The sequence below is a fragment of the Pseudomonas sp. NPDC088444 genome, from assembly GCF_044900175.1.
Lineage (GTDB): Bacteria > Pseudomonadota > Gammaproteobacteria > Pseudomonadales > Pseudomonadaceae > Aquipseudomonas.
The window spans coordinates 223,409-278,832 of the sequence record NZ_JBJDNK010000002.1; the positions used below are offsets into that span (position 1 = coordinate 223,409).

General features: G+C 61.3%; 56 protein-coding genes and 1 pseudogene (1 of these 57 cut by a window edge). 29 read left to right on the forward strand and 28 right to left on the reverse strand.

Translation table 11 applies throughout. From position 1 onward, the window contains the following. The 3 genes from ACI2KB_RS05460 to ACI2KB_RS05470 form a co-directional block, all read left to right on the forward strand. On the forward strand, positions 1-730 hold the 3' portion of the coding sequence (locus ACI2KB_RS05460; protein ID WP_404632188.1) for a sigma-54 interaction domain-containing protein. 689 nt of this gene lie to the left of the window's left edge; 730 of the gene's 1,419 nt are visible here — the last part of the coding sequence; its start codon lies beyond the left edge, outside the window; it ends in the stop codon at positions 728-730. Positions 731-1,006: 276 nt separating this feature from the next. Beyond that, entirely contained in the window at positions 1,007-2,398 is a 1,392-nt protein-coding gene (locus ACI2KB_RS05465) for a GntP family permease (RefSeq protein ID WP_404632190.1), read from the forward strand. A 10-nt stretch (positions 2,399-2,408) separates the two neighbouring features. Further along, complete coding sequence (locus ACI2KB_RS05470) at positions 2,409-3,179, forward strand: 3-hydroxybutyrate dehydrogenase (RefSeq protein ID WP_404632192.1); 771 nt, start codon at positions 2,409-2,411, stop codon at positions 3,177-3,179. Between the two features lie 239 nt (positions 3,180-3,418). Here the strand turns inward: ACI2KB_RS05470 and ACI2KB_RS05475 are convergent, their stop codons facing one another. Next, positions 3,419-4,591 (reverse strand): PilT/PilU family type 4a pilus ATPase, encoded by a 1,173-nt coding sequence (locus tag ACI2KB_RS05475; protein ID WP_404632194.1) that lies wholly within the window; start codon positions 4,589-4,591, stop codon positions 3,419-3,421. Between the two features lie 169 nt (positions 4,592-4,760). Here ACI2KB_RS05475 and ACI2KB_RS05480 point away from each other — a divergent pair, with 169 nt between their 5' ends. Continuing rightward, positions 4,761-5,036 carry a peptidylprolyl isomerase gene (locus ACI2KB_RS05480; protein ID WP_404632196.1) on the forward strand — a complete coding sequence of 92 codons (276 nt, stop codon included), beginning with the start codon at positions 4,761-4,763 and terminating at the stop codon, positions 5,034-5,036. A gap of 26 nt (positions 5,037-5,062) precedes the next feature. On the opposite strand, the gene ACI2KB_RS05485 is transcribed toward ACI2KB_RS05480, so the two are convergent. The 8 genes from ACI2KB_RS05485 to ACI2KB_RS05520 form a co-directional block, all read right to left on the reverse strand. Continuing rightward, on the reverse strand, positions 5,063-5,998 hold the full coding sequence (locus ACI2KB_RS05485) for a sugar kinase (protein WP_404632198.1): 936 nt from the start codon (positions 5,996-5,998) through the stop codon (positions 5,063-5,065). Between the two features lie 10 nt (positions 5,999-6,008). Continuing rightward, positions 6,009-7,214, reverse strand: coding sequence for an amino acid deaminase (locus ACI2KB_RS05490; RefSeq protein WP_404632200.1), 1,206 nt, complete (start codon positions 7,212-7,214; stop codon positions 6,009-6,011). Between the two features lie 45 nt (positions 7,215-7,259). Next, on the reverse strand, positions 7,260-8,024 hold the full coding sequence (locus ACI2KB_RS05495) for an IclR family transcriptional regulator (protein WP_404632202.1): 765 nt from the start codon (positions 8,022-8,024) through the stop codon (positions 7,260-7,262). A 183-nt stretch (positions 8,025-8,207) separates the two neighbouring features. After that, positions 8,208-8,597: a RidA family protein gene (locus ACI2KB_RS05500; RefSeq protein ID WP_404632204.1), complete on the reverse strand. Its 390-nt coding sequence runs from the start codon at positions 8,595-8,597 to the stop codon at positions 8,208-8,210. A gap of 24 nt (positions 8,598-8,621) precedes the next feature. Next, complete coding sequence (locus tag ACI2KB_RS05505; RefSeq protein ID WP_404632206.1) at positions 8,622-9,410, reverse strand: amino acid ABC transporter ATP-binding protein; 789 nt, start codon at positions 9,408-9,410, stop codon at positions 8,622-8,624. Continuing rightward, on the reverse strand, positions 9,407-10,069 hold the full coding sequence (locus ACI2KB_RS05510) for an amino acid ABC transporter permease (RefSeq protein ID WP_404632208.1): 663 nt from the start codon (positions 10,067-10,069) through the stop codon (positions 9,407-9,409). Before ACI2KB_RS05510 ends, ACI2KB_RS05505 begins: the two co-directional genes overlap by 4 nt. Positions 10,070-10,081: 12 nt before the next feature. Continuing rightward, positions 10,082-10,744 (reverse strand): amino acid ABC transporter permease, encoded by a 663-nt coding sequence (locus tag ACI2KB_RS05515; protein WP_404632210.1) that lies wholly within the window; start codon positions 10,742-10,744, stop codon positions 10,082-10,084. A 62-nt stretch (positions 10,745-10,806) separates the two neighbouring features. Next, the gene (locus tag ACI2KB_RS05520; RefSeq protein WP_404632212.1) at positions 10,807-11,655 is read right to left on the reverse strand and encodes a transporter substrate-binding domain-containing protein; all 849 of its coding nucleotides are present in this window, start codon (positions 11,653-11,655) and stop codon (positions 10,807-10,809) included. Positions 11,656-12,229: 574 nt separating this feature from the next. Between ACI2KB_RS05520 and ACI2KB_RS05525 the strand changes: the two genes are divergently transcribed. Further along, a complete protein-coding gene (locus ACI2KB_RS05525; RefSeq protein ID WP_404632214.1) occupies positions 12,230-12,598 on the forward strand; it encodes an NUDIX hydrolase in 369 nt (122 codons plus the stop codon). Positions 12,599-12,705: 107 nt separating this feature from the next. On the opposite strand, the gene ACI2KB_RS05530 is transcribed toward ACI2KB_RS05525, so the two are convergent. From ACI2KB_RS05530 to ACI2KB_RS05545, 4 genes are read right to left on the reverse strand one after another with little or no spacing between them, the layout of a single operon-like run. Further along, on the reverse strand, positions 12,706-13,554 hold the full coding sequence (locus ACI2KB_RS05530; protein ID WP_404632216.1) for a sugar phosphate isomerase/epimerase family protein: 849 nt from the start codon (positions 13,552-13,554) through the stop codon (positions 12,706-12,708). Then, positions 13,547-14,791 carry an NAD(P)/FAD-dependent oxidoreductase gene (locus tag ACI2KB_RS05535; protein WP_404632218.1) on the reverse strand — a complete coding sequence of 415 codons (1,245 nt, stop codon included), beginning with the start codon at positions 14,789-14,791 and terminating at the stop codon, positions 13,547-13,549. The genes ACI2KB_RS05530 and ACI2KB_RS05535 overlap by 8 nt, the downstream gene beginning before the upstream one ends. Then, entirely contained in the window at positions 14,788-15,120 is a 333-nt protein-coding gene (locus ACI2KB_RS05540; RefSeq protein ID WP_404632220.1) for a MocE family 2Fe-2S type ferredoxin, read from the reverse strand. The genes ACI2KB_RS05535 and ACI2KB_RS05540 overlap by 4 nt, the downstream gene beginning before the upstream one ends. Positions 15,121-15,155: 35 nt before the next feature. Beyond that, a complete protein-coding gene (locus ACI2KB_RS05545; RefSeq protein ID WP_404632222.1) occupies positions 15,156-16,253 on the reverse strand; it encodes a fatty acid desaturase family protein in 1,098 nt (365 codons plus the stop codon). A 182-nt stretch (positions 16,254-16,435) separates the two neighbouring features. Between ACI2KB_RS05545 and ACI2KB_RS05550 the strand changes: the two genes are divergently transcribed. After that, positions 16,436-17,479, forward strand: coding sequence for a LacI family DNA-binding transcriptional regulator (locus ACI2KB_RS05550; RefSeq protein ID WP_404632224.1), 1,044 nt, complete (start codon positions 16,436-16,438; stop codon positions 17,477-17,479). Positions 17,480-17,657: 178 nt separating this feature from the next. On the opposite strand, the gene ACI2KB_RS05555 is transcribed toward ACI2KB_RS05550, so the two are convergent. Beyond that, on the reverse strand, positions 17,658-18,809 hold the full coding sequence (locus ACI2KB_RS05555; RefSeq protein ID WP_404632226.1) for a phytanoyl-CoA dioxygenase family protein: 1,152 nt from the start codon (positions 18,807-18,809) through the stop codon (positions 17,658-17,660). Continuing rightward, positions 18,806-19,654, reverse strand: a complete 849-nt coding sequence (locus tag ACI2KB_RS05560) for an SDR family oxidoreductase (protein ID WP_404632228.1) — start codon at positions 19,652-19,654, stop codon at positions 18,806-18,808. The genes ACI2KB_RS05555 and ACI2KB_RS05560 overlap by 4 nt, the downstream gene beginning before the upstream one ends. A gap of 196 nt (positions 19,655-19,850) precedes the next feature. On the opposite strand from ACI2KB_RS05560, the gene ACI2KB_RS05565 reads away from it, so the two are divergent. The 10 genes from ACI2KB_RS05565 (at position 19,851) to ACI2KB_RS05610 (ending at position 27,780) form a co-directional block, all read left to right on the forward strand. Next, a complete protein-coding gene (locus ACI2KB_RS05565) occupies positions 19,851-20,876 on the forward strand; it encodes a LacI family DNA-binding transcriptional regulator (protein ID WP_404632230.1) in 1,026 nt (341 codons plus the stop codon). 59 nt (positions 20,877-20,935) lie between these two features. Then, the gene (iolG, locus tag ACI2KB_RS05570) at positions 20,936-21,934 is read left to right on the forward strand and encodes an inositol 2-dehydrogenase (protein ID WP_404632232.1); all 999 of its coding nucleotides are present in this window, start codon (positions 20,936-20,938) and stop codon (positions 21,932-21,934) included. Positions 21,935-22,343: 409 nt separating this feature from the next. Next, the gene (locus tag ACI2KB_RS05575) at positions 22,344-23,318 is read left to right on the forward strand and encodes a CobW family GTP-binding protein (protein ID WP_404632234.1); all 975 of its coding nucleotides are present in this window, start codon (positions 22,344-22,346) and stop codon (positions 23,316-23,318) included. Positions 23,319-23,369: 51 nt separating this feature from the next. Next, positions 23,370-23,873 (forward strand): DUF1097 domain-containing protein, encoded by a 504-nt coding sequence (locus tag ACI2KB_RS05580; RefSeq protein ID WP_404632236.1) that lies wholly within the window; start codon positions 23,370-23,372, stop codon positions 23,871-23,873. Positions 23,874-23,899: 26 nt separating this feature from the next. Next, a complete protein-coding gene (gene nthB, locus ACI2KB_RS05585; protein WP_404632238.1) occupies positions 23,900-24,643 on the forward strand; it encodes a nitrile hydratase subunit beta in 744 nt (247 codons plus the stop codon). Positions 24,644-24,673: 30 nt separating this feature from the next. Next, positions 24,674-25,297, forward strand: coding sequence for a nitrile hydratase subunit alpha (gene nthA / locus ACI2KB_RS05590; RefSeq protein WP_404632240.1), 624 nt, complete (start codon positions 24,674-24,676; stop codon positions 25,295-25,297). Between the two features lie 10 nt (positions 25,298-25,307). After that, on the forward strand, positions 25,308-25,670 hold the full coding sequence (locus ACI2KB_RS05595; protein ID WP_404632242.1) for a nitrile hydratase accessory protein: 363 nt from the start codon (positions 25,308-25,310) through the stop codon (positions 25,668-25,670). Then, complete coding sequence (locus ACI2KB_RS05600; RefSeq protein WP_404632244.1) at positions 25,667-25,846, forward strand: CbtB-domain containing protein; 180 nt, start codon at positions 25,667-25,669, stop codon at positions 25,844-25,846. Before ACI2KB_RS05595 ends, ACI2KB_RS05600 begins: the two co-directional genes overlap by 4 nt. A 116-nt stretch (positions 25,847-25,962) precedes the next feature. Next, positions 25,963-26,694, forward strand: a complete 732-nt coding sequence (locus tag ACI2KB_RS05605) for a CbtA family protein (RefSeq protein ID WP_404632246.1) — start codon at positions 25,963-25,965, stop codon at positions 26,692-26,694. A gap of 90 nt (positions 26,695-26,784) precedes the next feature. Next, entirely contained in the window at positions 26,785-27,780 is a 996-nt protein-coding gene (locus ACI2KB_RS05610; RefSeq protein ID WP_404632248.1) for a GlxA family transcriptional regulator, read from the forward strand. Between the two features lie 120 nt (positions 27,781-27,900). Here ACI2KB_RS05610 and ACI2KB_RS05615 read toward each other — a convergent pair whose 3' ends face one another. Genes ACI2KB_RS05615 through lexA form a run of 4 tightly spaced genes read right to left on the reverse strand, consistent with a single transcriptional unit; the run spans position 27,901 to position 33,671 of the window. Next, positions 27,901-31,023 (reverse strand): error-prone DNA polymerase, encoded by a 3,123-nt coding sequence (locus tag ACI2KB_RS05615; protein WP_404632250.1) that lies wholly within the window; start codon positions 31,021-31,023, stop codon positions 27,901-27,903. Further along, positions 30,999-32,429, reverse strand: a complete 1,431-nt coding sequence (locus ACI2KB_RS05620; RefSeq protein WP_404632252.1) for a Y-family DNA polymerase — start codon at positions 32,427-32,429, stop codon at positions 30,999-31,001. The genes ACI2KB_RS05615 and ACI2KB_RS05620 overlap by 25 nt, the downstream gene beginning before the upstream one ends. A gap of 7 nt (positions 32,430-32,436) precedes the next feature. Further along, positions 32,437-33,054, reverse strand: a complete 618-nt coding sequence (gene imuA / locus ACI2KB_RS05625; RefSeq protein ID WP_404632772.1) for a translesion DNA synthesis-associated protein ImuA — start codon at positions 33,052-33,054, stop codon at positions 32,437-32,439. Next, positions 33,054-33,671 carry a transcriptional repressor LexA gene (lexA, locus tag ACI2KB_RS05630; RefSeq protein WP_404632254.1) on the reverse strand — a complete coding sequence of 206 codons (618 nt, stop codon included), beginning with the start codon at positions 33,669-33,671 and terminating at the stop codon, positions 33,054-33,056. Before lexA ends, imuA begins: the two co-directional genes overlap by 1 nt. A 306-nt stretch (positions 33,672-33,977) precedes the next feature. On the opposite strand from lexA, the gene ACI2KB_RS05635 reads away from it, so the two are divergent. From ACI2KB_RS05635 to ACI2KB_RS05660, 6 genes are all read left to right on the forward strand, one after another. Continuing rightward, positions 33,978-34,568: an amino acid synthesis family protein gene (locus ACI2KB_RS05635; RefSeq protein WP_400607078.1), complete on the forward strand. Its 591-nt coding sequence runs from the start codon at positions 33,978-33,980 to the stop codon at positions 34,566-34,568. 42 nt (positions 34,569-34,610) lie between these two features. Then, entirely contained in the window at positions 34,611-35,444 is an 834-nt protein-coding gene (locus tag ACI2KB_RS05640) for an alpha/beta fold hydrolase (RefSeq protein WP_404632256.1), read from the forward strand. Beyond that, a complete protein-coding gene (locus ACI2KB_RS05645; protein WP_404632258.1) occupies positions 35,441-36,922 on the forward strand; it encodes an aldehyde dehydrogenase in 1,482 nt (493 codons plus the stop codon). Before ACI2KB_RS05640 ends, ACI2KB_RS05645 begins: the two co-directional genes overlap by 4 nt. Before the next feature lie 14 nt (positions 36,923-36,936). Then, positions 36,937-37,437, forward strand: coding sequence for a flavin reductase family protein (locus ACI2KB_RS05650; RefSeq protein ID WP_404632260.1), 501 nt, complete (start codon positions 36,937-36,939; stop codon positions 37,435-37,437). A gap of 194 nt (positions 37,438-37,631) precedes the next feature. Further along, positions 37,632-38,384, forward strand: a complete 753-nt coding sequence (locus ACI2KB_RS05655) for a GntR family transcriptional regulator (RefSeq protein ID WP_404632262.1) — start codon at positions 37,632-37,634, stop codon at positions 38,382-38,384. Position 38,385: 1 nt separating this feature from the next. Further along, the gene (locus tag ACI2KB_RS05660; protein ID WP_404632264.1) at positions 38,386-38,949 is read left to right on the forward strand and encodes an NUDIX hydrolase; all 564 of its coding nucleotides are present in this window, start codon (positions 38,386-38,388) and stop codon (positions 38,947-38,949) included. Between the two features lie 226 nt (positions 38,950-39,175). Here ACI2KB_RS05660 and ACI2KB_RS05665 read toward each other — a convergent pair whose 3' ends face one another. Both ACI2KB_RS05665 and ACI2KB_RS05670 read right to left on the reverse strand, forming a co-directional pair. Continuing rightward, positions 39,176-39,568, reverse strand: coding sequence for a hypothetical protein (locus tag ACI2KB_RS05665; protein ID WP_404632774.1), 393 nt, complete (start codon positions 39,566-39,568; stop codon positions 39,176-39,178). A 165-nt stretch (positions 39,569-39,733) separates the two neighbouring features. Further along, a pseudogene (locus tag ACI2KB_RS05670) lies at positions 39,734-40,561 on the reverse strand (methyl-accepting chemotaxis protein); the annotation flags it as partial. Between the two features lie 230 nt (positions 40,562-40,791). Between ACI2KB_RS05670 and ACI2KB_RS05675 the strand changes: the two are divergent. The 4 genes from ACI2KB_RS05675 (at position 40,792) to ACI2KB_RS05690 (ending at position 45,389) form a co-directional block, all read left to right on the forward strand. Beyond that, positions 40,792-41,721, forward strand: a complete 930-nt coding sequence (locus tag ACI2KB_RS05675) for a LysR substrate-binding domain-containing protein (RefSeq protein WP_404632266.1) — start codon at positions 40,792-40,794, stop codon at positions 41,719-41,721. Positions 41,722-41,944: 223 nt separating this feature from the next. Beyond that, a complete protein-coding gene (locus ACI2KB_RS05680; RefSeq protein ID WP_404632268.1) occupies positions 41,945-42,595 on the forward strand; it encodes a ferritin-like domain-containing protein in 651 nt (216 codons plus the stop codon). A 306-nt stretch (positions 42,596-42,901) separates the two neighbouring features. After that, positions 42,902-44,338 carry a catalase gene (locus tag ACI2KB_RS05685; RefSeq protein WP_404632270.1) on the forward strand — a complete coding sequence of 479 codons (1,437 nt, stop codon included), beginning with the start codon at positions 42,902-42,904 and terminating at the stop codon, positions 44,336-44,338. A gap of 100 nt (positions 44,339-44,438) precedes the next feature. Beyond that, entirely contained in the window at positions 44,439-45,389 is a 951-nt protein-coding gene (locus ACI2KB_RS05690; RefSeq protein WP_404632272.1) for a VTT domain-containing protein, read from the forward strand. Between the two features lie 152 nt (positions 45,390-45,541). Here ACI2KB_RS05690 and ACI2KB_RS05695 read toward each other — a convergent pair whose 3' ends face one another. Genes ACI2KB_RS05695 through ACI2KB_RS05715 form a run of 5 tightly spaced genes read right to left on the reverse strand, consistent with a single transcriptional unit; the run spans position 45,542 to position 49,998 of the window. Then, a complete protein-coding gene (locus ACI2KB_RS05695) occupies positions 45,542-46,282 on the reverse strand; it encodes an amino acid ABC transporter ATP-binding protein (RefSeq protein ID WP_404632274.1) in 741 nt (246 codons plus the stop codon). Further along, positions 46,279-47,781, reverse strand: coding sequence for an argininosuccinate lyase (gene argH, locus ACI2KB_RS05700; protein ID WP_404632276.1), 1,503 nt, complete (start codon positions 47,779-47,781; stop codon positions 46,279-46,281). The genes ACI2KB_RS05695 and argH overlap by 4 nt, the downstream gene beginning before the upstream one ends. 11 nt (positions 47,782-47,792) lie before the next feature. Then, complete coding sequence (locus tag ACI2KB_RS05705) at positions 47,793-48,470, reverse strand: amino acid ABC transporter permease (RefSeq protein WP_404632278.1); 678 nt, start codon at positions 48,468-48,470, stop codon at positions 47,793-47,795. 7 nt (positions 48,471-48,477) lie between these two features. Continuing rightward, positions 48,478-49,140 (reverse strand): amino acid ABC transporter permease, encoded by a 663-nt coding sequence (locus ACI2KB_RS05710; protein ID WP_404632280.1) that lies wholly within the window; start codon positions 49,138-49,140, stop codon positions 48,478-48,480. 12 nt (positions 49,141-49,152) lie between these two features. After that, a complete protein-coding gene (locus tag ACI2KB_RS05715; protein WP_404632282.1) occupies positions 49,153-49,998 on the reverse strand; it encodes a transporter substrate-binding domain-containing protein in 846 nt (281 codons plus the stop codon). Positions 49,999-50,228: 230 nt separating this feature from the next. Here ACI2KB_RS05715 and ACI2KB_RS05720 point away from each other — a divergent pair, with 230 nt between their 5' ends. Continuing rightward, positions 50,229-51,134, forward strand: a complete 906-nt coding sequence (locus ACI2KB_RS05720) for a LysR substrate-binding domain-containing protein (RefSeq protein WP_404632284.1) — start codon at positions 50,229-50,231, stop codon at positions 51,132-51,134. A gap of 224 nt (positions 51,135-51,358) precedes the next feature. On the opposite strand, the gene hemB is transcribed toward ACI2KB_RS05720, so the two are convergent. Further along, positions 51,359-52,333, reverse strand: coding sequence for a porphobilinogen synthase (gene hemB, locus ACI2KB_RS05725; RefSeq protein ID WP_404632286.1), 975 nt, complete (start codon positions 52,331-52,333; stop codon positions 51,359-51,361). Positions 52,334-52,567: 234 nt separating this feature from the next. Between hemB and ACI2KB_RS05730 the strand changes: the two genes are divergently transcribed. Continuing rightward, positions 52,568-53,824 carry an MFS transporter gene (locus tag ACI2KB_RS05730; RefSeq protein WP_404632288.1) on the forward strand — a complete coding sequence of 419 codons (1,257 nt, stop codon included), beginning with the start codon at positions 52,568-52,570 and terminating at the stop codon, positions 53,822-53,824. Between the two features lie 7 nt (positions 53,825-53,831). On the opposite strand, the gene ACI2KB_RS05735 is transcribed toward ACI2KB_RS05730, so the two are convergent. Next, entirely contained in the window at positions 53,832-54,365 is a 534-nt protein-coding gene (locus ACI2KB_RS05735; RefSeq protein ID WP_404632290.1) for a GNAT family N-acetyltransferase, read from the reverse strand. Positions 54,366-54,476: 111 nt separating this feature from the next. Between ACI2KB_RS05735 and ACI2KB_RS05740 the strand changes: the two genes are divergently transcribed. After that, the gene (locus ACI2KB_RS05740) at positions 54,477-55,415 is read left to right on the forward strand and encodes a class I SAM-dependent methyltransferase (RefSeq protein ID WP_404632292.1); all 939 of its coding nucleotides are present in this window, start codon (positions 54,477-54,479) and stop codon (positions 55,413-55,415) included. Positions 55,416-55,424 lie beyond the last annotated feature (9 nt).

Here is a 55,424-nt window from a genome sequence, read left to right on the forward strand (position 1 = left end):
GGCGCCCGGTGCGTTTACCGGCGCTGATCGCCGAGGCCGACAGGGCAAACTGTACCTGGCCGAAGGCGGCACGCTGTTTCTCGACGAAATTGGTGACATGCCCCTGCCCCTGCAAAGCAAGTTGCTGCGGGTGTTGCAGGAAAAAGAGTACGAGCCGGTCGGCTCCAACGAGATGATCAAAAGCGATATACGCCTGATCGCGGCCACGTCCACGGACCTTGAGGCGGCGATCAAACGCGGCGAATTCCGCGCCGATTTGTATTACCGCCTGAATGTCCTGCCGATCGAGGTGCCGCCTTTGCGCGAGCGTCTGGATGACCTGCCAGCCTTGAGTGAGGCCATTCTGGAAGAGCTGCGCAGCCAGCATGAACTGACCCCGGATGCCCTCGCGACCCTCGCCCGACACGCCTGGCCTGGCAACATCCGCGAATTGCGCAACGTACTTGAGCGCGCCGCGTTGCTCAGCGATGACCTGCATTTGAGTGCGCGTGACATGCACACCGCCATTGGCACGCTGATTCCCGCTGAAGCCCCTTCCTCGGCCGTGCAATCCGCCACCGAATCGACTGAGACCTACAGCAAGGCGCGAGAGCGCTTCGATCGAGAACTGATCCAGGCAAAACTGGCGCAATGTCGCGGCAACGTGGTGCTGGCGGCGCGTCAGTTGGGGCTGGGGCGGTCGACGCTGTACAAGAAGATGGCGGCGTTGGGGATCGCTGAGTCTCGTTAGAGAGACATTCTGTCTCATTTTTTAGACTTCCTATGAAAATCCTGTAGCAGTCCTGCTTGCCGCCGGCAGCGAAGGTGAGGACGCTACCGCCGGCAAGCCAGACCGCTACGAGGATGAAGCGCACAGTCTCAAAAACTGGACAAATTTCCAGAAAGCTTTGATTGGCTAACTTTAATTACCTGAAAATCAATTACTTAGCCAACTGGCATAAAACTGGCTATACCTCCTGTCAAGCGGCTCGACCGCGTTAATAACAAAAACAACAGGAGACACTCGATGAGTGTGATCATCGCCCTGGCAGCGCTCGCGCTGCTGATGCTGGCTGCTTACCGTGGTTACAGCGTTATTCTCTTCGCGCCTATCGCGGCCCTTGGCGCCGTGTTGCTGACCGATCCGTCCGCCGTGGCACCGGCCTTTACCGGCGTGTTCATGGACAAGATGGTTGGCTTCGTCAAACTCTATTTCCCGGTGTTCCTGCTGGGCGCCGTCTTCGGCAAATTGATCGAGCTATCAGGCTTTTCCCGCTCCATCGTGGCAGCCGCCATCAAGGTACTGGGCACCCGACAAGCCATGTTGGTGATCGTGCTGGTCTGCGCCCTGCTCACGTATGGCGGCGTGTCCCTATTCGTGGTGGTGTTCGCGGTCTACCCATTTGCCGCCGAAATGTTCCGCCAGAGCAATATCCCCAAACGGCTGATTCCGGCCACCATCGCCCTCGGTGCGTTTTCCTTCACCATGGACGCCCTGCCCGGCACGCCGCAGATCCAGAACATTATCCCCTCGACCTTTTTCAACACCACCGCCTGGGCCGCGCCGTGGCTAGGTTTGATTGGCACAGCGTTCGTGTTCTGCGTCGGGATGCTGTTTCTCCAGCGCCAGCGCAACAAGGCCCAGCGTGCGGGCGAGGGTTATGGCACCGACTTGCGCAACGAACCGGAAACCGCCGAAGACATCAAGCTGCCCAACCCATGGATCGCTCTCGCGCCGCTACTGTTGGTGGGTGTGATGAACCTGTTGTTCACCCAGTGGATTCCGCAGTGGTACGGCAAGACCCATTCGCTGGCGTTGCCTGGCATGGCGACACCGGTCACCACCGACATTTCCAAGATCACTGCCATCTGGGCCGTTGAAGCCGCGCTGCTGGTGGGGATCATCTTCGTGCTGGTGTTCGCCTTTGGTGTCGTGAAATCGAAGCTGGCCGAAGGCAGCAAAGGCGCGGTCAGCGGTGCGCTGTTAGCCGCCATGAACACCGCATCGGAATATGGGTTCGGTGCAGTGATCGCTTCGTTGCCCGGCTTTCTGGTACTGGCGGACTGGCTCAAGTCCATCCCCAACCCGCTGGTCAACGAGGCGATCACCGTGACGCTGCTGGCCGGGATTACCGGTTCCGCTTCTGGCGGGATGAGCATCGCGCTGGCGGCAATGTCTGACAGCTTCATCTCCGCCGCCCACGCCGCGAACATCCCGCTGGACGTGCTGCATCGGGTCGCAGCCATGGCCAGCGGCGGCATGGACACCCTGCCCCACAACGGCGCGGTGATCACCCTGCTCGCGGTCACCGGCCTGACCCACCGTGAGGCCTATAAAGATATTTTCGGCATCACGATCATCAAGACCCTGGCGGTCTTCGTGGTGATCGCGACGTTCTATGCAACTGGCATCGTATGAGGAATCGAACATGAGTCTGCAAGGCAAAACCGCGCTGGTCACCGGCTCCACCAGTGGCATCGGCCTGGGCATCGCCCTGACGCTGGCCAAGGCCGGCGCCAATCTGGTGTTGAACGGCTTTGGCGATGCGTCGGCGGTGATCAAGGAAGTTGAGCAGTTCGGCGGCAAGGTCGGGCACCATCCGGCGGATGTCAGCGACGTCGCGCAGATCGCTGACATGATCGCTTACGCCGAACGGGAATTCGGCGGTGTGGACATTCTGGTGAACAACGCGGGCATTCAGCATGTGGACGCCGTGGAAGACTTCCCGGTGGAAAGCTGGGACAAGATCATTGCCATCAACCTGTCTTCAGTCTTCCACAGCACGCGCCTGTGCCTGCCAGGCATGCGCGCCAAAGGTTGGGGGCGGATCGTCAACATCGCCTCGGTTCACGGGCTGGTGGGCTCTACCGGGAAAGCCGCCTACGTGGCCGCCAAACACGGCGTGATCGGCCTGACCAAAGTCGTAGGGCTGGAAACGGCGACCAGTAACGTCACCTGTAACGCCATTTGCCCGGGTTGGGTGCTGACACCGCTGGTGCAGAAACAGATTGATGACCGGGGCGCAGAAACCGGCGATCTGGAACAGGCCAAGCATGATTTGCTGGCCGAGAAGCAGCCTTCGCTGGAGTTCGTCACGCCTTCGCAATTGGGTGAGCTGGCGTTGTTTCTGTGCAGCGAGGCGGGCGCGCAGGTGCGCGGTGCGGCGTGGAACATTGATGGCGGGTGGTTGGCGCGTTAAACAGGTCGGGCGCGATCCTGTGAAAGGTTCTATGTTGGCCGGGCAACCGCCTTCGCCACCCAATTGGCTCCCACAGTGATGCGTGTCGAACCACAGATTCATGCTCGAAACCAAACCTGTGGGAGCCGGCTTGCTGGCGAAAGCGTCGTTTCAGTCAACTGATACAGCCCAGACAAATAGCGTTCGCCAGCTAGCCGCCTCCCACAAAAGGTCCAGCGTACGCCAGCGTGGGTGGTCTGCTAAGCCTGCCCGCCCGGCTCATCCCGCTCATCCACCAGCCCCCAATCGTTCACACTCACCTGCGCAGCAGGCTGCGGTGCCGGGGGCGGTGTGGTGATGGCGGTCGCGCTATTTTCGTTGTGCAGTTTCAAACGCAGGCGCACGTTGTTCGCCGAATCAGCATTTTTCAGCGCCTCTTCCTCGCTGATCGCGCCTTCCACCACCAGGTCATACAGCGCGTTGTCGAACGTCTTCATCCCCAGGTTGGCGGATTTCTCCATGATGCCTTTAAGCTCGGTCAACTCATTACGGTGAATCAGGTCACGAATGGTCGGCGTGCCGAGCATCACTTCCACTGCGGCCCGGCGTTTGCCGTCTTTGGTCTTGACCAGCCGCTGCGAGACGAACGCCTTGAGGTTGTTGCCCAAGTCCTGCAACAGTTGCGGACGGCGCTCTTCCGGGAAGAAGTTGATGATGCGGTCCAGCGCCTGGTTGGCGTTGTTGGCGTGCAACGTCGAGATCGCCAGATGGCCGGTGTCGGCGAACGCCAACGCATGCTCCATGGTTTCCCGGTCGCGAATCTCGCCGATCAGGATGACGTCCGGTGCCTGGCGCAAGGTGTTTTTCAGCGCGGCATGGAAACTGCGGGTGTCGACCCCCACTTCGCGCTGGTTGATCAACGACTTCTTGTGCTTGTGGATGAACTCCACCGGGTCTTCGATGGTGATGATGTGGCCACTGGCGTGGCGGTTGCGATGGTCGATCAAGGCGGCGAGCGATGTGGACTTGCCCGATCCGGTGGCGCCGACGAACAACACCAGCCCATGTTTTTCCATGACGACGTCGAGCAACACTTCAGGCAGGTGCAAGTCTTCGAATTTCGGAATGTCGAGCTTGATGTTGCGCGCGACGATGGACACCTCGTTGCGCTGCTTGAAAATGTTGATCCGGAATCGCCCCACACCCGACAGCGAGAACGCCAGGTTCATCTCCAGTTCACGCTCGAAGTCCTGACGCTGCTCGGCATCCATGATGCCGTCGGCGATCAGTGCCACATCGCCGGGTTTGAAGGCTTCGGTGCCCAGCGGCTTGAGCACGCCGTTGAACTTGGCGCAAGGTGGCGCGCCGGTAGAGAGGTAAAGGTCCGATCCGTCCTGGGTGGCAAGCACCTTCAACAACGCCGGGAAATCCATAAGTCACACCGCACATAAAGGTTTGAAGAAGACTGCAGGTCGACATCAGATGCGACCATCGACCGGTACCAACGTTCGGTATAGGTTTACCTCATCGAGATGAAGGAAATTACCTGAAATTGCCCGACAAGGGCATAATGCGCGGCTTTTTTATCGAGGCGATTTCATCATGAAGGCTCAAGCCCGGCACATTCTGGTCAAAACCGCCGAAGAGGCTGAACAACTCAAGCAGCGCATCGCCAAAGGTGAGGCGTTCGACGTCCTGGCGAAGAAATACTCCACCTGCCCGTCCGGCAAGCGCGGCGGCGATCTGGGCGAAGTGCGTCCGGGTCAGATGGTGCCGGTGATCGACCAGATCATTTTCAAGAAGCCCCTACGCACCGTGCACGGGCCGGTGAAGAGCAAGTTTGGCTATCACTTGGTGCAGGTGTTTTTTCGGGATTGAGACGCCAGAAGCGGCCGGGAGAGGGTTCACCCCGGCATCACACTGCGCGGAATCAACGCCCCAGGATGCTGAATCACCAGGCTCGCCAATGCGTGCCCTGCTTCAGCCGCTTCCTGCGGGCTTCCACCGCGCAGTCGGCGGGCCAGATAGGCCGCGCTGAACGAATCCCCTGCCGCCGTGGTGTCGATCACCTTGCTCACCGCCAGAGCAGGTATCTCATAGCGTTGCTCGCCTGCACGTACCAGACAGCTCTGCGCACCGCGCTTGATCACGACTTCACCCAGACGCGGATACGCCTCCATGATCTGCTCGGTGTCCGAATAGTCGAACAACGCCTGCTCGTCCTCCTCGGTCAACAGCGCCACGTCCACTTCATGCATGATCGCCCGGTACGCCTGTCGTGCCTGATCGACACTGCGCCACAGCCGTGGTCGATAGTTGTTGTCGAACACCACGCGGGCGCCGCGATCACGGGCGTCTCCCAATGCCGACAACAAGCGCGCGCGGCCGACTTCACCCAGTACCGCCAGGGTGATGCCGCTGAAATACAACACATCGTATTCCGGCAACGCTGCCAGAACAGCATCGGCAGACGGCGCCGTGAAACACTCACGCACCGCCGCCTCGTTGCGCCAATACAGAAAACGCCGCTCGCCATTGGCGTCGGTCTGGATGCAATACAACCCCGGCAGACGACCCGGCAAACGCTGCACACGGCCCACGCCAATGCCCTCCTCGGCCCAGATCGCACACATCGCATCGCTGAAGCTGTCGTCGCCCAGCGCCGTGACGTAATCCACCTGCGCCGCCGAGCCCAGCAGACGCGAAAGGTAGACTGCGGTATTCAACGTGTCGCCACCGAAGCTTTGTTTCATCGTGCCGTTGGCGTGTTGTTGCAGCTCGATCATGCATTCGCCGATCAAGGCGACGCGCGGGTGGCTGTGGCTGATCAGTTCGCTCATTGCGGACCTCTTAGAAGCAGGTTTCGAAGGTTTCAATGACGCACAGGTCATCGCCCACCAAACAGCCTGTGCGCCATTTGTCGAAGGTCAGGCATGGGTGCGAAGTGCCAAAGGAAATGATGTCGCCCACCTTCAGTTCGCAACCCGGTGCGACGGTCATGAACGCGTGTTGGTCCATCACGGCGGTCACCTTGCAGGCGCTGACGTCGTCGCCCTGAGCAGGCGCCACACCCGCCTTGTAGCGCTTGATCGGATTGGGCATCCCAGCGTCGAAAGCCACGTCACGCTTGCCCAGCGCAATCACAGCAAAGCCCGGCTCCGGCATCGACTGCACGTGCGCCCAGACTTCGAGTGCCGGTTGCAGGCCTTCATTCAGGTCCTGACGACGGTCGAGTACGCAGCATTGCGCTGCTTTATAGATGCCATGGTCATGCACCACGTAGCTGCCAGGGCGCAGCACGGCGAGGAAGCGCTCACGGACTTGCTGCTTGTCGAACTCCTCGGCGATCAGATCGTACCAGGCCGAACCCGACGCGGTGACGATGGGACGCTCCGGGGCAAAGGCACCCTTGTCTTGCAGGGTCACGGCCAGACGTACCAGCGACGCGGCGAACGCCCTAATACCGGCGATCGCCTGGTCGCCATGAATCACGCCTTCATAGCCTTCGATTCCGGTCAGTTTCAACGCCGGTTGCGCGGCGATGGCGTCGGCCAGGGCCATGACTTCCTCTTCACTGCGGCACCCGCAACGGCCACCGACCACGCCATACTCGATCATCACATTGAGGTGCAGGCCCTTGGCGGCGAAGAACTCCCCCAAGGCGTTGACGTTGTCCGGGTGATCGACCATGCAGTGGAAATCGAAGGTGGTATCGGCGAGCATCTCGGCGATGATCGCCATGTTCGGCGCCCCCACGAGTTGGTTGGCCATCAGCACCCGGCGTACACCCGCCCTGTAAGCCGCACGGGTCTGGGTGGCGCTGGCCAGGGTCATGCCCCAGGCACCGTGCTCCAGTTGGCGGCGGAACAACGTCGGCACCATGCTGGTCTTGCCATGGGGTGCCAGTTCCGCGCCGCTGTCGTTGACGAACTTCTGCATCCAGCGCAGGTTGTGTTCCAGCGCTTTGTCGTGAATCACCAGCGCAGGCAGGCTGACGTCACGCACCAGGTGATCGCCCGGCTGGGCGGCGCCTTTCTCGATGGCGGCGATGTTCATGGGTGTTCTCCTGAATTCTTGTTCGTGTACGAATGACAAAACCGGTTAATCGTTGACCCGACGCGCGAGACCGTTCGCGCTGTCGATCAATACACGCCGATAGTGCTCGTAGTGGGTCTTGGCATCGGCCCGAGGCGCGACGATGCACAGGGTGGCAATGCAGATGCCCTGCTTGTCCCGCACGGGCGCGGCGAAACAGTGGGTGAAGGTGTCGGCAATGCTGTTGAAGGAAAAGAAGCCTTCCTCATGGGCCGTGCGGATTTCACTGAGGAAGGTGTCCAGTGGCAGCCGCTGGCCATCCGGGAGGATGAAGTCGTCGGGATCGATCAGGTCAGTGATCGCCTGATCGCTCAAGTGGCCCAGCAGCAGACGCCCTGACGCGGTCCATGGGATGGGCGCGTCTTCACCGATGTCCGAAGAAATCCGGAAATGCCGGGCGCCCTCTTTCATCAGCGCGACCGTGTATTTACGCCCGTTCAGCAGGCACATCTGTGCGGTCTCGCGGGTCTGTTCAACGATTTCGCCGAGGCTGACCTCCGCCTCACGGGTGAAGTCGAAATGGCGCAAATGCGCCTGACCCAGAAAGTACAACTGACGACCCAGATAAACGTGGCCGTCCTTGCCGACGTTTTCCAGAATGCGCCGTTCCAGCAGGGACGCGACCAACTCGTAGACCGTCGATTTCGGGCTGCCGATGCCACTGGCGATTTCATTCGGGCGCAACGGCGTGCCGGTTTCCTTGAGGAAGTCGAGGATATCGAACGCCCGATCCAGACCACGGGCTCGGCGTTTGATGGTGTCTTCGGTCATGGTCGTGCTTTCCATTGAGCGGCTTTTTTCGTGATAAGGGCTGCCAGTTTACCGAGGCCCGAGGGATAGACATACGCTTGTGGAAGCCGGCTCGCTGGCGAATGCGGTGTGTCAGTCGGCTCATGCGTTACCGACACTCTGCTTTCGCCAGCAAGCCGGCTCCCACAGGTATTGCACTCGCAGTCAAGCTTTCTTCTTGTAGGCGATGCAATCAATCTCGACCTTGCAGTCGACCATCATGTTCGCCTGTACACAGGCGCGGGCCGGGGCGTGTTCGGGTTTGAAGTATTCGCCGAACACCTTGTTGAAGCTCCAGAAGTCCCGCGGGTCTTCCAGCCACACGCCAACGCGCACCACGTCTTCCAGGGCGTAACCGGCTTCATCAAGGATGGCGATCAGGTTCTGCATGGTCTTGTGGGTCTGCTCGACGATGCCGCCGACGATGATTTCGCCGTTCTCGGCAGGCACCTGGCCGGACACGTGCAGCCAGCCATCGGCCTCTACAGCGCGAGCGAACGGACGTGGCTGGCCGCCACCTGCGGTGCTACCGGCGCCGTAACGGGTAATGCTCATGAAATCTCTCCTTCGGTTGAGCGTTTAAAAACGAATGTTCTTGAGGAATTCTGCGAGACGCGCCGATTTCGGCTGCTCGAACAGGGTTTTCGGTGGGCCTTGCTCCTCGATGCGGCCCTGGTTCATGAAGACGATCTGGTCCGACACTTCGTAGGCGAAGCGCATTTCGTGGGTGACCAGCAACATGGTCATGCCCTCTTCGGCCAAGCCCTTGATCACGCTGAGCACTTCGCCGACCAGTTCCGGGTCCAGCGCCGAGGTCACTTCGTCGAACAGCATCAGGCTCGGGTTCATGGCAATGGCCCGGGCGATGGCCACACGTTGCTGCTGTCCACCAGAAAGCTGCCCCGGGTAGTGATTGCGACGTTCCAGCAAACCGACGCGCTCCAGCCACTTTTCGGCCAGCGCGATGGCCTGGTCCTTGGGCAGCTTCTTGACCTTGAGCAGGCCCAAGGTGACGTTCTGCAAGGCGGTCAGGTGCGGAAACAGGTTGAACTGCTGGAAGGCCATGCCGGTCATGGCGCGGTGTTGGGCAATGACCTTTTCGGGATGACGCACACGCTTGCCGTTGACGTCGCTGTAACCGATGTCCTGGCCTTCAAGGCGAATGTGCCCGCCCTGAAACTCTTCCAGCAGGTTGACGCAACGCAGCAGCGTGGTCTTGCCCGAGCCGCTGGAGCCGATCAGGGTCACCACGTTGCCCTTGTTCATTTTCAGGTCCACGCCTTTGAGCACTTCGACGGGGCCGTAGGATTTGTGCAGCCCTTCGATGCTCAACAGAGCCGGGGCGGTCGCGGTTTGAATCTGTGTCATGGCAAGGCCACCCGTTTTTCGATTTGCCGCCCGAGAAGCTCAATGGCGTAGTTGATGACGAAGAAAAGGAATCCGGCGAACAGGTAAAACTGCAAGGTCATGAAATTGCGCGCGATCACCTGCTGAGTGCTGAGCAACAACTCGGCCACGCCGATCACCGAGAGCAGGGTCGAAGCCTTGACGATCTCGGTGGACGAGTTGACCCAGGTCGGCAGGATCTGGCGCAGCGCCTGGGGCAGCAGCACATAGCTCAGCGACTGGCTGAATGTCAGGCCGATGGCCTTGCCCGCTTCCAGTTGGCCACGGGGAATGGCTTGCAGCGCTCCCCTTACGATTTCCGCCACATGGGAGCCGCAAAACAGCGTCAGGCCCAACGCACCAGCATTGAACGCGGTGATCTGCCAGCCCAGCGCCGGGGCCATATAAAAACAGGCCAGCACCAGCACGAAGACCGGCGTGCCGCGAATCAAATCGACATAGGCGCGAAATGGCAGACGTGTCCACCATTTGCCGTAAGTCAGAATCAGACCGGCAAACACGCCGATCACGGTGCCACAAATGATCGCCAGCCCCGCGCACTGCACGCTGGTGAGAAAGCCGTTCCACAGCGCTTCGCGGGCGATCCACAATTCCTGTAACCAGGTCGGTTGTTCGTACATGTCCGGGGCCTCCTAGCGGCGAATCGCCAAGCGCTGTTCGAGGTAGCGCAACAGCATGGCGATGAGGTAACAGGCCGCGACATACAACGCCGTGGTCACCAGCCAGGTTTCGATCACCCGGTAGCTCTCGACGTTGATCTTGCGCGCGTAATAGGTCAGCTCCGGCACGGCAATGGCTGCCGCCAGCGAGGTGTCCTTGAACAGCGAAATGAAGTTGTTCGACAGCGCAGGCAAGACGTTGCGCAACATCACCGGCACGATGATGTAAGCGCGCACTTGCCACTCACCCAGACCGATCGCCAGCCCCGCTTCACGCTGGCCCTTGTGAATGCTGAGCAAGCCTGCACGAAACACTTCGGTCAGGTACGCCCCGGCATACAGCGACAGGGTGACGATGAACGAAGGGATCTTGTCCAGCCGCACGCCCAGGGTCGGCAGCGCGAAGTAGATCAACAGGATCAGCACCAGAATCGGCGTGTTGCGGATCACCGTGACGTACACCGACGACACCACCCGCAACGCGCGGTATTTCGACAACATGGCAAACGCCGCCATCAAGCCGATGACGCAACCGATGGCGATCGAGATCAGGGCCAGTTCAAGCCCTAGACCCAGCCCCGCCAGCAGGCTGGGGAAATCCCGCCAGACCGCTGCAAAATTCAACTGATAATTCATGGTCAGGAGTACCTGGGACGCCGCAGGTCTGGCCCTTGGCGTCCCCCTCAGATCAGGCTGCGTTATTTGTATTCCATCGGGAAACCGATTTGCGGGGTAGGCAGCTCGACACCGAACCACTTCTTGAACGATTCCGCATAGGTCGGGAATTCCACACCGGTCATGGCTTCATGCAGCGCGGTGTTGACGAAGTTCAGCCAGTCCTGATCGCCACGTTTCACCGCGCACGCGTAGGTCTGCGGGCTCCAGGCAAAGGCTGGCGAGCGGTAGCGGCCGGGGTTCTGCACCATCAGGTATTTCACCGAGGACTGGTCGGTGGCCGCGGTGTCGGCGCGGCCGGAGTTGATGGCTTGGTACATCAGGTCAACGCTGTCGTATTGATCGACCTTGGCTTTGGGCAGCGCCTGATGCACCAGTTCTTCGGCGTAGACGTTTTGCAGCACCGCAACGGTAACGCCGTCACCTGCCGCCTTCAGGTCTTCGATTTCCTTGTATTTGCTGTTGGCCGGCAACAGCAGCGCCACGCCTTCGCGGTAGTACGGCAGGGTAAACGCCACTTGCTGCGCACGGCTGGCGGTGACGGTGATGAACTGACAGCTCATGTCCACTTTGTCGGTCAGCAGGTTCGGAATCCGGGCATCGGACGACTGCACCACGAATTCGACCTTGCTCGGGTCATTGAACAGGCCTTTGGCGACGATGCGCGCGATGTCGATATCGAAACCCTGCAACTTGCCGTCCGCGCCCTGGAAATGCCACGGAGCGTTGGTGCTGCCGGTGCCGACCACCAGATGACCGCGTTGCAGCACGCTGTCGAGCTTGCTGTCTGCCGCCTGAGCGGTGGTCGCCAGCGTTGCCGTTGCTGCCAGTACGAATGCACAAGCTTTCAAGAAAGAAGGTCCGCGATGCATAGGATGAACTCCGCCGAGGTTGTGTATATTCCGCTATAGCGGAACAGAGTATGTAACAACGGAATAGACAGCAGAAAGTGTGCCACAGAACCGCGAGAACACAACAGCGTTCGAAAAGCCCGAGAGATCAAGGGGCTAGCTGAGAGGATGATTCATAAAAGAAGAACGAGGTCGGGTTTGCCCCGCTACCGTTCACCACAACCCCTGTGTACCGAGGCCCCAGGGTTGTGCGCGATGCGCCACAAGTGGGCGTATGAGCACGGAAGAGATAGCACCCGTCGACACCGCGCTGTGGGAGCCGACTCCCACAGGCCGAGTTTGCAAGCCGCACGGGAGACTGGCTCCACATCAGAAGGCCGCGGTCAAAAAACAGTAACCGTAATGCAGCTTGTGCAATCGAAGCGTCGGCTAAGCTGCGGATGTTAAGGATAAAAAATACCTGCCGATATCGGCAGGTAAAGGGAACATTGGCACCGTTAGTGCTTCGAAGCCTTATATGAAGCTTTTGTGACAGCTACGTGACCATCCGCACACTGTGCGCATCTCACGGGTTGTACGGTGGAGGGACTATCCAATGAAACAACGCGCCACAGTGATTTGCCGACGGGACAACCACATTTTGTATGTGCGCAAGCCCAAATCTCGCTGGACCCTGCCCGGCGGCAAGGTCGAGGCCCACGAATCCCCAGCCCAAGCCGCCGCACGCGAGTTGCGTGAAGAGACCGGGCTGATCCTCGAAGAACTGGATTTCGTGACCCGCTTTGAAGGCGGTGAAGTGTTGCATCACGTCTTTGAAGTCTCGGTCACGTTCATGGTGACCCCTACCCCCATGAACGAAATCGCCGACTGCAAATGGTTCACTGCCAAGGAATTGGGGGATTTGAAGGTCAACCCCGCCGCGAAGTCCATCGTCAAGGCGTTTCTGAGCGACAATGCCCGCTGATTGAACCGATCAGTCTTGCTGGTGCTACCCCAGTGGCATTCGGCGATGCCTGGCCCTCGTGAATGAAGAGCAGAAGCCAACGCCGTAGTGGATTGGGTTTCGCCACGCTATGGCGTTGATGACACTGGCTCCCAAATCCCTTTGATCAGCATCTTCATCAACAACGACTCTTCCCAACGGTCCGTGATGTCGCGCCCGAACCGGTCAGTGATCGCGTAAGGCGGTGGCCCCAACTCGCAAGTAAACGACAAGCTGCCGTGCACGCGATCACGTCGCAGCCAGTCCTCGATCCCCAGTGTCCACCAGCGACTGAACAGCTCGACCCAGGGCCGATGCTGCTCGAAGCTGATCGGCACCTGCACCTGCTCGCAACTGGCCACCCGCCCATGAAAGCCCCAACTGTGGCGCAGTATGGTTTCGATCTGCTGCTGATCATCGGCACCCGGGACGGCCGGCATCTCGCGCCCGACCACGTAATGCGACAAGTCCGCCAGCAGTTTCATGTCCGGCACGGCCTTGAGCAGATCAAGGGTAAAATGCAGGTCGTTGGTGATGCGATAGCGGTGGGTTTCGATGAGCACCGGGAAGTCCACCTGCTCGGCCAGACGTTGCCAGCCTTCGATCAGGGTCACAGCCTCCTTCAACGTACGGGGTCGCACATCGGCCTGAATCGTCAGGTGGTGGCAGCCGTACTGACTGGCGATGTCCAGCGCCGGTTGCAGGTCATCGACGGTCTTGGGGAACAGTTGTCCCTCGATCTGCAAACCCAGCGCGCTGGCCAGGCGCCACAATTCCCGCGCTGCCACCGGCTCATAAAAATGATCGGTGACGCCATCGAAACGCGCTTCGGCGATCTTCGTCAACTGCGCCTCCAGCGGCGACGGCAAGGCCCCCTGCTCGTTCTGCATGGCCCACATCGACTGGAACACTACGAATTCACGATTGAAATCAGGCATGGGCACCTCGCAACAAGCCTTTCAACGACACGCTGGCATCGGCCAATTGCTCGACGGGCAGCGACACCTGACTTTCGATCAGGCGCTCGCACAGTTTGATGTCCTTGGCCACGCTGTTGCCGACGCCCCAACCGCTGGCGCCCACCAACTTCGAGTGCGCATCCATGTATAAAAGGAGGAAACCGTCTTCAGCGCCTTCCCGTTCGATGATTCGCGCATCCGCTGCGAGCACACCGACGGTCTGCAAGCCAAATTCATAATGGTCGGACCAGAAGCCCGGCACGCTGTTGAACGGCTCGGATTGACCGAGCATGTTCAACGCCGCCAGACGCCCCTGGGCTTCGGCGTTGCGCCAGGTTTCCTGACGATGAAGCTGACCGTCGCCTCGAGGAAATTCGCAGACATCCCCTGCCGCGTAGACATCGGGCGCGCTGGTGCGCAGGTACGCGTCGACCTTGATCCCGCTGCCGGTCGAAAGCCCCGCCTCACGGGCCAGTTCGACATTGGGCTGCATGCCGATGCCCACCAGCAGCACGTCGCACGGCACACACTCGCCGCTGGCCAACGCCACAGACTGCACTCGGTCTGTCCCGTTCAAACGGGCGATTTGCGCGCCCAGATGAATCGTCACGCCCTTGCGCCGATGCAGCGTCAACAGCGCCTCGGACAACCGCTCGGGCAGCGCTCGGGCGGCCAGTCGCGATCCGGCCTCCAGCACCGTCACTTCGCACCCCCGCTCCCGGGCGCTGGAGGCCACTTCCAACCCGATGAAACCGCCGCCGACGACGACCAGTCGAGTACCGGGGGTCAGCTTTTTTTCGAGCGTCACCGCGTCATCGGCGGTACGCAGGTAACGCACGTTGTTGAAGCCGCGGCCTTGCAGATCCAGTGTTCGCGATGCGCCGCCCATGGCCAGCAGCAATTTGCTGTAACTCAGTGATGAGCCATCGCTCAGCCTCAGCGTGTGGGCAGCGGGATCGATGGCGCTCACCCGCACACACTTGAAGTGCTCGATGCCGGAGGCGATGAAACTCGCTTCGCTGAACAGGCTGCACGCGGCCAGATCCGTCTCGCCCTTGAGCAGCGCCTTGGACAGCGGCGGCCGCTCGTAAGGCAAGTGCGCCTCATCGCCAATCAACACAATGCGGCCGGTGAAACCGGCTTCACACAAGGTCAGCGCCGCGCGACCTCCGGCCTGTCCGGCACCGACGATGACCAGAGTCTCAGGCTGGCTCATGCATCACCCTGCCCTAGCAAGTCCAGCAGCACTTTGCCGGACTCGACTTTCACCGGATAGGTTTTCAGATTGATGCAGGCCGGTGCGTTCAGCGCCTTGCCATTACGGTAATCGAAACGCCCGTTGTGCTTGGGGCATTCGATGACGAAGTCCATGACCAGCCCATCAGCCAGGTGAATCTTTTCGTGGGTGCACAAGCCGTCGGTGGCGAAGAACTCGCTGTTCTGCGAGCGATACACCGCGTAGGTTTTCTGCTGATGATCGAAGCGAATCACGTCCTCTTCATCAATATCGTCGACGTGGCAAACCTCTACCCATTGATTGCTCATGGCAGTGCTCTCTTGTTCTTGTAGATGGAGAAGATTCAGCTGAAGGCCGATTCCTGACGCTCAGGGGTTTCGGTAACGTCCGGGGCACGTTCGCGAATCGGGCGCTGCACGTAATACGTGGGGTCCTTGCGCTGTTTGAGCAGCGTCGGAATGATTTCCCGGTAGGCATCGAGAAGGCTGTTGTAGGGAGGTGGACAGTCGTCTTTTATTTCTTCATGAAGTTTGGCGAGTGCGTGGTAAGGCACCATCGGAAACATGTGGTGTTCCAGGTGGTAGTTCATGTCCGAATAAAAGAAACGGAAGACAGGATTCATGTAAATCGTGCGGCAGTTTTTGCGGTGGTCCAGTTCATCTTCGGCCAACCCCACATGCTGAGTCAGACCAAACACATAACTCAGCCAGCCACCGTACATCGTCGGCAACAGCACATACATCAGCGGCAGCCAGGAGTTGAAGTACAGCGCCGAGGCAATCACCAATCCGTGTAGTGCCAGCCAGATCCGCGCCGTGCGATAGACCTTGGAGAACTCGGTTGCAGGCACGAAGACTTTTTCTTCTTCGCTCATCTGCCCCGAGGCATGCAGAAACAAGGACTTGAACACGTTGTAGACGTGAGGCAGCGAGAACACTTTGAGGAAGATCATGTTCAGGCGCGGCGGACGCGGCTCGACGATTTCCGGGTCACGACCGACGATGATGGTGTCGGTGTGATGGCGGGCATGGCTCCAGCGCCACACTTGCGGCTCGTACATCACCATGAAACAGGCGATCTGATAGACCACGTCATTCATCCAGCGGGTCTTGAACGCCGTGCCGTGACCGGCTTCATGCCAGCGCGAGTTGGCGGCGGTGCCATACAACAGGCCATAGACCAGAAAGAACGGCACGCAGGCCCAACCGCCCCAGAACAGGTAACCGCCGATGCCGGTTACGACCATGGCGCCCAGCCAGATCGCCGTGTCACGCAAGGCGCGGCCATCGCTGCGTTGCATCAACTCTTTCATGCGTTTGCGCGGCACCGGGCATTGATACCAGGTGGCCGACACCAGACCGGCTTCTTCGGCACGGCGGGCTTGTTCGCCGGTCAGGCTGTAATCTTTTCCGCGTTCAGGATCAAACGGTATCTGGGACATTGTTATTGTTCTCCGGATGATAAAAGGCGCATCGGTGATTGATCGTGCTGACTCAAACTATAGGGATCGTCCGGGGCGCCACAAGCGCTTGAAAGTATTCTCTCTCAAGCTATCATCGGGCCTTGTTTGTGCTTGATAGTTTTCTATCAAGCGACACTTTTCCAAGTGCTACGCATAAACGAATGAATAATAAAAAACGCCCCACCATTGCCACGGTTGCGCAGTACGCCAACCTGAGTGTCGCCACCGTTGATCGCGTGCTCAACGCCCGAGCGCCGGTCAATCCCGACACTGCCGAAAAGGTCCATGAAGCCGCCGAGGCCGTGGGTTATTTCGCTGCCCGCCTGATCTCGCAACGCATCAATGAAAAGAAACCCGCTTACCACTTCGGCATCCTGCTGCTGGGCACTTCGCAGACGTTTTACAAAACCCTGAGCGACGCTATTGTTGAGTCGGCTCGGGATGCGCGGGCGGCCAATATCGTCTGCCATGTCGAGTTGATTCACGATCGCTCGCCCCAGGCCATCGTCGGGCAGGTTCATCGTCTGGCTGAACGCTGCGATTGCCTTGCCTTGGTGAGTTTCGAGCACCCGTTGATCATCGAGGCCATCGAGCAGGTCCGTCAGCGCGGGGTGCACGTGGTGTCGCTGTTGACCGAGTTGCCGACCCTGTCGCCTAGCGCCTACGTCGGCACGGACAACCGTGAAGTGGGCCGTACGGCGGCCTGGCTGATCGCCCATGGCGCGCCCAAAGAGGGCGGCAGTGTGGCGGTGATGCTCGGCGGGCATCGTTTTCTAGGCCATGAGCAACGAGAAGCAGGCGTGCGCAGTTTTTTTGCCGAAAAAGCCCCGCACTTTCGTGTGTTGCCGCCGATTATCACGTTGGACAATGGAGCGATTACCGAAGAGGCCACGCTGGATCTGCTGGCCCGTCACCCCGACTTGCGCGGCATCTATGTGGCAGGCGGCGGTGTCGAAGGCATCATCAGTGCGTTGGCCTCCTCACCCCGGCGCGACGAGCTGTGCGTCATCCTGCAAGAGCCTACGGTGGAATCGCGCCAAGCCATGCGCAAGGGCCTGGTGACGCTGGTGATCGATTCGCAACCGCGCTTGATCGCCAAGGAACTGATTGACGTGATGGTGCAACTGCCGAAAGCCGAGGCCATCGACCCGCAACGCCACCGGGTGCTGGTGCCGTTGCAGATCGTGACGCCCGAGAATATCTGACCCACTTTGCGACACTCGATCACTGATCAAACAGGGGTGTGGTGCGTAACCTAGACCTGTGGGAGCCGGCTTGCTGGCGAAAGCGATCTGTCGGTCAACATTGATGTTGCTGAACCGACGCATTCGCCACCAAGGCGGCTCCCACACATGCGAACAACGTGACAACGGTGCACACCCTTCACGCCAACCGCTTGTACCGCATCTGCTCCACCGCCTCGCCAAATCGCGCCACTTCCCAGCGCTCGCGCAACGCCTGTTCCAACAACTGTTGCCCGGTCTGCGGCGCCATGCCGTGCAGCGGCGGATCGGTGTCCAGATTGGTCGGAAACGAATACCCCTCCGCGCTCATCGCGATCACCGAGTGCATGCCCTCCTCATCCAGCTCACCCTCCTGCACGCGCTTGAGCAGCGACGGGTACAGCGCCAGCACCATCTTTTCCCGGTTGACGGTTTCCATCGGTTTGCCGAATGCCGAGGAAATCTGCAACAGGTTGGCCATGCGGAACTGGTCTGCCGTGCGATTGGTACCTGCCGCGTGAAACAGCGCCGGATTGAAGAACAGCAAGTCGCCCTTGTTCAGCGGCAACTGCACGGCATGCCCGGCGAAGTAATCGATAAACGCCGGATCGCGCCACGCCAGATAGCCCAAGTCGTACTGCTGGGAAAACGGCAACAGCAAGGTCGGGCCGGTTTCCAGTGGCATGTCGGTGTGCGCCACGGCCCCTTGCAACGTCAGGTGCTGGGACAAACGGTGCATGGGCAACGGAAAACGCGCCACCACCTCATCGGTCTGAAACCCCAAATGGTAATCGCGATGGGGCTGCTGCGCCTGACCGCCCGGCGTCACCACGTTGACCTGCGCCGTGGCCTGAAAATGCGGCCCCAGCCAGGCCTCGGCGATCAACCCAATGAACGGGTTGGCGTAATACTCGATGAACGAATCCGGCGAATGTTCGGCGGCCTTTTGCAACGAATTCCAGATCCGCTGGTTGGCCCCCGCCTTGGCGAAGTGATCCGCCCGCACCACACTGGCAGCCTCCTCTGCGATGATCTGGCGAAACACTTCGCTGTGGCGGTCGACCACGTCCGCATCGGGGTACGCATGACGCACCACCATGACGCCCGGACCATCGAGAAACAGGCCATGCAGCTCGCTCATCAGTGCCGTTCGGTTCTGCTGCGCGGCACGGCGCAACGCATCGGCCTGATAGATCACCACCCGGCTGACCACCTCCTGCGCCGTGGGGTAATCCCTCGCCTTCACCGACTGCTCGCACAGCGCAGCAAACGCCTCGACATCAATATCGGCACGGCTGGCAAACAGGCTCATGACGCAAGCCCGTCAAGCGTCAGCGGCGCATCAGGACGCGGTGCCGAGCCGTCGCCGCAACCGATGATGCCCTGCTCCATGTCGATGATCGCGCCCGTGGTCAGCCCGGACTGGTCGGACAACAGGTACGCCACGCTGTTGGCCACTTCTTCAGGCTTGAGCAACCGACCGAAAGGCGCTTCGGCTTCGGCCCGCTGCAGCCAGCCGTCCTGAGCGCCATGGTACTGGCGCTGGATCTGGTCTTCATGAGGCGTGTCCATCCAGCCGATGTTCAGGCCGTTGACCCGAATGCGGTTGCGCATGGCGCTGAATGCCACGTTCTTGGTCAGCACCGCCAGCGCCCCCTTGGAGGCGGCATAGGCCGAGAGAAACGACTGGCCGCCATGGCCGGTGACACTGAGGATGCTGACAATCGAGCCTTGAACATTGTTGGCGATCATCAGCTTGATGCTTTCTTGCATCAGAAAAAACGGCGCCTTGACGTTCACCGCAAAGAGGCGGTCGAACAGTTCCGGCGAGGTGTCGAGAATCGTGCCGCGATCGGACATCCCGGCGCAGTTGACCAAGCCGTGGACGGTGCCAAAGCGGGTCTTGGCTTCGGCGACGACCCGACGGCAGTCGTCGACGCTCTCCATGTCGGCTTCGACGAAATACGCCTGGCAGTCCAGCTCGGCCAGTTGCCGTGCCTGCTGCTCGCCCTTGTCGCGGCTGCGGCCACAGATGATCAAACCGGCGGCGCCGCGCAGCGCCAGGGTGCGCGCCACCGCAGCGCCGAGCCCCTGTGTGCTGCCCGTGACGATGAAATAACGACCGGTAAACGAAGTGCAAAGGTCTGGAACTGACATGCCTGTCTCCTGCTGTTGTTGTTTTTGGCTGCGGGTGATTCGTCGCCGCTTGGCTGATTGAAGCGGGGAATCCAGAATTCTTAATAGAATTTAAATTCCATCTGTACAACGAATAGAACTGAGACTAGCATTGCGCTCAGAGTTGTCAGACCCGAATCGACCTCAACAAGACCTCAAAAAAGGCTCAGGGGATTCCATGCTCGACCGCGCCAGACGTTTTTCCATCAAGCAGATCGCCGCTCAGGCAGGCGTCAGCAAAGCCACGGTCGACCGCGTTCTGCACGAACGCGGCAGCGTTCATTACCAGACCAACCGCCGCATCCAGCAGGCCCTCGCGGAGCTTGAAGCCCAGGAAAAATCCGGACCTGCGGTGGGCCGCACCATTCACATCGACATCATCCTGCACACCCCCAAGCGCTTCAGCGACGCGGTGCAGGAAGCCATTCACGCGCAACTGGGCAATCTGGCGCCGTTTCGCATCTTTCCACGCTTTCATCTGTATCAGGAAATCGACACCCAGCAGATGCACGACCTGATCCTGCGTTGCGTCAGCAAAGGCAGCCAGGGGCTGATCCTCAAGGCCGCCGACGAGCCGCAGATCAACGAGGCGGTGAATCAGGTCACCGCGGCGGGCATTCCGGTGGTAACGCTGGTCTCGGACCTGCCGCAAAGCGAGCGCATCGGTTATATCGGCATGGACAACCGCACCGCCGGGCAAACGGCGGCCTACCTGATGTCGCGCTGGCTGGACAATGCCGTGCAAGACGTCGCGGTGGTGATCAGCAGCGATCTGTTTCGTGGAGAAGAGGAACGCGAGATGGGCTTTCGCACCTGGCTGCGCAGCCGTGCGCCGCATTTGCGGGTGGTCGATATCAGCGGCGGCTTTGGCGTGTACCAGCCCACGCTGGAGCGGGTCACTCAGGCCTTGAAGGACAACCCGTCGATCAAGGCCGTCTACAGCGTTGGTGGGGGCAACCGGGCGATCGTCGATGCCTTCGCGGCGCTGGAGCGCCCGCTGACCGTGTTCATCGGCCACGATCTGGATCAGGAAAATCGCCAATTGCTGGCCGAAGAAAAAATCACCGTGATCATCGATCACAACCTGCAAATGGACGCCCGGCATGCGTTCACCCAGATCCTGCAATTTCACCGTTTATGGAAGGCCGACCCGATCCCTGCATCCCCGGTGCAGATCGTCACGCCGTTCAACCTGGCTCACTGAGTTTCGCTGCACCGCGACCCTGATCATCCCAGACAACAACAATCCACGGAGATCCACCCATGCTACGCATCGCTGTTCTCGGCGCAGGCCGCATCGCCAACATCCACGCTGCCAACGTCGCGGCCAATCCCAACGTACAACTGTCGGTGATTGCCGACCCTTGGCGCGAAGGCGTCGACAAGCTGGCGGCAAAGCTGGGTTGCGCAGCGGCGTACGACTGCGCTGAAGCCATTGCCCGCGACGACGTTGACGCCATCGTCATCGGCACCCCGACCGATACCCACATCGACCTGATGCTGCGTGCGGTCAAACTGGGCAAGCCAGTGCTGTGCGAGAAGCCCATCGACCTGGACTTCGCCAAGGCGGCCAAGGCGGTCGAAGACATCGAGCGTCAGAACGGCAAAGTGATGCTCGGCTTCAACCGCCGCTTCGACCCCGACACCCTGCAGATGCGCAAGGCCATCGCCCAAGGTGACATCGGCGAAGTGCGTCAGGTGGTGATCACCAGTCGCGATCCGGGCCTGGCCCCCGTGGAATACCTCAAACATTCCGGCGGCATTTTCCGCGACATGACCATCCATGATTTCGACACCGCGCGCACCCTGCTGGGTGAGGAGCCGGTGGAAGTGATGGCCATCGCCAGCCGTCTGGTGGACCCGGCGTTGGCGCAGATCGACGACTATGACAGCGTGATGGTTCTGCTGCGCACCGCCTCTGGCAAACAGTGCCACATCAACTGCTGCCGCGAAGCGGTGTATGGCTACGATCAGCGTCTGGAGGTGTTCGGTTCCAAAGGCATGGTGCTCAACGACAACCACCGCCCGAGCACCGTGCGCACCTACAGCGCGACTCAGACCGAAGTGCGCGAGCCGCTGGAGAACTTCTTCCTGGAGCGTTACGCCGACTCCTATCGCAATGAACTGAACCAGTTCATCGATGCGGTGCGCGCCAACGAGCCGCTGCCGACCAACGCCCGCGATGGGTTGAAGGCGCTGCATCTGGCCAACTGCGCGCTGGAATCGATCAAGACCGGGCGTGCGGTGAAAGTCGAAATCTGATCAACGATCAACGCAGCCCCCAGTGATCGTTCCCACGCTCCGCGTGGGAACGCATCCGCAGACGCTCCGCGTCGACGTCAGCATCGGACGCGGAGCGTCCTGGGCGGCACTCCCACGCGGAGCGTGGGAACGATCATCAACGCAGCCCCGCTGTGGGATCGCGTTAATGGCCTGACGCTTCAAAACAGTGCAATTGCGCGTTCAGACCCTTCCAGCAAAACACACCATCCCCGCCCGCTTTCTGTCCTTTTTTAACCGTTCATACCTTTCGCGCCACAGAACCTGACCAATCGTGACAACAGCCTGTCCACCCCGGACAGGCGCCGCAAAGCGGACTGAAAATCGCACTTCCTGCCGTGAAAGCTGCTCGATCCGGCAGCGCCCCCCAACAGCGACAGGGTGCGAACTCATGGCAAACGGCAAAATTCCAGTCACGGTCATTTCCGGGTTTCTCGGCGCAGGCAAGACCACGCTGGTCAATCAACTGCTCACGCACAACGCAACCGAGCGCATCGGCGTGGTGGTCAACGAATTCGGCGAGGTGGGCATCGACGGCCAGTTGATCGTCGCCGAACAGGAAGCACTGATCGAGATCAACAATGGCTGCGTCTGCTGCACCGTCCGCGCGGATCTGGTGGCCAGCGTCAAACAGATGCTCGACCTGGCCGGCCACCGTCTGGACCGCCTGATCGTCGAGACCTCGGGGCTGGCCGACCCGGCGCCGGTGCTGCAGACCTTCCTCGCCGACCCGGACCTGCGCACGCGGGTCGAGCTGGAGTCGGTGGTCACCGTGCTGGACGCCGTGCATGTGAGCGATCAGTTGAGCGATGAAATCGTCCGCGAACAAATCGCGTTCGCCGACACGTTGATTCTCAACAAAACCGCGCTGGTCAATCCCCAGACGCTGGCAGAGGTCAGCCGTCAGGTGCGCCAGCTCAACCAGACCGCGCAGATCATTGCGACCAACCACTCCCATGTCGCTGTGGATGCCTTGCTGGGTACCAAACGCTTCTCCTTGCCCAATCTGCTGATGATCGAGCCAGACATCCTTGAAGACGAAGGCCATGACCACGAACACGACACCTCGATTTCGTCCTGCTCGGTGGTGACCTCCGGTGCCCTCGACCCGGACCGTTTCAACCGCTGGATCAACCAGTTGGTCAACGATCAGGGCCAGCGCCTGATGCGCATGAAGGGCCTGCTGAATTTCACCAGCGAGGCCCGGCGCTTCCACTTCCACAGCGTGCACATGCTGTTGGAGGCCATGCCCGGCCGTCGCTGGGAGGATCACGAAGCCCGTGACAACCGCTTCGTGTTCATCGGTCGCGATCTGGACAGCGAACAACTGCGCCAGGGCTTTCTCGACTGCCTGCACGCGGCTTGAACCATTGTTCTGCCTTACCTCCGCTCTTCATCCACAACAGGAAATGACCTCATGAAAAAGCAAGAAGCCTACACCGTCAGCATCGGCTTGCTCGCCGTGCTGGACACCTACCTGACCGCCACCGTGTGGCCAGTTCCGGTCTGGGTCACGTTCATCGCCTGGGCCTCGTTCTTCATCGTCGGCGGCGGCAGCGCCGGGTTCGTGCGCAGCGTGGCGTCGAACCTCACAGGGCTGGTGATCAGCTCACTGGTGTTGCTGGGCATCGCCACAGTCAGTGAGGCGCCGTTCTTCATTGCCCTGCTGGTTGGCGCAGGCAGTGCGCTGATGGTGCAGGCCTCGAAAGTGCCGCTGCTGAGCATTCTGCCCGCCATCGTCTGGGGCTTTGCCTCCACTGTTGGCACCACCGCAGTGGGCGGGAAACCGATGACTACACCTGGTCTGGAAAATCCGGCGCTGATCGCAGCGGCTGCGCTGATCACCGGGGCAGTGTTCGGTTATGTCTCCGAACGCCTGGGTGACGCGTTGACCCGCAAACCGCGCACACAACTGGCCTGACTCACCTCTTCAAACTGGAGCGCTTGATGAAACTACAACACTACCTTGGTGGCCTCGAAAACCTGGGGCCTGTGGACTTCGAGAAACAAGTGTTCGTGCAGCCATGGGAAAAGCGCATTTTCGGCATTCACACCACGATGATGGCCGAAAGCGCACACCTGGCCGACGCGCTGCCCAAGTACCCCATGGACAGCCTGCCGACCGCATTCAAGAGCGACTGGACCTGGGCGTCGCTGCGTACCGGTGCCGAGGGCATGCAGCCGTTCGAATACTTCAAGTTCCGCTACTACGAGAAATGGCTGGGTGGCATCTCGGCGTTTTTCATCAATGAGGGCTACATCAGTGGCGACGAACTCAAGGCGCGCGCCGAGCACTACCGCAAACGGCCTGACGCCCCCCTGCCGGACAAACCCAGCGCCCCGATTCGCGAGCAGATCGTGCGTTACCTGGAGCAAGGCGACTCGGGCCTTCGCCCCTATGACGCCGCGCCGCTGTTCACCGAAGGCGATTCGGTGATCGTCGCCGACCCCGTGGCCGTGGACCACACGCGCCTGCCGGGCTACCTGCGCAACAAGCCGGGGAACATCGTCGAGGTCTATCCGGGTGCGTTCGCCTACTTCGTCAACACCGGGCTGGACGGGATCGGTGAGCCGATGCCGGTGTACCGCGTGGCCTTCGACGCCGCCGACATCTGGGGCGCGGAAAAAAGCGAACCCAACACCACGATCTACGCCGACCTGTTCGAAGCCTATGTGCAGCCACTGCGCTGAACCCTTTTTTTGCGACAACGGAGCCGTTTCATGAGCCAACTCTTCGACTATGAACAACAACGCGAGGCCGAAAGTGCGGCCAAGGTCCGGGCGCTGGAAGCCCTGCTGATCGAAAAAGGCGTGATCGGCAGCGATTCGGTCGACACCGTACTGGCGCATTTCGAGACCGTGGCCGGTCCCTTCAACGGCGCGAAAATCGTCGCCCGGGCCTGGGTCGATCCGGCCTACAAGGCACGCCTGCTGGCCGACACGCCCAAGGCCATCGCCGAATTGAATCTGGCCCAGGGCATGGACGGCGCCGAGGGCGAGCACATGCTGGCGGTGGCCAACACCCCGGACGTGCACAACCTGATCATCTGCACCCTGTGCTCTTGCTACCCGTGGCCGATCCTTGGCCTGCCGCCCTATTGGTACAAAGACCCGGTGTTCCGCGCCCGTGGCGTGCGTGAGCCCCGTGCCGTGCTGCGCGAATTCGGTGTGCCCATCAGCGATGAAACGAAGGTCGAGGTGTGGGACAGCAGCGCGCAGATCCGTTGGTTCGTGGTGCCTGAACGCCCGGCGAATTCGGAACATTTGAGCGAGGCGCAACTGGCCGAGCTGGTCACCCCGGAATCGATGATGGGCGTGGCATTGGTTGAACTGCCTGCCGCCTGAGGAGCACGCCATGTTTACCCGCTTCGAAGAATTCGCCGCCAACAGCATGCTCGGCCACAAGGACTCGCCGCCACGCTCGCAGGGGCGACTGCATTTCACCCAGGACTGGCAGCGCAGCCTGTATGGCCTGGCGCTGGCCCTGTCCAAAGCCGGCCATTTCGAGTGGGAGGCCTTTCGTCAGAAGCTGATCGGCTCGATCTCGACCTGGGAGCAATTGCCCTGTGACAACCAGCCGCCATGGGATTACTACGAGCGCTACCTGGAGGCGCTGATCCAGGTCTTGCAGGAGCATTCGCTGCTGGACACCGACGAACTGAACACCCGTTTGAACGCACTCAAAACCGACCACACTGAATCGAGGATCGCCTCATGAGCAGCTCCGTACTGACACAAACCACCATCGGCACCCGCAGTCATCGCCTGCGAGTGACCGTCGGCTCGATCCTGATGGGCCTGTCGCTGGTGTATTTCGCCGGTTTCTCGCACCTGGAACTGGTTCATAACGCCGCCCACGACACCCGCCACAGTTCGGGTTTTCCCTGTCACTAACGCGATCCCCCTGTAGCAGCACGGCTTACCGGCGGTGACGGATTGATGATCGGTGCTGTCGGTAAATCGGCCAACTACGCAAGCGTTACCCCCAATCTTTTGCGGAGCACCCGAACATGTTCAAACGCATCCTCACCACCGCCTGTTACACCGGTGCCCTGGCGGCGCTGTTGCTGACCCTGCTGCAAAGCCTGTGGATCACCCCGTTGATTCTGCAGGCCGAAGTGTATGAAAACGCTGAATCCGCCCATGAACAGGTGCATGCTCACGCACACAGCACCGCAGCTCATGAACACGAGCACAGCGCCGAAGCCTGGTCGCCTGAAGAGGGCTGGCAGCGCACGCTGTCGACTTTTGGCGGCGATCTGGTCGTGGCCATCGGTTTTGCCCTGTTGCTCAGCGGTCTGTACAACCTGCGCACCCCGGCCAACGCCTGGCACGGCGTGCTGTGGGGGTTGGCCGGTTATGCGACGTTCTGTCTGGCGCCGTCGGCGGGTTTGCCGCCGGAACTGCCCGGCACCGAGGCCGCCGAATTGACCTTGCGCCAGGATTGGTGGGGCGCGACGGCGTTGGCCACTGCCGTCGGACTGGCGCTGATCGTGTTCGGTCGGCACTGGGTCTGGCGTGTGCTGGCGGTGGTGCTGATCGCCGCACCGCATCTTTACGGCGCACCGCAACCGCCCGAGCACCACGCGCTGGCGCCGGATGACGTGCAGGCGCAGTTCCGTCTGGCGTCGCTGCTGGTCAATGGTGTGTTCTGGATGGCGCTGGGTGGGGTCAGTGCGTGGTGGTTCAAGCGGCAGACGCCGGTTGCGCAGGACATGAGCGCGTTGGTGTCGGTGAGATAGCCCGGGAATTGCATGTCAGTCTGAATATCGCTTCAAGGCGGCTCCCACAATCATCGCGTCCCGCTGAAGACACTCGAACAAGGAAACCCTATGCGCAAAATCAGCGTGGGCATGGTGCTGTTCCCCGGCTTTCAACTGCTGGACATCGCCGGTCCCAAGGACGCCTTCGCTCAGGTCAAGGTCCTGAGCAACGGCGAGTGCGAGTACGAAATGCTCACCGTGGGCACCACACGCAGCCCTTTGCTGTCGTCCAGCGGGCTGACGGTGATCCCCGATCGCACGATTTTCGACCCCTGCCCCCACTTCGACACCATCATCGTGCCTGGCGGACTGGGCATATTCGATGTCTATGCTGACTCAACCCTGTGTGACTGGCTCAAGGTTCAGGAAAAACGCTGCCGACGTTTGGCGGCGATCTGCAACGGGGTGTTCGCCTTTGGCGCAGCGGGGCTGATCGAGCGCAAGTCGGTGACCACCCACTGGATGGACGCCGCGCACCTGAGCGAGCTGTTCCCCTCCGCTCAGGTCGACCCCGATCACATTCACGTCAAGGACGGCACGATCTACACCACGGCGGGGGTCACGGCGGGGATCGACCTGTCGCTGCTGATGATCGAGGAAGACTTCGGCAAGCGCATGGCCATCGACGTCGCCAAGTATTTGGTGGTGTACCTGCGCCGTGCCGGAGGGCAATCGCAGTTCAGCCCGCTGCTGGACGTACAGGGCGGCGTCGATTCGCAGGTCGAGGCGATTCAGGATTACATGCTCGCCCACCTGCACATCGACCACAGCCTCGCCTCACTGGCCGAGCGCGTGCACATGAGCCCGCGCAACCTGTCGCGGCTGTTCGCCAAGGAAACCGGCACCCCGCCCATGGCCTTCCTCGCCGACGCGCGCATCGACGCCGTGCGCCGCTATCTGGAAACCACCGAGCAATCGATCAAGGAAATCGCCCACCGCTGCGGCTTCGACAGCGCCGACAGCCTGCGCCGGGTGTTCGTCAAACGGCTGGCCATCAGCCCGCTGGAATATCGGCAGCGGTTTCGGTCAGATTCCGTGCCCGTCAAAACCTTCCATTCGCTGTGATGTGTTGTGGGAGCCGCCCTGGTGGCGAATGCGGCGTGTCATCCCTGCATCTATCCGCTGACACTCCCCAATCGCCACCAAGGCGGCTCCCACATAACCTCAACCGCAAACTACGGGGAGTTATTTGAAATCCCGGCTGCGCACGTCCAGCCCGGTCAGCAGCGGGGTCAGGTCGAACAGGCGCTGGGCAATGACGTGGCGCACCCCCTTCTCAAATTCGAACCGGCCGAAGACCTGCATCAATTGCGACCCCACCAGCACCTTGCGCTGACGCTCGGCCAGGTCGCGCCAGACCACCACGTTGATCATCCCGTGTTCATCCTCCAGCGTGACGAACGTCACACCACTGGCAGTACCCGGTCGCTGGCGCCCCACCACCAGGCCAGAGACGCTGAAACAGCGGCCGTGCTCCTCTTTCAGCAAATCCTTCGAACTGCGAAAGCGCTTCGCCGCCAGCTTGCTGCGCAACAGCGCCATGGGGTGCGGCCCCAAGGTCGTGCCTGTGGTGTCGTAGTCCGCCATCAAGTCCTGCGCCACACTCGGCAACGGCAGCGCGACCTGAGCCTCTTGGCCAAAGCAGTCGTCACCGAGTAACGGACGTTGCGCTTCGACCCCGGCGATTTCCCAGCGCGCACGATGGCGATGGCCGACCAGACCGCGCAAGGCGCCTGAATCGGCCAGCGAAGCCCGTGCCCGGTTGTCCAGATCGGCACGAACGCACAGGTCCGTCACGTCCTTGAACGGGCGCTGCTGGCGTGATTGCTCGATGCGTCGAGCATCTTCTTCACGAAAGCCACGGATCATCCGCAAGCCCATGCGGATCGCCAGATTCTGCGTGTATTCGCGCCCCTCTATCGGCTCCAGCGAACAGTCCCAGTCGCTGTAGCGAATGTCCACCGGGTGCACGTCGATGTGGTGGCGTCGAGCGTCCTGCAGCAACTGGTCGGGGCTGTAGAACCCCATGGGCCAGCTGTTGATCAGCGCGCACGTGAACGCCGCCGGTTCGTGGCATTTGAGCCAGCAACTGGCGTAAGTCAGCAAGGCGAAACTGGCGGCGTGGGACTCGGGAAATCCGTAACTGCCGAAGCCCTTGATCTGTTCGAAGATGCGGTCGATGAAGTCCTGATCGTAACCCTTGGCACCCATGCGTTCGCTGAGGCGGGCGTAGTGATGTTCCAGCCCGCCGTGACGTTTCCAGGCGGCCATGGAACGGCGTAGTTCATCGGCCTCCCCCGGCGTGTACTGCGCCGCGACGATGGCCAGTTGCATGACCTGCTCCTGAAACAGCGGCACGCCGAGGGTGCGCTCAAACACGGCTTCAAGTTCTTTGGAGGGGTAAGTGACAGGTTCCTCTTTATTCCGACGGCGCAAATACGGATGCACCATATCGCCCTGAATCGGCCCTGGTCGAACGATGGCGACCTCGATCACCAGATCGTAGAACTCTTTGGGTCTCAATCGAGGCAACATCGACATCTGCGCCCGCGACTCAATCTGGAACACGCCGATGGTGTCAGCGCGGCTGATCATGTCATAGGTCGGCTTGTCGTCAGAGGGGATACTGGCGATGGTCCAGCGCTGGTGCCGGTGCAGTGCAACCAGGTCGAAGGTGCGACGCAATGCGCTGAGCATACCCAGCGCCAGAATGTCCACTTTGAGCAGCCCCACCAGGTCGAGATCGTCCTTGTCCCACTGAATGATGGTGCGCTCGGCCATGGCGGCGTTCTCCACTGGCACCAGGGTTTCCAGCGCCTGCTCGGAAATCACGAATCCACCGGGGTGCTGCGACAAGTGCCGAGGGAAACCGATCAATTCACCCGCCAGCGTCAGTACCCGGCGCAAAATCGGACTGTCGGGTTCGAAGCCCGCCTCACGCAGACGCTCGGCAGGTGGCAGATTGTCGGTCCAGCGCCCACAGCAATCGGCCAGCGCGTTGATCTGATCCGGCGGCAAACCCAGTACCCGCGCCACATCACGAATCGCTCCGGCGCCGTGGTAGGTGCTGGCCACGGCCGTCAAGGCCGCGCGGTGTCGACCGTATCGTTTGAACACGTATTGCAGGACTTCCTCGCGGCGTTCGTGCTCGAAATCCACATCGATGTCAGGCGGTTCGTTGCGCTCCTCGGAGATGAAGCGCTCGAACAGCAGGTTGATTTTCGAGGGGTCCAGCTCGGTGATTTCCAACGCAAAACACACTGTCGAGTTGGCCGCCGAGCCGCGGCCCTGACACAGAATCGCGCGGTCGCGGGCGAAGCGCACGATGTCGTGCACCGTCAGAAAGTAGCTTTCGTATTCTTTGATCGCGATGATGCGCAGCTCTTTTTCGATGTGCGCTCGGGCGATCTCCGGCACCCCGTTCGGCCAACGCTTGCGCGCCCCTTGCTCGGTGAGTTCGCGCAACCAACTGGTCGCTGTGTGCCCATCCGGCACCAGTTCTCTGGGGTATTCGTATTTGAGCTGCTTGAAATCGAAGGTGCAGCGCCGGGCAATCACCAGCGTTTCAGCCAGCAACTGCGCGGGATACACATCGGCCAGCGCAGCCCGTGAGCGCAAATGCCGCTCACCATTGGGGAACAATCGCTGCCCGGCTTCGGCCACCGTGGTGTGATGACGGATGGCAGTCATGGTGTCCTGCAGGGCGCGACGACCTCGGGCGTGCATGTGCACGTCGCCACAGGCCACTGCCGGAATAGCGAACTCATCGGCCAATGCCAAAAGCGCACTCAACCGTTGGCGGTCATCGGGGCCACAGTGCAATTCGACGCCCAGCCACAGGGTTCGAGGAAAGACCTGACACAGCCAGTCGCCCTGCTCGTTTCGGTTTTCGACTGGCTCGTCCAAATCCGGCAGCCAGAGGGCCAGCAACCCATTGAGGGAGGTCTCGAAATCCTCCCGCAGCAGCCGGTATTCGCCCTTCTGGCTGCGCCGCCGCCCTTGGGTAATCAGCTTGCACAGGGCCTGATACCCCCCGAGGTTTTCGGCCAGCAGCACCAGTTTCGGCCCGTTCTTCAGCGTCATTTCACTGCCGACGATCAGGGGCAGTTCGTGCTTGAGCGAGGCCTGCCACGCCCGCACGATCCCCGCCAACGTGCACTCATCGGTGATTGCCAGTGCCTGATAACCGTGCTGTCTGGCCCGTTCGAACAGTTCCTGCGCACTGGACGCGCCGCGTTGAAAACTGAAGTTGGACAGGCAATGCAGCTCGACGTACTCGGCGTTCATGCAAACCAGCCCTGCAACCACAGGCCGCTGTCATCCCCCACATGGCGATAGGCCCAGCCGCGTTGGCCGTGGCGGGTTTCGATGAGGAAATAATCACGACGCACATCGCCGCCATCCCACCAGCCGGATTCGATGCGCTCAGGCCCGGCCAGCACCCGCCAGCCGGATTCGGACAATAACTCAGGCTCACGCAACAGCCAGCCCGGACGCGGCACCGAATTAAAGCCTGTGGCCGGTTTGTTGTGAGAGGTCGGCTGCCAGGCGCATTCAGGGCGATGGTCACCATGAAAGCTCAAGCCACTGACCGATTCGTCACCCAGCCGTGCCCGCAAGCGCTCGCGCAGTTGTTCCCACGGCATATTCTGCTGAGGGCGGTCGTCGAACAGCTCGCGGTGGGACGGCACGAAGGCTGGCAAGTCTTTGGCCAGCAGCTTCAACGCTCGCACCGGCGACGGCACCACGATCTGTTCCAGACGCCCGCGCGCCAATTCGAACAACCGGTCGGCCTCGCGCTCGGCACTGAGCAGGCCCACGGGGATCAACGTGTCCGGCGCCACGCTGCCCACGCTGGGCACGTGCTCCAGATGAATGACAAAACGCTGCACGCCGCTGTCGCGCCCGCCAAGAAACAGCGCGAGATCAGCGATCATGCGCTTGAGGGGAAACAGCAGCGCCTGATGGGACTCCACATCGAAATTCAGTTCGAGCCGGGTCTCGAAGTGGTCCGGCGGCGTGTAGCACTCAAGCGCCACGGGGCGTTGACCCAGCAAGCTGTCGAGGTGTTGAAGCACCTGTGCGGGAAAGCGTCGCGCCAAGGTGTCACGGGGCAAGGCCAGCACTTGATGCAGCCGCTGCAACCCCATGCGTCCCAACGCCGTGGAAACCTCGGGTGACAGGCCGATACGGTTGACCGGCATCTGCTCAAGCCTTTGCCGCAAGCTGTCGTTGCAGGTCACCGCCAGCCCGTCGTGCACGTTGGCCAGCACCCGTGCCGCCACCGGGTTAGGCGCGGCGACGATGCGATGGCTGAAGCCCATGGCCATCAATTCCTCCCGTAAACGGGCTTCGAACAGTGGCCATGGCCCAAACAGGCCGAAACTGGATTGGACCTCCATCAACAGCACTCGCGGGTATTTCAGGCTGACATTGGAGCTGAAGCGATAGGCCCATGCGGCAAGCAAACGGTGCCAATGTTCGGTTTGCGCCGGGTCGTACTCGACCGTGTCGAACTCGCGGGTCATGGCCTGAGCTGCCGTCAGCGACTGACCGGCGCGCAGGCCCAACGCTCTGGCTGGTGCATTGACCGTTTGCAGCACGCGCCGTTGCGCCGGGCCTGTGATCAGAGCCAGCGGGCGTTCGGGTTCGGCGCGACGACGCATGACGCCGTCCAGCGCCAGTTGCGGCAGCAGGACACAGGCCCAGAGCATGGACACCTCAAGCGTCGGGAATAAAGGGAATCGGTGAAGCAGGCGCCAGCCCGCCACGGCATTTGAGGACACGCAACTGGCTGGGGCGCACGTCGATGGCGATCCGCAGGGCGGCGGGCGACGGATTGACTGCCGCGTGTTGCCCACGGCAAACGAACGCCAGGGTTTCTCCGGTTTCTGCCGCCACCTGCAAACGGCGCAGGGCCCGGTCATCGACCTTGCCCGGCCAACACAGCACCGCGCCGCAACTGCCTGAGCGCAGACATTGCTCGACCGCCCACAAGGCGTCCTTTTCGCTCGCCTGAATGATCGACAGCTGACGCAAATCCACCCCCGCCGCAGCCCAGGCTTGCGGGTACGGCACATGGGGCGGCGCCACCAGCACAATGCGTTCGCCGCTGTCCGCCAGCCGGGCCAGGGTTGGCCACAACAGGCGCAACTCACCGCTGCCGGGCGCCGGAATCAAGAGTTCAGTCAAGGCCGCAGGCGGCCAGCCGCCCATGGGCAACGCGCTGTCCAGCAGCCGATGACCGGTGGGCTGTGCGGCCACCGGCTGAACCTGCGGGCGCCCTTTCCAGACCCGACGCTCGTCCAGCAGCGCGTCAAGGCTGACCACTGCACCCATCATTCGCGGCGCACCAGACCGCAGAACACGCCTTCAATCGCGAAGTCCTGATCGGGACGCACGACGATGGGCGCATAAGCCGGGTTGCGCGGCAGCAGGCGGAACTGATTGTCGCCGCGCTCAAGACGTTTGATCGTGACTTCGCCATCCAGCCGCGCCACGACGATCTGCCCGTCTTTGGCGTCGGCGCTTTGCAGAATGCCCACCAGATCGCCATCGAAAATACCGTCTTCGATCATCGAGTCGCCTTTGACCCGCAGCAGGTAGTCGGGCACACGAAGAAAGGTACGGCTGTCGAGGGTGAAGGTGTCGTGAATGTCGATGTCCGGGCCAATGGGCGCACCGGCGGCGACGCGACCGAGCACCGGGATTTCCAGCATGTCGGCGCGTTTACGGTGTTCCACCAAGCGGATGCCACGGGCCTGATTGGCCGTAACCTCGATAAAACCTGCCTCGGTGAGCGCCACGATGTGCTTGCGCGCCACGCTGCGCGAAGCAAACCCGAAGGCCTCGGAGATTTCCGCCAGGCTCGGGGGCTGGCCGTTTTGGGCGATGCGATCCCGGATGAAGGTGAGGATGGCAGCGCGTCGGGGGGATAAAGTCGTCATGGAGTACATTTGTACTCTTTTCTAAAAAATCTGGCTATCACAATCTTTAAAATCGGACACCTGACCCGTGTGGGAGCCGGCTTGCTGGCGAATGCCATACATTAGACCCAGCAGTAGTGACTGAAACAACGCATTCGCCAGCAAGCCGGTTCCCACCTGTCCGCGTCCCGGGATATTCCACAGACGACGCCCCTCATTCATCCCCTTTTTGTCACAACTTCACACAAACCGCTTGCACGAACAATCTTATGGTATACCATCAGACCAAATACCGATTTACACCCAAACGCTCATCCAAAAACCCGGGAGCCCCTCATGAGTTTCGAAATCCGCAAAATCGTCAGCTACCTCGAAGAAACCCTGATCGAAGGCGGCAAGGCCACTGACACGCCGGTGACCATGGTCGGCCTGGCCGTGGTGATGAAAAACCCATGGCTGGGCCGTGGCTTCGTTGAAGACCTGAAACCGGAAATCCGCGCCAACTGCTCCGATCTGGGCGCGATGATGGTTGAGCGTCTGACCGGCCTGATTGGCGGCGCCGACAAGATTCAGGCTTACGGCAAAGCGGCCGTGGTCGGTGCTGAAGGCGAAATCGAACACGCCTCTGCCGTCATCCACACCCTGCGCTTCGGCAACCACTACCGCGAAGCCGTGAAAGCCAAGAGCTACCTGAGCTTCACCAACAAACGCGGCGGCCCGGGCACTTCGATTCAGATCCCGATGATGCACAAGGACGATGAAGGCCTTCGCTCGCACTACATCACCCTGGAAATGCAGATCGAAGACTCGCCCCGTGCCGACGAAATCATCGTGGTACTGGGCGCAGCCAACGGCGGCCGTCTGCACCCGCGCATCGGCAACCGTTACATCGATCTGGAAGAGCTGGCCGCTGAAAAGGCGCAGTGATTCCCGCCACACATACTAATAAGGCCTGTGCAGGAGCATTCCATGATTCGGCTCACCGCTGAACGCACCCCGGCCGGCACCAGTTATCTGGCGACCGGCCAAGGCCACCCTGTGGTGTTGATTCACGGGGTCGGTCTGAACAAGGAAATGTGGGGTGGCCAGATCGTCGGTCTGGCCCCGCACTACCGCGTCATCGCCTACGACATGCTGGGCCATGGCGACAGCCCGCGTCCGGACCCGGAAACGGGCTTGCCGGGTTACGCCGAGCAATTGCGCGAGCTGCTGGAACACCTCGGCCTGCCAAGCGCCACGGTGATCGGCTTTTCCATGGGCGGTCTGGTGGCGCGGGCGTTTGCCCTGCACTTCCCGCAACACCTGGCCGGTCTGGTCATTCTCAACAGCGTGTTCAACCGCAGCGCCGAGCAACGTGCCGGGGTCATCGCCCGCACCAGCCAGGCGGCCGAACACGGCCCGGATGCCAACGCCGCCGAAGCGCTGTCCCGCTGGTTCAGCCGTGAGTATCAAGCGGCCAACCCGGCGCAGATCGCGGCCATTCGCCAGGTGCTGGCAGGCAATGATCCGCAGGGTTACCTGACCACCTACAAACTGTTCGCGACGCAAGACATGTACCGCGCCGAGGACCTGGGCAGCATTCAGGCGCCGACGCTGGTCGCTACGGGCGAGCTGGACCCGGGTTCGACCCCGGACATGGCCCGGCAACTGGCCTTGCGCATTCACGGCGCGCGGGTGGAGATACTGGCCGAGCAGCGGCATATGATGCCTGTGGAATCGCCGCGTCTGGTCAATCAGATGCTGCTGGATTTTCTCAAGCAGGCAGACGCGCAACACACTTCGGCAGAGGGGATCGTGGCATGAGTCTTACCCGTTTTCAGATGTGCATCGACGGTGAGTGGGTCGATGCGCTGTCCGGCAAAACCTTCGAAAGCCTCAACCCGGCGCTGGCCCAACCGTGGGCCGAGCTGCCGGACGCTGACGAAGCGGACGTCGAACGTGCCGTGCAATCTGCGCAAGCCGCTTTCGAAAACCCGGCCTGGCGCAAACTGACCGCCACCGCACGGGGTAAATTACTGCGCCGTCTGGGCGATCTGATTGCCGAGAACAAAGAAAAACTCGCGCAACTGGAAAGCCGCGACAACGGCAAGCTGATTCGCGAAACCCGCGGTCAGGTCAGCTACCTGCCCGAGTTTTTCCATTACACCGCAGGCCTGGCCGACAAACTGGAAGGCGGCACCCTCCCGCTGGACAAGCCCGACCTGTTTGCCTACACCGTGCACGAACCCATCGGCGTCGTGGCGGGGATCATCCCGTGGAACAGCCCGCTGTACCTGACCGCGATCAAACTCGCTCCGGCACTGGCAGCAGGCAACACCATCGTGCTCAAGCCGTCCGAGCACGCTTCGGCGACGATTCTGGAACTGGCACGTCTGGCGCTGGAAGCCGGGATTCCGCCGGGCGTGGTCAACGTCGTGACCGGTTACGGGCCAAGCACCGGCGCCGCCCTCACCCGCCATCCACTGGTGCGCAAGATCGCCTTTACCGGCGGAGCTGCCACGGCGCGCCACGTGGTGCGCAGCAGCGCGGAAAACTTTGCCAAGCTGTCGCTGGAACTGGGCGGTAAATCGCCGAACATTATCTTTGCAGACGCCGATCTGGACAGCGCGATCAATGGCGCCGTGGCCGGGATCTACGCAGCCTCGGGCCAGAGCTGCGTCTCAGGCTCGCGCCTGCTGGTGCAGGACGACATCTACGATGAATTCGTCGAGCGTCTGGTCGCCCGCGCCCAGCGCATTCGTATCGGCAACCCGCAGGATGAAACCAGTGAAATGGGGCCGATGGCGACCGCTCAGCAACTGGCCGTGGTGGAAGGCCTGGTGGCTGATGCCTTGGCCGAAGGCGCGCGTTTGCGCACCGGCGGCAAGCGTGCGGATGTGGGCACCGACGGCTGGTTTTATGAGCCAACCCTGTTCGAATGCGATCGCAACTCGATGAAGATCATGCAGGAAGAAGTCTTCGGACCGGTCGCCTCGGTGATTCGTTTCAAGGACGAAGCCGAAGCGCTGGCCATCGCCAACGACTCGCAGTTTGGTCTGGCGGCGGGCATCTGGACCCGCGATCTGGGCCGCGCCCATCGCCTGGCCCGCGACGTGCGTTCCGGGATCATCTGGGTCAACACCTACCGCGCCGTGTCGGCCATGGCCCCCATTGGCGGTTTCAAGAACAGCGGCTATGGTCGCGAGAGCGGTATCGATTCGGTACTGGCCTACACCGAGCTGAAAACGGTGTGGATCAACCTCTCGCAAGAACCGATGCCCGATCCTTTCGTGATGCGTTGAGCGAGGTTGACGACATGATCGAACCCGGCATTTACAAAGACGTGATGGGCTCCTTCCCGTCCGGCGTCACGGTGGTCACCACGCTGGATGCGGACGGCGGCATCGTCGGCATCACTGCCAGTGCGTTCAGCGCGCTGTCGATCGACCCGGCGCTGGTGCTGTTCTGCCCCAACTATGGCTCGGACACCTACCCGGTGTTGCGCGACAGCAAGCAATTCGCGATTCACCTGCTGTCCGCCGACCAGAAAGCCGAGGCCTACGCCTTTGCCGGGAAAGGCAAGGACAAGGCCAAAGGCATCGATTGGCACTTGAGTGAACTGGGCAACCCGCTGCTGAGCACGTCGTCGAAGATCCGCGCCACCGCGATCATCGAATGCGAGCTGTGGCGCGAGTACGACGGCGGCGATCACGCGATCATCGTCGGCGCGGTGAAGAACCTGATCCTGCCGGAAGAGCCGGTGACGCCGATGGTCTATCACCGGGGCAAACTGGGTCCTTTGCCGGACCTGAATTGAAAATTTCAGTGCTGAAAACGGCAAAAAAGAGGTGAATTCAAGCCCATCGTCCGCGATGGGCTTGCTGGTTGACGTGTCGCGCCGTGATAAACTGCGCCACGTTTTGGCCTTTGGGTTTTAACTCCGGCCCCCTAATCACCCTTGGCTGTCCCCGACATACCTCGGCTCGGACAGCCAACTTCAGAGCGGACCCCATGAAACGCCTGCCACTCGACGACAGCTTCAAGGTCAATCGCAACCCCGTCACCCTGCGGGAAATCGTGCTGGACAAACTGCGCAGCGCGATCATGAATTTCCAATTGCTGCCCGGTGATCGCCTGGTCGAACGCGACCTGTGCGACCGCCTCGGTGTCAGCCGTACCTCCGTTCGCGAAGCCCTGCGCCACCTGGAATCCGAAGGTCTGGTGGAGTTCGCCGACGCCAAAGGTCCGCGGGTCGCCATCATCACCCTGGAAGATGCCTGCGACATCTACGAGCTGCGCTGCGTGCTCGAAGGCCTGATCGTCCAGTTGTTCACCCTGCGTGCCAAGGCCAAGGACATTCGCGCTCTGGAAAAGGCCCTCAATGAAAACAGCGAAGCCCTGAAAGAAGGCGACCTGCAGCAGGTGCTGGATTCGGTGCAAGGCTTCTACGACGTGCTGCTGGAAGGCTCGGGCAACCACGTCGCCGCGACCCAGTTGCGCCAGTTGCAGGCGCGCATCAGTTACCTGCGAGCGACCTCGGTCTCCCAGGAAAACCGCCGTGGCGCGAGCAACCGGGAGATGGAAAAGATCGTCGAGGCGATCAAGAGCGGCGACCCGCTGGCGGCACATCAGGCCTCGGTGGACCACGTGCGCAGCGCGGCGAAAGTGGCGCTCGACTATCTCAAATCCAAACAGGACGATGGCACCCAGGTGCGCGACATCGTCGAACCCGTGGTTCTCAAGGAACCGCGCATAGGACGCTGACATGCCCGCGCCGCGCTTCTGTCCGCAATGTGGCAGCCCTGACCTCGCTCAGCGCACACCCGACGGCGACACCCATGCGCGGCTGATGTGCGGCCAGTGCCAGTACATCCATTACGTCAATCCGAAGATCATCGCCGGCTGCATCATCGAGCGTGAGGGCAAGTATTTGCTGTGCCAGCGCGCCATCCCGCCACGCCCCGGCACCTGGACCCTGCCCGCCGGTTTCATGGAGGCCGGTGAGACCACCGAACAGGCAGCGTTGCGTGAAGTGTGGGAAGAAAGCGGCGTACGCGCCGAGATCGTCTCGCCCTACTCGATCTTCAGCGTGCCGCAGATCAGCGAGGTGTACATCGTCTTTCGCGCCATCGCGCTGGAAGTGACCGACCAGTTTGGCCCGGAAACTCTCGCCTGCCAATTCTTCGCCCCTGAAGATATCCCGTGGGACAGCATCTACTACCCCGCGATCCGGCAGATTCTGGAGCGCTACATCGCCGAGCGTCAGGCCGGGGTGTACGGGATTTACGTGGGCAATGACGACACCGGCAAGGTGCATTTCATTCGCTGACCGTACACACGACACTCGCTCTCGATTGCCGACAACCGGACGCCGTTTTTGCGGGAGATTCTGTGTTGTCTGGCCAACCGCTTTCGCCAGCAAGCCGACTCCCACACTATCTGTCGGCCCGGGCGTTGCGTTCGGCGCGATATTTGTGGGAGTCGGCTTGCTGGCGAAAGCGCTGGGTCAGCCAGAAGCGTACTGCCTGACAGGTCGCATTCGTCCTCAACCCTGCCTACAACAACGCCGACAACCGCACATCTGCCGCCAGCACGCGGTGCAACTGACCATTGGCCGCAAAGATCGGCACTGAGACCGTGACGCAGAAGGCATCGGTGGCCGAGGAGCGATACACCGGGGTGATGTGGCTGGTGAGCTGCTCGGCCACCTCACGGAACCACGGGCGTTGTGCCCAATTCCGTCCCTTGCAGCTCGGCGCCTTGCTGTCGGTGTCCAGCCCGACGTTTTCGCTGATCTGCGTGCCGTTGCGATCCACCATGTAGAACAGCTCGAAACGCTGATCCCGCAGCAGAGTGTCGTGCATGAAACGCTCGGCGGTCTGAACATCGCCGTTCATGGCCGCCTCACTGCCCAATCGCTCGACGCTGTGCTGGATGGCTTTGTGCATCTCCAGACGAAACCCGCCCAGCCCGTTCAACAGATGATCGCCACTGCTGCGCACTGCGTCGCTGTGGGTCAGCACCTGTCCGGCGTTGCTCAGCAGTTCGGCGGCCACCCCGGCGATGTTCTGCACATCGCGGTTGATGGCGTGCACGGCGATGCCGATGTGTTCGGTGCCCGACGCGATGTGGCCGACGCGCTGATCCAGTTGGTCCATGGCCGACTGAGTGCTGAGCAAGTCCTCGCCCATGCGGGTCATGCCGTCACGGCCGTCGGCGACCGCGGCGTGCATGATTTTCCCGGCAGCGCCCAACTGATCCATGTCCGCCCGGAAGCGCTCGATGATCTGGCTGACGCGGGCCGTGGATTCAGTAGTGTGCCCCGCCAGTCGCCGCACTTCATCGGCGACCACGGCAAAGCCCCGCCCATGCTCCCCCGCACGGGCCGCTTCGATGGCCGCGTTCAGCGCCAGTAAGTTGGTTTGTTGAGAGATGCTGGCAATCACGCCCAGCACCTGGCTGACCTCTTCAAGCTGACCGAACAACTGGCCGATCACCGCTTCCAGCTTCTGCTCACTGGCGCCAATGGCGTCGACCTGCCCGAGCACTTGCTCGCCGGTCTGCTGGCACTGGCGCAGGGTTACGGTCACTTCACTGGAGAGCTTCGCCACCTGCGCGGCGCCAGGCACCAGTTCGGTGTCCAGCGAGGTGCTGACCTGTTCACTGGCGCTGGCGATCAATTCCGAAGCCTGGGCTAACATCTGTCCGCTCTGCTCGGTGGCGCGGGCGATGCGCGCCAGCTCAGGGGCATGGGCGGCAATGTCCACCGACGCCGCCAGGCTCTCACCCAGGCGCTGATGCAGGGTCTTGCTGAAGCCGTTCAGACGGGCATTGAGCGGCGAATGCTCGGACAGTTGCACGGTCAGGTCCAGATCCTCGAACAACAGGTTCAGGGCATCATCGTCATGGGCCCGGCGTTTGTTGGCGCGCAGTGAAAACATTCGGCATCTCCCTCCATGTGTACGACGAACGTTGCAAGCAGAGTGCCATCAGTGACGCCCCATGATGGCGGGCCGCTGGGAACGACTGTCACTGAAAAATGCCCGATTTTCGACGTTAACCCCTCTGCGCCAGCCGTTTTTGGTGCACGCTCGTCAATGCCCCTGCGCGAGTGCATGTAAACTTCGATCGCCGCATCCCTGCCCTTTTCCTGCCTTTGGAGCTGCACCCCGTGGAACTACGCCAACTGCGCTACTTCGTGAAGATCGTCGAACTGGGCAGTCTCGGGCGAGCGGCGCTGGAACTGGACGTGGGGGTCTCTGCACTGAGCCAGCAAATCGGCAAGCTGGAAAACGAGTTGAGCACTCGCCTGCTCAATCGCACCACCACGGGGGTCACGGCCACCAGCGCAGGACTGGCGTTTCTGCACCACGCTCAACTGACGTTGCGTCAGGCCGAGAACGCCGTGCTGGCCGCCCACCGAGGGCGCATGAGCGGCTACGTCAGCGTTGGCCTGCCGCCCACCACCGCGACGGTCCTGGCGCTGCCGTTGATCGATGCCATGCGCGAGCGTTATCCGGACATCCAGTTGCACTTGGTGGAAATGCTCTCGGGACACCTCGCCGCTCAGCTCAACGCGCGGCAGATCGACCTGGCGATCCTGTTCCAGCTTGAAGGAGGCAAGCGCTGGAGTGTCACACCGCTGCTGGATGAAAAGCTGTTCGTCATTGCTTCCCCTTCACTGCCTGATGCTCCTTGCGGCGACAGCGTGCATCTGGCCGAGCTGGGCAACCTGCCGATGGTCGCGCCCAGCGCACAACACGGCCTGCGCTCGACGTTGATGACCGCTTTCGAGCGCGCAGGTGTGGTGCCCAACATCATCATGGAAGTGGACGGCCTGGCGGTGCTGATGAACGCCGTTCGCGCCGGGCACGCGGCGACCATTCAACCTGGTGCCGCCGCCGCACTCAAGGGCGAATCGGGCCTGTCGCTGGTGCAGATCGCCGACAGCCATGTCGGGCGGCGCAATCTGCTGGCGACCCTGAGCGATGATGAATTGTCACCGGCAGCGCTGGCGACCCGTGTCGTTATCACCGACGTTGCGCGACAACTGGTCAACAACCAGCAATGGCCGGGGGCGAGCTGGATCGGAGAAAGCTGATCCGCCGCCACGCTGCCCCCTGCGCAAGACACCTGGCCCCAAACCATCGTATGAGGGGCAAAAACCTCCGTATCAGCGTGCAGTACCAAGGTACAAGTGACGTCAGCCCTCGGCAGGCATACCTTGGAGCCATTCCTGTCACCCGGTGCTGATCGCTCTTCAAGCCGTGGGAAACAGGCCGTACCGGACAGGCCCGTCGAAGAACACTGTGAGGAGATTCACCATGTTTTCCGAAACCGATCCCAAACGTGAGCTGCACGCAGAATTCGCCGCCGACGCCCATGGTCTGCACAGCACCCTGCTGGGCGAGGAACGCGCGCTGTTTCTGCAACTGCTGGATGAACATTTGCGCACAACCGAGCAAGTCTGGGGGTTTGCCCGAGAAGTACGCTGGCGTCTGCGCAAGCTGAACTATCAGGCGATCAAGGAACTGTTCAAGGGTCTGGATCAATCGACCCAACAGTACGTCACGTTTTTGCATACCCGCATCCAGAGTCTGGGCGGCGGGCTGAATCAGGACACCCTGCCCGCCGTCCAGCAGGCAGACGCCGAACAGGCACCCGGTTTTCGGGAGTGCTTCAAAGAGATTCACCAACTGGCGCAGCACCTTGAAACGCTGGTGGAACGCACCCAGCGCTTCATGGACCGCGCCGTGGACGCCGGCGATTACGCCACGGCCAATCTGGTCAGCGAGGTGCTATATCGCGCCAACCAGTTGATTTGCAAGATCCGGATGGACATCCCGTCCGGAGCCTCGTTCACCAGCGAATGCCGTCAGCCGAGCCGTCCTCACACGTGGTTCTCCACGATGGAGGTGTGGGCGCACAGCCCCGGTCTGATTGCGGTCAGCGCGGCCGAGAGTTATCGCTTCTAAGCCTGTTTTGTGTCACCGGACTCTCCTCTCTTTGGCGCCCTGCGGGGCGTCTTTTTTATTGAAATGAACATCGAAATATAAATTTTTTACGCTGACACGTTCGTATCACACAACACGTACTACGCTGACTCAACCCTGCTGCGACGAACCTTTCCACTTGCCTGGAATTTTTTGCTGTCGCAACAGGTACGAACGCTTTAGCTAGCCCGTCGACGACACGACTGCAGGTTAAAAGAGGCGCACGAGCGTCCAATAAACCTGTTCTGCATTCATCAAGACTAACCGCCTCTTAACCGGAGCCTGATCATGAATAAACTCACCACTGTGGCGGGTGCACCCGTCGTTGATAACCAGAACTCTCAATCGGCTGGCCCCCGTGGCCCGTTGATGCTGCAAGACGTCTGGCTGCTGGAAAAACTGGCGCACTTCGACCGTGAAGTGATCCCGGAGCGTCGCATGCACGCCAAGGGTTCCGGTGCATTTGGCACCTTTACCGTGACCCACGACATCACCCAGTACACCAAGGCCAAGCTGTTTTCCGACATCGGCAAGAAGACCGATATTTTCATCCGTTTCTCCACCGTGGCCGGTGAGCGTGGTGCGGCCGATGCCGAGCGTGATATCCGTGGTTTTGCGGTGAAGTTCTACACCGAGCAAGGCAACTGGGACCTGGTGGGCAACAACACCCCAGTATTCTTCCTGCGTGATCCGCTGAAATTCCCGGACCTGAACCACGCGATCAAACGTGACCCGCGCACCAACATGCGCAGTGCCGACAACAACTGGGACTTCTGGAGCTCGCTGCCTGAAGCGCTGCACCAGGTCACCGTAGTCATGAGCGACCGTGGCCTGCCCAAGTCCTACCGCCACATGCACGGTTTCGGCAGCCACACCTTCAGCTTCATCAGCCCGAACAACGAGCGTTTCTGGGTCAAGTTCACGATGAAAACCCAGCAAGGCATCGAGAACCTCACCGATCAGGAAGCCGCTGATCTGGTGGCCGGTGACCGCGAGACTCACCAACGCGACCTGTACGACGCCATCGAAAACGGCGACTTCCCGCAGTGGAAACTGTTCGTGCAGATCATGCCGGAGAAGGACGCCAACACGTACAGGATCCACCCGTTCGACCTGACCAAAGTCTGGCCGCACGCGGACTACCCGCTGATCGAAGTGGGCACCCTGGAACTGAACCGCAACCCGGAAAACTATTTCCACGACGTGGAACAGGTCGCGTTCAACCCGGCCAACGTGGTGCCGGGCATCAGTTTCTCGCCGGACAAAATGCTGCAAGGCCGTCTGTTCTCCTACGGCGATGCGCAGCGCTACCGTCTGGGCGTGAACCATCACCAGATCCCGGTCAACGCGCCGCAGTGCCCGGTCAACAGCTACCACCGCGATGGCCAGATGCGGGTCAACGCCAACGGCGGCGGCACCATCGGTTACGAGCCCAACAGCAAGGGCGCATGGGTCGAGCAGCCAGACTTCTCCGAACCGCCACTGGAGCTGTATGGCGCGGCGGCGAACTGGGACTTCCGCAAGGACGACGATGACTACTACTCCCAGCCACGTGCGTTGTTCCGCCTCATGACTCCGGCCCAACAGCAAGTGCTGTTCGACAACACCGCGCGCGCGTTGGGCGACGCGTCGGCGCAGGTCAAACAGCGTCACATCGACAACTGCACCAAGGCCGATCCTGCCTATGGCGCGGGTGTGGCCGCGGCGATCGAGAAGCTGAGATAAGCGATAATCAGCGTTGACATCAAAAGGGGTTCAGGCCACGGTACTGAATCCCTTTTTTATTGAGCGCTGCCTGTGGCGCTCGTCGACCTGAGCCTTCGCCATGAACGAACTTCAGCAACTGAATGAAAGCCACGGCCTGTTGCTGGTGTTCGTCAACGTGTTGCTGGAGCAGATCGGCCTGCCGGTCCCGGCCTACCCCACACTGATCGTCACCGGGGCGCTGGCCATGCAAAGCAAGCCGCTGCTGGGCGCCGGGGTGTTGATCGCCATGCTGGCCTGCCTGATTGCCGACACCCTGTGGTATTTCGCCGGCAAGCGCTACGGCAGTGTGCTGCTCAAATCCATCTGCAAGATTTCCCTTTCTCAAGACACCTGCATTCGTCAGGGCCTCAACATCTACGACCGCGTCGGGCCTCGGGCCATGCTGCTGTCCAAATTCTTGCCCGGCGCCGGGGCGCTGGTCACGACGGTGGCGGGGATGAACGCCACGCCGTTCGCGCTGTTCATGCGTTACTCGCTAGCCGGTTCCTTCATCTGGGCAGGTTCCGCGCTGTTGCTGGGCATGCTGTTCACCGACGCCATCATTCCCCTGCTGAGCTGGCTGACCGGCTATCTGCCGGTGGCCATTGTCGCCGTACTGGTGGCGCTGGGCCTGTTCATCGGCTGGAAATACTGGAAGCGGCGTCGCCTGATGGTGCGCACCGCCAAAGTGCCGCGCATCACCGTGCCGCAATTGCTGGCCCTGCGCGACACCGACGACGCGCCGGTAATCATCGATGTGCGTCCGAAATTCCACACCGCCGTAGTCGAGGGCATTCCCGGCGCGTTGTCCATCAGTCTGGAGGAACCCCTCGATCCGTGGGTTCAGCAATTGGGCGATGTGGACATGGTGTTCTATTGCGCCTGCCCTAACGAACTCTCCGCCGCCTTGCTGGCAGAAAAACTGCGGGCGCGAGGGCTGACGCGAGGCAAGGCGCTGGTCGGTGGTCTGGACGCCTGGCGTGATGCGCAGGGTGAACAGGACGCCCCCGGCCAGACCGCAGCCGCCTGAATCACTGGCTATCGATTGACCGAGGCGTTTGCGGCGGACGTTGACATCAAAACATAAGCCCGCAGTATGGCTTGCCTGCGGTGGCGTCCTAAAATTCGCTGCCGCCGGCAAGCCGGACAGCTACAGGGTTCGCGGCGCTGGCGGCTTCTGAATCAATGCAACACACTCTGCAAAAACTGCCGCGTGCGGGGATGCTCCGGCGCGGAGAATATCTGCGCGGGCGGCCCCATTTCGACGATCTTGCCACCATCGAAAAACACCACCCGGTCCGCCACTTCCCGAGCAAAGCCCATTTCGTGGGTGACGACGATCATGGTCATGCCCTCCGCCGCCAGTCCTTTCATCACGCTCAGCACTTCACCAACGGTTTCCGGGTCCAGTGCCGAAGTCGGCTCATCGAACAGCAACAGACGCGGCTTCATCGCCAATGCCCGCACGATCGCCACCCGCTGTTGCTGGCCGCCGGACAGCTCGCTCGGATACCCATCCGCTTTGTGTTTCAAGCCTACTCGATCCAGCAACGCCAGCGCCGTGGCCTGAGCGTCCGCCTTGCTCACGCCCTTGACCTTGACCGGCGCCAGAATCATGTTGGCCATGACCGTCATGTGCGGAAACAGGGTGTAATCCTGAAACACCATGCCGATGTCCTCACGCAGCCGGGCCATGGCTTTGCGGTCGTCAGCGCGAACCGACTCGCCGCCGTCCACCACCACGCTGCCCGCCGAAGGCTCTTCCAGGCTGTTCAGGCAGCGAATGAAGGTCGATTTGCCGGAGCCGCTGGGACCGATGATCACCACCACCTCCCCTTGCGCCACATCCAGGTCCACGCCCTTGACCACCTCCACCGAACCGAAATGTTTGTGCAGCCCACGTACCGTCAGCATGTTGTTCATAGGCCGGCCTGCGCGCGAGTGGCCGCCTGAAGTTTTTCCTGGGCGGCGATGAGGCGATCACGGCGGGCCTGATTGGCCTGACGCTCCAGTTGCAAACGCGCGTTGGCACGCAGCAGGCTCGGACGCAGCGACGACAGCGCAGGCCCACCCGACGAGGCACGGGACTGCACGTTGGCGGTTGGGTCGAGACACTCGCGAACCTTGTCAGCAGGCAGGTTCAGGGCGTGACCCACTTGCTCCATGGCACAGGCATCGACCATGTCGGTGTCAATGCGATGGGCCGGCAAACCGGCGTCCATCGCCATGCGCACGGCAGCGCCGACGATGTGATGGGCTTCGCGGAACGACATGTCTGCTTCGCGCACGATCAGGTCGGCCAATCCTGTGGCGGTCGAGAAATCCTCCCCGGCGCGCTTGACCGCCAATTCGGTGTTGGGCGTGGCGGTGCGCAGCACCAGTTCCAGCAATTTCAGGCAACGCAGGCTCTCTTCAGCCGCCTCCCAGAAGCCACGGGTGCCCTCGCGGTTGGCATCACCGGTGTGGGAGAAGTTGCTGCCCTTGACTGTCACGCTGGCTGCCATCAGCAAGCCAACAATATGTCCGGTGCGGCCTTTGAGGTATTCCAGCACCGTGGGGTTTTTCTTCTGCGGCATGATGCTGGAGGTCGCGGCGACGCTGTCCGGGAAGTCGATGAGGCTGAATTCGTGGGTGCTCCACACGAAATAATCCTGCGCTACACGGCTCCAGAACACCGACAGCAAGCTCAGGTGCGACAAGCTTTCAAGAATGAAGTCCCGCGAACCCACCGCGTCTAGCGCATTGTCCAGGTAACCGTCGAAGCCCAGCAATTCAGCGGTGCGCGCCCGGTCGATGTCGAACGGCGTACCGGCAAAGGCTGCTGCGCCCAGCGGACTTTGGTTCATGGATTCCAGGGTCTGGGTCAGACGCTTGCAGTCGCGCTCCAGCGCCTGCTCCACCGCCGACAGGTAATAGCCATAGGTGATCGGCTGCGCGGGTTGCAAATGGGTGTAACCGGGCATCACCACTTCAGCGAAGACTTCGGCGTTGTTCAGTGCGGTCTGGCGGGTCTGGATCAACAGATCGATCAGTTCCATCAGCACTTCACGGCAACGCAGGCGGTCCAGCGTGGCGAGGATGTCGTTGCGGCTACGACCGGTGTGCAGACGGCCGCCGACATCGGTGCCGATCTGCTCGATCAGGTGCGCTTCATAGTTGAAATAGGCATCTTCGCGGGACGGGTCGAGGGTCACCACACCCGGTCCTGCCGCTTCCATGTCCAGCACGCCTTTGGCCAGCGCTGTGGCGTGCTCGTTGCGGATCAGGCCCTGCTCGGCGAGCATCACGATGTGCGCTTTGTTGACGTTGCCCAGGTTGAGGAAACCGTTGGCAAACCCTTCCAGACGGGGCCGATAGATGTACTCGTTGACCTCAGGGGCGGTGGCTTCTTTCAAGCGACGACTGACTTTGGACTCTTGCATGATCAAACCCTTTAACGAGTGGCGCGCATCGCTGGGCGGCCCAGGCGACGTTCGAGATAACGGCTGAGCCAGCTCAGCAATGAACAGATGGCGAAGTACACCAGCAACACCGCGCCATAGACGGCGAATGCGGGGCTGACGCCGGTCATGACCGTAGAGCGTTCGACGATGATCTGGCCGACCTTGAGAAACTCACTGACGCCCACCAGTGCGCCCAGCGAGGTGGCCTGCACCAGCATGGTCAGAAGCCCGGTGTACGCAGGCAGAATCGCCTTCATCGATTGCGGGGCAATCACGTGCAGGTAGATCTGCCAGGGGCGCAGGCCGAGGGTCCAGGCGCTTTTCCACTGGTGCCGGTTGACCGACTCCAGCCCGCCGCGAACGATCTCGATGCCGTTGGCGCTGCCCCACAAGGTCAACCCGGTGACCACCGCTGCAAACGGACTCAGGTCAAGGCCGAACATCGGCGCACCGAAGAAGATGAAGAACACGTTGACGATCAGCGGAATCGAGCGGAACAGCTCGACATAGCCGTGAATCGCCCACCACAGCACGCGGTTTTTCAGGGTGGCGAGGACGCCGAACACCGCCGAAATGAGCGTGGTGAACAGCAGGATCACCAGCGCCAGGCGCACGGTCATCCAAAGCCCCTTGAGCACGAAACCCCAGTTCTCAATCAAAAAATTCATCGGGGCCTCAGTGCCTGAACGGCCGTTGCAGGTGGGCGGACAGACGACCGGTCGCCAGCGACAGAATCGCCACCAGCAGCAGGTACATCACACAAATCGCACTGAACATCTCTATGGCGCGGAAATCCGTGGCAATGCGGTCCACCGCCACGAAGGTCAGCTCAGCCAGCCCGATGGCCTGCAGGTACGACGAGTTCTTCAGCAGCGAAATCGAGGTGTTGAGCACCGCAGGCAGGCTGGTGCGAAAGGCAATCGGCAAGGCCACCAGATAGAAGTACTGGTGCGTTTTCAAGCTCAGGGCCATGCTCGCCTCACGCATCTTGTGCTCCACCGTGGCCAGCCCGCCGCGCATGTTTTCCACCTGATAGGCGCCCGCCCACAGCGACAGGCACAGCACGCCAGACCAGAACAGCGACAGCTCCATGCCGATCGCAGGCAGCCCGTAGAAGATGAAAAACAACTGCACCAGAATCGGCGTGTTGCGGATCAGCTCGACGTACAGCACCACGATCTGCGACAGCAGCGGGATGCGGAAGGCCCGCACCGCGCCGCCCAGCACGCCGATCAACAGCGAGCAGCCGATGGCCAGCAGCGAGACCCGCAGCGTCATCAACACGCCGTCAAGCAAGGCGGGCCATTGCGCCAACAGGTAATTGAAATCGAAATCCATGACGGCGCCCGATCAGAGTTTTTCTTCAGGCTTGGCCTGTTCGAACACGCTCAGGTAGTAGCTCTGGATGTTCTCGGGCACGTATTGCTGAACCCAACCACGGAACAACTTCTCTTCGTGCATTTTGGCCACGGCGGCGCTCAGGTAGTCACGAAACGCTTCGTCGTTCTTGCGCACGCCAATGGCCGCGTCGGAAATCTGGAACGGTTCGTTGATCAGGCGCGCGTCGCCGTCGTTGGCAGCGACCACCACCAGCGTCGCGGCGTCGTGGGTGTAGGCGTCGGCGCGGCCTTGGCGGAAGGTCTGCAAGGCGTCGGCGGCGCTGTTCATGCGCAGGGTCTTGACCTCGGGCATGTGGTCTTCGAACCACTTGGCCTGCACCGAGCCTTTGAGGGTGGCGAGGGTCTTGCCGTTGAGGTCTTTGATGGATTTGATCGGGCTGTCTTTCTTGACCACCACGTCACTGGCGCCCCAGCGATATGGCGTGGTGAAGTCGATGACCCGCTGACGTTCCGGGGTGACGCCCAATGTCGCGATGAGGAAATCGACCTTGCGGCCCAGCAGTTGCGGCACGCGGTTTTCAGCGGTGACGCAGGTGAAGGTCACTTTGTCCTTGGAGCCAAGGGCCCAAAGCGCGATCTGCCTGGACATTTCCACTTCCACCCCGGCGAAATCGCCGTTGCCGTTCTGGAAGCCGTAAGGGGGTTGGTCGCAACGCACACCGGCACGCAGTTGACCGGCTTCCTTGACTTCATCGGGCACGGGCGGAAGGTCCACCGCCCAGGCGCTTGCCACGCCAGCGAGAGAGACACATGAGAGCGCCACAGCACGAACGAGCACATTCAACGAAAACGACATATTGCCTCCTGGTTGGCTACCAGCGCGACGACGCACCGCGGGTCATCGCGCGACGATTTCAAGGGCAGATTTTTTTGAGGGTCATGCAGCGCGGTATGGAGTGAGTAGGGCGCGCCTGAGCACCGTGTCCGTCTGCGCGAACTGTCGGTGTCGAAAACAGTTATAAAGCCTCTGGCTCATGCCAACAAATGACAATACATTGGTCGTCCATACCAAATTGATATGCCCTCATGAACTTCAAACAAGTCGAAGCCTTCCGCGCCGTGATGTTGAGCGGCTCGATGACCGCCGCTGCCGAGTCCCTGCACACCTCGCAACCCAACGTCAGCCGCCTGATTGCGCAACTGGAACGGGGCAGCGGCTTCAAGCTGTTCGAGCGTGTCGGCGGGCGGTTGCTGCCCACCGATGAAGGCGCGGCGTTGTTCGATGACGTGCAACGGGCGTTCATTGGCTTGCAGAGTCTTGAGAAGTCGGCGCAGAACATTCGCCGGGGCGGGACGGGTCAGTTGCGCATTGCGGCGGTGCCTTCGCTGTCACTGACGTTGCTGCCCAAAGTGATACAGCGCTTTCGTCAGGAGAACCCGGAAGCGGTGATCTCGATTCACACCAACGACTCACCGATGGTGGCGCATTGGGCGGCCTCGCAGTTCTGCCACGTGGGGCTGGCCTCCTATGTCGGTGAAGGCATGCCGGGGGTGCGCACGCGCAAGATCTGCGACGTGCCGGGGGTGTGCGTGTTTCCCAAAGGCCATCGGCTCGCCGCGCTGACGTCGGTGAAGCCGGAGGATCTGCACGGCGAGGAGTTCATCTCGCTGTCGCAGAACGACGGCTCGCGCACCCGCGTGGACCGTGCGTTCAGCGCCGACAAGGAATACCGCAAGCTGAACGTGGAAACGCCTTATGCGGCGACCGTTTGCTCGCTGGTGGCGTTGGGGCTGGGAGTGAGCATTGTCAGCCCGATGGTGGCGCGTGAGTACCTGCACATGGGCATCGAAACCCGCGCCTTTACCCCGCAGATCCGGTTTTCAACCTACCTGCTGCTGCCCGAAGACCGCCCGCAAAGCCTGTTGAGCCAGCGCTTTAGCGTGTTGATCGAGGAGATGCTCACCGAGGCGAGCAAGGAGTGGGAGGTGTGAAGCCTTCGTCCGAACGCGGCCCGAGCGGTCGTTCCGTTCCGGCAGTTTCCACAGAATCTGTGTAGGTCCTGAATCCATGGGTCAACATACATCACTGTGGGAGCCGGCTTGCTGGCGAAGGCGTCGTGTCAGTCATCGAGATATCGACTGATGTACCGCTTTCGCCAGCAAGCCGGCTCCCACACGATGTGTGCCAACTTTACTAACTGGTCAAGCCAGCAGGATCAAATCCCCTGCAACGCGAGGTCCATCGCGAAATAGGTAAAGATCAAATCCGCACCGGCACGCTTGATCGCGCCGAGGCTTTCGCGCACCACGCGGCCTTCGTCGATGGCCCCGGCCTGAGCACCAAACTTGATCATCGCGTACTCACCACTCACCTGATACGCCGCCAGCGGCAGCTTCGAGGCTTCGCGGATGTCGCGGATGATGTCCAGGTACGCGCCCGCTGGCTTGACCATCAGCGCATCAGCGCCTTCGGCTTCGTCCAGCAGCGACTCGCGCAGGGCTTCGCGGCGGTTCATCGGGTTCATCTGGTAGGTCTTGCGGTCACCCTTGAGCGCCGAACCACCGGCCTCGCGAAACGGGCCGTACAGCGACGAGGCGAATTTGGTCGAATAGGCCATGATCGGCGTCTGGGTGAAACCGGCTGCGTCCAGTGCGGTGCGAATGGCCTTGATCTGGCCGTCCATGGCTGCCGACGGCGCAATCACGTCAGCGCCTGCGCGAGCAGCCATGACCGCTTGTTTGCCGAGGTTTTCGATGGTGGCGTCGTTGTCGACATGACCGTCGTGCAGCACACCGCAGTGGCCGTGGTCGGTGTACTCGCAGAAGCAAGTGTCGGACATCACGATCATTTCCGGCACCGCGTCTTTGATGGTGCGAGAGATACGCGACACCAGACCGTTTTCCTGCCAGGTGTCACTGCCCGTGGCGTCCAGGTGATGCGAAACGCCAAACGTCATCACCGACTTGATCCCGGCGCGGGCATAACGCTCGACTTCCTGGGCCAGCTTCGACTCGGGAATGCGGCTCACGCCCGGCATGCTGTTGATTGGCACGAAATCGTCGACTTCTTCTTCGACGAAGATCGGCAGCACCAGATCGTTCAGGGTGAATTCGGTTTCCTGGAACAGCGCGCGAAAGTTGGCATTGCTGCGCAGGCGACGTGGACGGGCGGCGGGAAACAGACTGGACATGGCAGTTCCTGATCAAAAATGGCGAAAAGCGACCCGCTTGATACCGCCAGGTCGTCATCAATGGCGCGAAGCTTATTCCTGCCCCGCTTCGGATTCAAATATCGGGGCGATAAAGACAATTGTCGTGCCCGCAACAATTCAGCGACTGGCATCGAACGAATTCACCGCCCCATCGGTCATTTATCGGAAGCAGCTTTCATTCCCGGCTGCGCGACCTCTGTGGCGGGGCCTGCCTTGAACACCTCTTCCGAACACCGTAACAACCGCTCGCTGGACGGCCTCAACTTCTTCCTCGCCGACGTGCGCGACGGGCTGGGGCCGTATCTGGCGATTTACCTGCTGGCGGCGCACAAGTGGGACCCGGCCAGCATTGGTCTGGTGATGACGATTGCCGGTATAGCCGCTTTACTCACCCAGACGCCAGCGGGTGCGCTGATTGACCGCACCCGCAGCAAGCGTCTGGTGGTGGTGATCGCAGCGCTGGTGGTGACAGCCAGTTGTCTGGTGTTGCCTTTCATCAGCAGCTTTACCTGGGTGGCATTGACCCAAAGCCTGAGCGCGATTGCCGGCTCCGTGTTCGCCCCGGCTATTGCCGCGATTTCACTGGGCATCACCGGCCCCAAGGCCTTTACCCGACGCACCGGGCGCAACGAAACCTGGAACCACGCGGGCAATGCCTGCGCGGCGCTGCTGGCCGGAGGCCTGTCCTGGTTGTTCGGGCCGATTGCGGTGTTTTATTTGATGGCGTTCATGGCGGTGGCCAGCGTGGTGGCAATCAGTTTCGTCGACGCGAACGCCATTGATCACGACGTCGCTCGGGGTTTCGACCCCGCGCGAGACAGCGCCCATGAATCACCCAGTGGCCTGTCGGTGCTGATGCACAACCGGCCACTGATGATCTTCGCCATCTGCTGCGGACTGTTTCATCTGGCCAACGCCGCCATGTTGCCGTTGGTCAGCCAGAAGCTCTCGCAGATCGACCTGAACCTGGCAACTCCCCTGACCTCGGCCTGCATCGTCGCCGCGCAACTGGTGATGGTGCCAGTGGCCTGGCTGGTGGGCGCCAAGGCCGACAATTGGGGGCGCAAACCGTTGCTGCTGGCAGGCTTCATTATTCTGCCATTGCGCGGCGTGCTCTATGTGCTCTCGGACAATCCGTGGTGGCTGGTGGGCGTGCAATTGCTGGACGGCATCGGCGCCGGGGCGTTCGGTGCGCTGATGCCGCTGGTGGTCAAGGACCTGACCCACGGCAGCGGCCGTTTCAACGTGAGCCTCGGGGCGATCTCAACGGTGTTCGGCCTCGGCGCCGCCCTGAGCAATGGACTCGCGGGCCTGGTGATCCGCGAAGCCGGGTACAGCGCTGCGTTCCTCACGCTGGCCGCCATCGCCGCGCTCGCGTTCGTGCTGTTGTGGCTCGGTGTTCCCGAAACAGGCAAGCGTGTGGAACCCGCGACGGAGGCAGGACTGCCCGGGGCAGCCGCAGGTTCTTGAAGCGTCGTCAACCTTGTGGATCGCTGCTGGCGCCCTCGCCCAGTTCGCGCTGCATGATCACCGTGTCGAGCCAGCGACCGTGCTTGAAACCCACAGACTGGAACACCCCGACAGTGCGAAAGCCCAGTCGCTGGTGCAGGCGAATCGAGGCGACGTTTTCGCTGTTGCCGATGATCGCGACCATCTGCCGCCGTCCATCGTCGGTGCATCGCTGAACCACCGCCTCAAGCAGCCGCTGGCCGATGCCCAGTCCTGCCATCCCCTCACGCACGTAGACCGAATCTTCGACGGTGAAGCGATAAGCCGGACGCGGCCGGTACAGGGTCGCATAGGCATACCCCACCACCTCGCCGTCGCGCTCGGCTACCAGATAAGGCAGCCCGTTACCCAGAATATCAGCGCGCCGTTGCAGCATCTGCGCCAGGCTTGGCGGGTCCAGCTCGAAACTGGCGGTGCCATGAATCACATGGTGCGCATAGATCGCCTGCACCGTTGGCATGTCGTCTTCGTGGGCGTTGCGCAGGATTAGAGGCGTTGACATGGACACTCTTCTTCAAAAATACGATAAGGGGTGGAGCACAGGATACTCATTCACCTAGTTCATTTGGGTTTAGAATGCCGCCCTTCTTCACTGCCGACCCTCGCCCTTCGAATGAACGCCGACGCACTCAACACCCTCAATGAGCACCTGCTCGCCGCCCTCGCCCCGGCACCTGCCGAAACCCGTCGCCTGTTCCATGGCCGTGGACGTCGCTGGCCAGGTCTTGAGCAACTGACGGTGGACTGGATGCAGGGCGTGGTGTTGGTGTCGCTGTTCAAGGAGCCAGCAGTCGATGATCTGGATGCCTTGAAACACCTGCTGACAGCACTGACTCAGACCCCGGTCTGGGCGAACAGCCAGGCCCGCGCCCTGTTGTTGCAACACCGCTACCTGCCCGACAGCACCACTGAAGCCCTGTTCGGCGAGATGCCGGAGCAATGGCAACTGAGCGAAGGCGGCCTGCGCTACCTCGTGGATTTCGGCAAAAAGCAGAACACCGGGCTGTTTCTCGACATGCGCCATGGTCGCGACTGGGTGCGGGCCAACGCCTGCGGTCAACGTATCCTGAACCTGTTTGCCTACACCTGCGGCTTTTCGGTGGCCGCCATCGAGGGCGGTGCGGCCTTCGTGGTCAACCTCGACATGTCCCGTGCGGCGCTCAACCGGGGTCGCGACAACCATCGCCTCAATGGCCACGACATGAGCAAGGTGCGCTTCCTCGACCACGAGCTCTTCAAATCCTGGGGCAAGGTGAAAAACGCCGGGCCGTATGATCTGGTGATCATCGATCCACCGTCGTTTCAGAAAGGCAGCTTTCTGTTGACCAAGGATTACCAGCGCGTGCTGCGCAAATTGCCCGAGCTGCTGACACCCGACGCAACGGTGCTCGCCTGCATGAATGACCCGGCGTTGGGGCCGGACTTTCTGATCGGTGAAATGGCGCGGGAGGCACCGGGGCTGCATTTCGAACAACGCATCGAAAACCCGCCGGAATTCGCCGACATCGAGCCGGAAGGCGGACTCAAGGCGTTGGTGTTTCGCCAGGGCTGAAACCCGTTT

Excerpts from the sequence above, each read along its gene's own strand:
- ACI2KB_RS05505 (WP_404632206.1), bottom strand. The coding sequence starts at position 9,410 with ATGACACAGATTCAAACCGCGACCGCCCCGGCTCTGTTGAGCATCGAA.
- ACI2KB_RS05475 (WP_404632194.1), bottom strand. The coding sequence starts at position 4,591 with ATGGATTTCCCGGCGTTGTTGAAGGTGCTTGCCACCCAGGACGGATCG.
- nthB (WP_404632238.1), top strand. The coding sequence starts at position 23,900 with ATGAAACTACAACACTACCTTGGTGGCCTCGAAAACCTGGGGCCTGTG.
- ACI2KB_RS05575 (WP_404632234.1), top strand. The coding sequence starts at position 22,344 with ATGGCAAACGGCAAAATTCCAGTCACGGTCATTTCCGGGTTTCTCGGC.
- ACI2KB_RS05640 (WP_404632256.1), top strand. The coding sequence starts at position 34,611 with ATGATTCGGCTCACCGCTGAACGCACCCCGGCCGGCACCAGTTATCTG.
- ACI2KB_RS05485 (WP_404632198.1), bottom strand. The coding sequence starts at position 5,998 with ATGAGCGAACTGATCAGCCACAGCCACCCGCGCGTCGCCTTGATCGGC.
- ACI2KB_RS05580 (WP_404632236.1), top strand. The coding sequence starts at position 23,370 with ATGAAAAAGCAAGAAGCCTACACCGTCAGCATCGGCTTGCTCGCCGTG.
- ACI2KB_RS05600 (WP_404632244.1), top strand. The coding sequence starts at position 25,667 with ATGAGCAGCTCCGTACTGACACAAACCACCATCGGCACCCGCAGTCAT.
- ACI2KB_RS05495 (WP_404632202.1), bottom strand. The coding sequence starts at position 8,024 with ATGACCGAAGACACCATCAAACGCCGAGCCCGTGGTCTGGATCGGGCG.
- ACI2KB_RS05680 (WP_404632268.1), top strand. The coding sequence starts at position 41,945 with ATGTTTTCCGAAACCGATCCCAAACGTGAGCTGCACGCAGAATTCGCC.
- ACI2KB_RS05695 (WP_404632274.1), bottom strand. The coding sequence starts at position 46,282 with ATGAACAACATGCTGACGGTACGTGGGCTGCACAAACATTTCGGTTCG.
- ACI2KB_RS05490 (WP_404632200.1), bottom strand. The coding sequence starts at position 7,214 with ATGAACATCGCCGCCATCGAGAAAGGCGCCGCCCAGCCGGGCGATCAC.
- ACI2KB_RS05740 (WP_404632292.1), top strand. The coding sequence starts at position 54,477 with ATGAACGCCGACGCACTCAACACCCTCAATGAGCACCTGCTCGCCGCC.
- ACI2KB_RS05520 (WP_404632212.1), bottom strand. The coding sequence starts at position 11,655 with ATGCATCGCGGACCTTCTTTCTTGAAAGCTTGTGCATTCGTACTGGCA.
- imuA (WP_404632772.1), bottom strand. The coding sequence starts at position 33,054 with ATGGGTGCAGTGGTCAGCCTTGACGCGCTGCTGGACGAGCGTCGGGTC.
- ACI2KB_RS05515 (WP_404632210.1), bottom strand. The coding sequence starts at position 10,744 with ATGAATTATCAGTTGAATTTTGCAGCGGTCTGGCGGGATTTCCCCAGC.
- argH (WP_404632276.1), bottom strand. The coding sequence starts at position 47,781 with ATGCAAGAGTCCAAAGTCAGTCGTCGCTTGAAAGAAGCCACCGCCCCT.
- ACI2KB_RS05710 (WP_404632280.1), bottom strand. The coding sequence starts at position 49,140 with ATGGATTTCGATTTCAATTACCTGTTGGCGCAATGGCCCGCCTTGCTT.
- nthA (WP_404632240.1), top strand. The coding sequence starts at position 24,674 with ATGAGCCAACTCTTCGACTATGAACAACAACGCGAGGCCGAAAGTGCG.
- ACI2KB_RS05595 (WP_404632242.1), top strand. The coding sequence starts at position 25,308 with ATGTTTACCCGCTTCGAAGAATTCGCCGCCAACAGCATGCTCGGCCAC.
- ACI2KB_RS05660 (WP_404632264.1), top strand. The coding sequence starts at position 38,386 with ATGCCCGCGCCGCGCTTCTGTCCGCAATGTGGCAGCCCTGACCTCGCT.
- ACI2KB_RS05480 (WP_404632196.1), top strand. The coding sequence starts at position 4,761 with ATGAAGGCTCAAGCCCGGCACATTCTGGTCAAAACCGCCGAAGAGGCT.
- ACI2KB_RS05635 (WP_400607078.1), top strand. The coding sequence starts at position 33,978 with ATGAGTTTCGAAATCCGCAAAATCGTCAGCTACCTCGAAGAAACCCTG.
- ACI2KB_RS05735 (WP_404632290.1), bottom strand. The coding sequence starts at position 54,365 with ATGTCAACGCCTCTAATCCTGCGCAACGCCCACGAAGACGACATGCCA.
- ACI2KB_RS05565 (WP_404632230.1), top strand. The coding sequence starts at position 19,851 with ATGCTCGACCGCGCCAGACGTTTTTCCATCAAGCAGATCGCCGCTCAG.
- ACI2KB_RS05550 (WP_404632224.1), top strand. The coding sequence starts at position 16,436 with ATGAATAATAAAAAACGCCCCACCATTGCCACGGTTGCGCAGTACGCC.
- ACI2KB_RS05560 (WP_404632228.1), bottom strand. The coding sequence starts at position 19,654 with ATGTCAGTTCCAGACCTTTGCACTTCGTTTACCGGTCGTTATTTCATC.
- ACI2KB_RS05685 (WP_404632270.1), top strand. The coding sequence starts at position 42,902 with ATGAATAAACTCACCACTGTGGCGGGTGCACCCGTCGTTGATAACCAG.
- ACI2KB_RS05540 (WP_404632220.1), bottom strand. The coding sequence starts at position 15,120 with ATGAGCAATCAATGGGTAGAGGTTTGCCACGTCGACGATATTGATGAA.
- ACI2KB_RS05610 (WP_404632248.1), top strand. The coding sequence starts at position 26,785 with ATGCGCAAAATCAGCGTGGGCATGGTGCTGTTCCCCGGCTTTCAACTG.
- ACI2KB_RS05655 (WP_404632262.1), top strand. The coding sequence starts at position 37,632 with ATGAAACGCCTGCCACTCGACGACAGCTTCAAGGTCAATCGCAACCCC.
- ACI2KB_RS05545 (WP_404632222.1), bottom strand. The coding sequence starts at position 16,253 with ATGTCCCAGATACCGTTTGATCCTGAACGCGGAAAAGATTACAGCCTG.
- lexA (WP_404632254.1), bottom strand. The coding sequence starts at position 33,671 with ATGTACTCCATGACGACTTTATCCCCCCGACGCGCTGCCATCCTCACC.
- ACI2KB_RS05720 (WP_404632284.1), top strand. The coding sequence starts at position 50,229 with ATGAACTTCAAACAAGTCGAAGCCTTCCGCGCCGTGATGTTGAGCGGC.
- ACI2KB_RS05465 (WP_404632190.1), top strand. The coding sequence starts at position 1,007 with ATGAGTGTGATCATCGCCCTGGCAGCGCTCGCGCTGCTGATGCTGGCT.
- ACI2KB_RS05535 (WP_404632218.1), bottom strand. The coding sequence starts at position 14,791 with ATGAGCCAGCCTGAGACTCTGGTCATCGTCGGTGCCGGACAGGCCGGA.
- ACI2KB_RS05555 (WP_404632226.1), bottom strand. The coding sequence starts at position 18,809 with ATGAGCCTGTTTGCCAGCCGTGCCGATATTGATGTCGAGGCGTTTGCT.
- ACI2KB_RS05650 (WP_404632260.1), top strand. The coding sequence starts at position 36,937 with ATGATCGAACCCGGCATTTACAAAGACGTGATGGGCTCCTTCCCGTCC.
- ACI2KB_RS05620 (WP_404632252.1), bottom strand. The coding sequence starts at position 32,429 with ATGCTCTGGGCCTGTGTCCTGCTGCCGCAACTGGCGCTGGACGGCGTC.
- ACI2KB_RS05645 (WP_404632258.1), top strand. The coding sequence starts at position 35,441 with ATGAGTCTTACCCGTTTTCAGATGTGCATCGACGGTGAGTGGGTCGAT.
- ACI2KB_RS05530 (WP_404632216.1), bottom strand. The coding sequence starts at position 13,554 with ATGCCTGATTTCAATCGTGAATTCGTAGTGTTCCAGTCGATGTGGGCC.
- ACI2KB_RS05715 (WP_404632282.1), bottom strand. The coding sequence starts at position 49,998 with ATGTCGTTTTCGTTGAATGTGCTCGTTCGTGCTGTGGCGCTCTCATGT.
- ACI2KB_RS05525 (WP_404632214.1), top strand. The coding sequence starts at position 12,230 with ATGAAACAACGCGCCACAGTGATTTGCCGACGGGACAACCACATTTTG.
- ACI2KB_RS05470 (WP_404632192.1), top strand. The coding sequence starts at position 2,409 with ATGAGTCTGCAAGGCAAAACCGCGCTGGTCACCGGCTCCACCAGTGGC.
- ACI2KB_RS05665 (WP_404632774.1), bottom strand. The coding sequence starts at position 39,568 with ATGCACAAAGCCATCCAGCACAGCGTCGAGCGATTGGGCAGTGAGGCG.
- ACI2KB_RS05690 (WP_404632272.1), top strand. The coding sequence starts at position 44,439 with ATGAACGAACTTCAGCAACTGAATGAAAGCCACGGCCTGTTGCTGGTG.
- ACI2KB_RS05605 (WP_404632246.1), top strand. The coding sequence starts at position 25,963 with ATGTTCAAACGCATCCTCACCACCGCCTGTTACACCGGTGCCCTGGCG.
- hemB (WP_404632286.1), bottom strand. The coding sequence starts at position 52,333 with ATGTCCAGTCTGTTTCCCGCCGCCCGTCCACGTCGCCTGCGCAGCAAT.
- ACI2KB_RS05510 (WP_404632208.1), bottom strand. The coding sequence starts at position 10,069 with ATGTACGAACAACCGACCTGGTTACAGGAATTGTGGATCGCCCGCGAA.
- ACI2KB_RS05500 (WP_404632204.1), bottom strand. The coding sequence starts at position 8,597 with ATGAGCATTACCCGTTACGGCGCCGGTAGCACCGCAGGTGGCGGCCAG.
- iolG (WP_404632232.1), top strand. The coding sequence starts at position 20,936 with ATGCTACGCATCGCTGTTCTCGGCGCAGGCCGCATCGCCAACATCCAC.
- ACI2KB_RS05705 (WP_404632278.1), bottom strand. The coding sequence starts at position 48,470 with ATGAATTTTTTGATTGAGAACTGGGGTTTCGTGCTCAAGGGGCTTTGG.